The 57,671-nt window shown below is 61.8% G+C and carries 47 protein-coding genes and 1 pseudogene (2 of these 48 cut by a window edge); 20 read left to right on the top strand and 28 right to left on the bottom strand.

Features of this window, described 5'->3' with window-relative positions; all coding sequences use genetic code 11:
- The 3 genes from B0G81_RS12500 to B0G81_RS12510 form a co-directional block, all read left to right on the top strand.
- Positions 1–40 carry the final stretch of an adenosylcobalamin-dependent ribonucleoside-diphosphate reductase gene (locus tag B0G81_RS12500; protein WP_134135842.1) on the top strand. The gene continues 2,546 nt to the left of window position 1, outside the view, so only the last 40 of its 2,586 coding nucleotides appear in the window; its start codon lies off the left edge, out of view; its stop codon occupies positions 38–40.
- A 616-nt stretch (positions 41–656) separates the two neighbouring features.
- A complete protein-coding gene (locus B0G81_RS12505; protein ID WP_279590471.1) occupies positions 657–2,540 on the top strand; it encodes a methyl-accepting chemotaxis protein in 1,884 nt (627 codons plus the stop codon).
- Positions 2,541–2,904: 364 nt separating this feature from the next.
- Complete coding sequence (locus B0G81_RS12510) at positions 2,905–4,722, top strand: thiamine pyrophosphate-binding protein (RefSeq protein ID WP_279590532.1); 1,818 nt, start codon at positions 2,905–2,907, stop codon at positions 4,720–4,722.
- A 7-nt stretch (positions 4,723–4,729) separates the two neighbouring features.
- Here B0G81_RS12510 and B0G81_RS12515 read toward each other — a convergent pair.
- Together B0G81_RS12515 and B0G81_RS12520 are read right to left on the bottom strand one after the other, a co-directional pair.
- A pseudogene (locus B0G81_RS12515) lies at positions 4,730–5,280 on the bottom strand (methyl-accepting chemotaxis protein); the annotation flags it as partial.
- A 22-nt stretch (positions 5,281–5,302) separates the two neighbouring features.
- On the bottom strand, positions 5,303–6,604 hold the full coding sequence (locus B0G81_RS12520) for a diguanylate cyclase (protein ID WP_134135847.1): 1,302 nt from the start codon (positions 6,602–6,604) through the stop codon (positions 5,303–5,305).
- Between the two features lie 600 nt (positions 6,605–7,204).
- Between B0G81_RS12520 and B0G81_RS12525 the strand changes: the two genes are divergently transcribed.
- Entirely contained in the window at positions 7,205–9,160 is a 1,956-nt protein-coding gene (locus B0G81_RS12525; RefSeq protein ID WP_166678983.1) for a phosphatase PAP2 family protein, read from the top strand.
- Between the two features lie 383 nt (positions 9,161–9,543).
- Here the strand turns inward: B0G81_RS12525 and B0G81_RS12530 are convergent, their stop codons facing one another.
- The 6 genes from B0G81_RS12530 to B0G81_RS12555 form a co-directional block, all read right to left on the bottom strand.
- Positions 9,544–9,852 carry a hypothetical protein gene (locus tag B0G81_RS12530; RefSeq protein ID WP_134135852.1) on the bottom strand — a complete coding sequence of 103 codons (309 nt, stop codon included), beginning with the start codon at positions 9,850–9,852 and terminating at the stop codon, positions 9,544–9,546.
- A 39-nt stretch (positions 9,853–9,891) separates the two neighbouring features.
- The gene (locus tag B0G81_RS12535; protein ID WP_106280746.1) at positions 9,892–10,341 is read right to left on the bottom strand and encodes a MarR family transcriptional regulator; all 450 of its coding nucleotides are present in this window, start codon (positions 10,339–10,341) and stop codon (positions 9,892–9,894) included.
- 270 nt (positions 10,342–10,611) lie between these two features.
- Positions 10,612–11,562, bottom strand: coding sequence for a DmsC/YnfH family molybdoenzyme membrane anchor subunit (locus B0G81_RS12540; protein WP_134135854.1), 951 nt, complete (start codon positions 11,560–11,562; stop codon positions 10,612–10,614).
- Between the two features lie 20 nt (positions 11,563–11,582).
- A complete protein-coding gene (locus B0G81_RS12545; protein WP_134135856.1) occupies positions 11,583–12,326 on the bottom strand; it encodes a 4Fe-4S dicluster domain-containing protein in 744 nt (247 codons plus the stop codon).
- A 27-nt stretch (positions 12,327–12,353) separates the two neighbouring features.
- The gene (locus B0G81_RS12550) at positions 12,354–15,278 is read right to left on the bottom strand and encodes a molybdopterin-dependent oxidoreductase (protein WP_134135859.1); all 2,925 of its coding nucleotides are present in this window, start codon (positions 15,276–15,278) and stop codon (positions 12,354–12,356) included.
- 262 nt (positions 15,279–15,540) lie between these two features.
- The gene (locus tag B0G81_RS12555) at positions 15,541–16,473 is read right to left on the bottom strand and encodes a 2-hydroxyacid dehydrogenase (protein WP_134135864.1); all 933 of its coding nucleotides are present in this window, start codon (positions 16,471–16,473) and stop codon (positions 15,541–15,543) included.
- Between the two features lie 258 nt (positions 16,474–16,731).
- Here B0G81_RS12555 and B0G81_RS12560 point away from each other — a divergent pair, with 258 nt between their 5' ends.
- Positions 16,732–18,210: a sensor domain-containing diguanylate cyclase gene (locus B0G81_RS12560; RefSeq protein ID WP_134135868.1), complete on the top strand. Its 1,479-nt coding sequence runs from the start codon at positions 16,732–16,734 to the stop codon at positions 18,208–18,210.
- Between the two features lie 126 nt (positions 18,211–18,336).
- Here the strand turns inward: B0G81_RS12560 and B0G81_RS12565 are convergent, their stop codons facing one another.
- On the bottom strand, positions 18,337–18,639 hold the full coding sequence (locus tag B0G81_RS12565) for an antibiotic biosynthesis monooxygenase (protein ID WP_106280735.1): 303 nt from the start codon (positions 18,637–18,639) through the stop codon (positions 18,337–18,339).
- Between the two features lie 268 nt (positions 18,640–18,907).
- Between B0G81_RS12565 and B0G81_RS12570 the strand changes: the two genes are divergently transcribed.
- Both B0G81_RS12570 and B0G81_RS12575 read left to right on the top strand, forming a co-directional pair.
- On the top strand, positions 18,908–19,249 hold the full coding sequence (locus B0G81_RS12570; protein WP_134135872.1) for a zinc ribbon domain-containing protein YjdM: 342 nt from the start codon (positions 18,908–18,910) through the stop codon (positions 19,247–19,249).
- Between the two features lie 54 nt (positions 19,250–19,303).
- Positions 19,304–19,720, top strand: coding sequence for a VOC family protein (locus B0G81_RS12575; protein ID WP_134135876.1), 417 nt, complete (start codon positions 19,304–19,306; stop codon positions 19,718–19,720).
- Here B0G81_RS12575 and B0G81_RS12580 read toward each other — a convergent pair.
- A complete protein-coding gene (locus tag B0G81_RS12580) occupies positions 19,717–21,117 on the bottom strand; it encodes a heavy metal sensor histidine kinase (protein ID WP_134135880.1) in 1,401 nt (466 codons plus the stop codon). The genes B0G81_RS12575 and B0G81_RS12580 overlap by 4 nt on opposite strands.
- Entirely contained in the window at positions 21,114–21,785 is a 672-nt protein-coding gene (locus tag B0G81_RS12585; RefSeq protein WP_106280728.1) for a heavy metal response regulator transcription factor, read from the bottom strand. The genes B0G81_RS12580 and B0G81_RS12585 overlap by 4 nt, the downstream gene beginning before the upstream one ends.
- Positions 21,786–21,978: 193 nt before the next feature.
- On the opposite strand from B0G81_RS12585, the gene B0G81_RS12590 reads away from it, so the two are divergent.
- From B0G81_RS12590 to B0G81_RS12600, 3 genes are all read left to right on the top strand, one after another.
- The gene (locus B0G81_RS12590) at positions 21,979–22,611 is read left to right on the top strand and encodes a hypothetical protein (protein WP_134135885.1); all 633 of its coding nucleotides are present in this window, start codon (positions 21,979–21,981) and stop codon (positions 22,609–22,611) included.
- A gap of 92 nt (positions 22,612–22,703) precedes the next feature.
- A complete protein-coding gene (locus B0G81_RS12595) occupies positions 22,704–23,339 on the top strand; it encodes a cytochrome b/b6 domain-containing protein (RefSeq protein WP_134135889.1) in 636 nt (211 codons plus the stop codon).
- Positions 23,336–24,112 (top strand): molybdopterin-dependent oxidoreductase, encoded by a 777-nt coding sequence (locus B0G81_RS12600; protein ID WP_134135893.1) that lies wholly within the window; start codon positions 23,336–23,338, stop codon positions 24,110–24,112. Before B0G81_RS12595 ends, B0G81_RS12600 begins: the two co-directional genes overlap by 4 nt.
- A gap of 19 nt (positions 24,113–24,131) precedes the next feature.
- On the opposite strand, the gene B0G81_RS12605 is transcribed toward B0G81_RS12600, so the two are convergent.
- On the bottom strand, positions 24,132–25,100 hold the full coding sequence (locus B0G81_RS12605) for an AraC family transcriptional regulator (protein WP_106280720.1): 969 nt from the start codon (positions 25,098–25,100) through the stop codon (positions 24,132–24,134).
- Positions 25,101–25,418: 318 nt separating this feature from the next.
- Between B0G81_RS12605 and B0G81_RS12610 the strand changes: the two genes are divergently transcribed.
- Together B0G81_RS12610 and B0G81_RS12615 are read left to right on the top strand one after the other, a co-directional pair.
- Positions 25,419–26,471 carry an NAD(P)-dependent alcohol dehydrogenase gene (locus B0G81_RS12610; RefSeq protein ID WP_134135897.1) on the top strand — a complete coding sequence of 351 codons (1,053 nt, stop codon included), beginning with the start codon at positions 25,419–25,421 and terminating at the stop codon, positions 26,469–26,471.
- A gap of 746 nt (positions 26,472–27,217) precedes the next feature.
- Positions 27,218–28,174, top strand: a complete 957-nt coding sequence (locus tag B0G81_RS12615) for a LysR family transcriptional regulator (protein ID WP_166678984.1) — start codon at positions 27,218–27,220, stop codon at positions 28,172–28,174.
- A 174-nt stretch (positions 28,175–28,348) separates the two neighbouring features.
- On the opposite strand, the gene B0G81_RS12620 is transcribed toward B0G81_RS12615, so the two are convergent.
- On the bottom strand, positions 28,349–29,290 hold the full coding sequence (locus B0G81_RS12620) for a hypothetical protein (RefSeq protein ID WP_134135904.1): 942 nt from the start codon (positions 29,288–29,290) through the stop codon (positions 28,349–28,351).
- A 123-nt stretch (positions 29,291–29,413) separates the two neighbouring features.
- Between B0G81_RS12620 and B0G81_RS12625 the strand changes: the two genes are divergently transcribed.
- The 4 genes from B0G81_RS12625 to B0G81_RS12640 all read left to right on the top strand — a co-directional run bounded on the left by B0G81_RS12625 (position 29,414) and on the right by B0G81_RS12640 (position 36,353).
- Positions 29,414–30,259, top strand: a complete 846-nt coding sequence (locus tag B0G81_RS12625; RefSeq protein WP_134135907.1) for a M15 family metallopeptidase — start codon at positions 29,414–29,416, stop codon at positions 30,257–30,259.
- Between the two features lie 259 nt (positions 30,260–30,518).
- On the top strand, positions 30,519–34,397 hold the full coding sequence (gene tssM, locus B0G81_RS12630; protein WP_134135911.1) for a type VI secretion system membrane subunit TssM: 3,879 nt from the start codon (positions 30,519–30,521) through the stop codon (positions 34,395–34,397).
- A complete protein-coding gene (gene tagF, locus B0G81_RS12635) occupies positions 34,394–35,386 on the top strand; it encodes a type VI secretion system-associated protein TagF (RefSeq protein ID WP_134135916.1) in 993 nt (330 codons plus the stop codon). Before tssM ends, tagF begins: the two co-directional genes overlap by 4 nt.
- A 4-nt stretch (positions 35,387–35,390) precedes the next feature.
- Positions 35,391–36,353 carry an OmpA family protein gene (locus B0G81_RS12640; RefSeq protein ID WP_134135921.1) on the top strand — a complete coding sequence of 321 codons (963 nt, stop codon included), beginning with the start codon at positions 35,391–35,393 and terminating at the stop codon, positions 36,351–36,353.
- 83 nt (positions 36,354–36,436) lie between these two features.
- Here B0G81_RS12640 and tssA read toward each other — a convergent pair whose 3' ends face one another.
- The 9 genes from tssA to B0G81_RS12685 all read right to left on the bottom strand — a co-directional run bounded on the left by tssA (position 36,437) and on the right by B0G81_RS12685 (position 47,241).
- Positions 36,437–37,540: a type VI secretion system protein TssA gene (tssA, locus tag B0G81_RS12645; protein ID WP_134135925.1), complete on the bottom strand. Its 1,104-nt coding sequence runs from the start codon at positions 37,538–37,540 to the stop codon at positions 36,437–36,439.
- Between the two features lie 53 nt (positions 37,541–37,593).
- The gene (gene tssH, locus B0G81_RS12650; protein ID WP_134135927.1) at positions 37,594–40,269 is read right to left on the bottom strand and encodes a type VI secretion system ATPase TssH; all 2,676 of its coding nucleotides are present in this window, start codon (positions 40,267–40,269) and stop codon (positions 37,594–37,596) included.
- 35 nt (positions 40,270–40,304) lie between these two features.
- A complete protein-coding gene (tssG, locus tag B0G81_RS12655; protein WP_134135929.1) occupies positions 40,305–41,399 on the bottom strand; it encodes a type VI secretion system baseplate subunit TssG in 1,095 nt (364 codons plus the stop codon).
- On the bottom strand, positions 41,363–43,201 hold the full coding sequence (tssF, locus tag B0G81_RS12660) for a type VI secretion system baseplate subunit TssF (RefSeq protein WP_134135931.1): 1,839 nt from the start codon (positions 43,199–43,201) through the stop codon (positions 41,363–41,365). Before tssF ends, tssG begins: the two co-directional genes overlap by 37 nt.
- Positions 43,202–43,323: 122 nt before the next feature.
- Positions 43,324–43,803 (bottom strand): type VI secretion system baseplate subunit TssE, encoded by a 480-nt coding sequence (tssE, locus tag B0G81_RS12665; protein WP_007176945.1) that lies wholly within the window; start codon positions 43,801–43,803, stop codon positions 43,324–43,326.
- 85 nt (positions 43,804–43,888) lie between these two features.
- Positions 43,889–44,392 (bottom strand): type VI secretion system tube protein Hcp, encoded by a 504-nt coding sequence (locus B0G81_RS12670; RefSeq protein WP_020070381.1) that lies wholly within the window; start codon positions 44,390–44,392, stop codon positions 43,889–43,891.
- Positions 44,393–44,467: 75 nt separating this feature from the next.
- The gene (gene tssC, locus B0G81_RS12675) at positions 44,468–45,958 is read right to left on the bottom strand and encodes a type VI secretion system contractile sheath large subunit (RefSeq protein WP_012426790.1); all 1,491 of its coding nucleotides are present in this window, start codon (positions 45,956–45,958) and stop codon (positions 44,468–44,470) included.
- A 14-nt stretch (positions 45,959–45,972) separates the two neighbouring features.
- Positions 45,973–46,521: a type VI secretion system contractile sheath small subunit gene (gene tssB, locus B0G81_RS12680; protein WP_106280696.1), complete on the bottom strand. Its 549-nt coding sequence runs from the start codon at positions 46,519–46,521 to the stop codon at positions 45,973–45,975.
- 36 nt (positions 46,522–46,557) lie between these two features.
- Complete coding sequence (locus B0G81_RS12685; protein ID WP_134135933.1) at positions 46,558–47,241, bottom strand: tetratricopeptide repeat protein; 684 nt, start codon at positions 47,239–47,241, stop codon at positions 46,558–46,560.
- Positions 47,242–47,604: 363 nt separating this feature from the next.
- Between B0G81_RS12685 and tssJ the strand changes: the two genes are divergently transcribed.
- The 4 genes from tssJ (at position 47,605) to B0G81_RS12705 (ending at position 51,318) form a co-directional block, all read left to right on the top strand.
- Positions 47,605–48,231, top strand: a complete 627-nt coding sequence (tssJ, locus tag B0G81_RS12690) for a type VI secretion system lipoprotein TssJ (protein WP_106280917.1) — start codon at positions 47,605–47,607, stop codon at positions 48,229–48,231.
- Positions 48,232–48,338: 107 nt separating this feature from the next.
- Positions 48,339–49,685 carry a type VI secretion system baseplate subunit TssK gene (gene tssK / locus B0G81_RS12695; RefSeq protein WP_106311647.1) on the top strand — a complete coding sequence of 449 codons (1,347 nt, stop codon included), beginning with the start codon at positions 48,339–48,341 and terminating at the stop codon, positions 49,683–49,685.
- Positions 49,682–50,461, top strand: a complete 780-nt coding sequence (gene icmH, locus B0G81_RS12700; protein WP_106280691.1) for a type IVB secretion system protein IcmH/DotU — start codon at positions 49,682–49,684, stop codon at positions 50,459–50,461. Before tssK ends, icmH begins: the two co-directional genes overlap by 4 nt.
- A 377-nt stretch (positions 50,462–50,838) precedes the next feature.
- On the top strand, positions 50,839–51,318 hold the full coding sequence (locus tag B0G81_RS12705) for a DUF2778 domain-containing protein (protein ID WP_134135935.1): 480 nt from the start codon (positions 50,839–50,841) through the stop codon (positions 51,316–51,318).
- A gap of 353 nt (positions 51,319–51,671) precedes the next feature.
- Here B0G81_RS12705 and zwf read toward each other — a convergent pair whose 3' ends face one another.
- From zwf to B0G81_RS12735, 6 genes are all read right to left on the bottom strand, one after another.
- Positions 51,672–53,153, bottom strand: a complete 1,482-nt coding sequence (zwf, locus tag B0G81_RS12710) for a glucose-6-phosphate dehydrogenase (RefSeq protein WP_116121336.1) — start codon at positions 53,151–53,153, stop codon at positions 51,672–51,674.
- A 301-nt stretch (positions 53,154–53,454) separates the two neighbouring features.
- The gene (lhpI, locus tag B0G81_RS12715; RefSeq protein ID WP_134135937.1) at positions 53,455–54,390 is read right to left on the bottom strand and encodes a bifunctional Delta(1)-pyrroline-2-carboxylate/Delta(1)-piperideine-2-carboxylate reductase; all 936 of its coding nucleotides are present in this window, start codon (positions 54,388–54,390) and stop codon (positions 53,455–53,457) included.
- 45 nt (positions 54,391–54,435) lie between these two features.
- Positions 54,436–55,542: a potassium channel family protein gene (locus B0G81_RS12720; protein ID WP_166678985.1), complete on the bottom strand. Its 1,107-nt coding sequence runs from the start codon at positions 55,540–55,542 to the stop codon at positions 54,436–54,438.
- A 94-nt stretch (positions 55,543–55,636) separates the two neighbouring features.
- On the bottom strand, positions 55,637–55,888 hold the full coding sequence (locus B0G81_RS12725) for a hypothetical protein (RefSeq protein WP_106280683.1): 252 nt from the start codon (positions 55,886–55,888) through the stop codon (positions 55,637–55,639).
- 97 nt (positions 55,889–55,985) lie between these two features.
- Entirely contained in the window at positions 55,986–56,618 is a 633-nt protein-coding gene (locus B0G81_RS12730; protein WP_134135939.1) for a C39 family peptidase, read from the bottom strand.
- Between the two features lie 35 nt (positions 56,619–56,653).
- On the bottom strand, positions 56,654–57,671 hold the 3' portion of the coding sequence (locus B0G81_RS12735; RefSeq protein ID WP_134135941.1) for an FAD-binding oxidoreductase. It continues 323 nt past the right edge of the window; only the last 1,018 of its 1,341 coding nucleotides appear in the window; the start codon falls outside the window, past its right edge; its stop codon occupies positions 56,654–56,656.

Below are 57,671 nucleotides of genomic sequence, written 5' to 3' on the forward strand. Positions count from 1 at the left end.
CTTTTGCACCGCGTGTGGCGAGGTGGGTGCGTGCGGGTAGAGACGGCGGCGTTCCGCCTCAAGGTAGAGCGCTAGTTCGAGTGCGCCGTATCCGGCTTCCTGAAGGTACCAGGCCTACGACGTCTGCGCGGGCCGTTGATTTCCGGTGTCTGTCATGCAGAAAGCTGTCAACGACAGCTCGTCGATAGGTAAATAAATTTAGTCTTCCAAAGCGAAGAAAACCCCGGCCGGATCGGACTGACGCCGCGACGCATGAAAATCGACAGTTTTGTTTTCAACATGTCACAGCGATACGCATAGGAGCCATCCATGCGCCCCCCCAAAAAACTTGCATGCTTCGCACTTCTTTCCGCCTTCTCCGCAGGGTGTTCGGTCGCGGCCCCGGAACGGGATTCCGCAGATGAGCTCATCGGGAAAAAATATCGAGGAGGCCTATAAGCGGTTTGGAAAGCCCTTCTTGCCATAGCTCGAAACGACCCAACGCCCTGCCCCGTATTCGACCGCGACCACGCACCCCACACGCTGGACGACGCCCCCCTTGATAGCCCGCGTTCAGTCGCACGAGCCGTCGCTCCTTGCTTCGCCCCGAAACATTACAAACAGATAAACTTGAAAGGCCGACGGAAAAAGAAATTTACGTGTAAACGTGAATTTGTATGAAGAATAAATTCATGCTGCCGTTAACTGCCTACATGAACCACATGTCGCACACGCTGCCCACCCACCTCACCTTGGGAAGGACGGCCGGACGATCTTCACCTGTTCAGGTTTCTTTCACGTCGACGAAGCTAGCTATGAATATTGGCAATATGAAACTGGGCACCAAACTGATCAGCGCCTTCATCCTGGTATCGGTGATCAGCGCTATCGTCAGCGTGATCGGTGTTCGCAGCATGGGCCAGATTAACGCAAACGCGGATATGAGCTATCGATTGGATCTCGTGGGGCTTAACCGGATCCAGCAAGCGAATGCCGATGTGCTGCGAGCCGGCACATATCTACGCAACGCCATTCTGGCCGCCACTGCCGAGCAGCGGACTGCCTCTATTGCTCAGGCCGAAAAAGCTTTGACCTCGGCGCGCGAACACCTCAATCAAGCCGAACCCCTCGTCTATACCGAGAAAGGCAAAGCCACGTTTGCCGAGCTCGATCAAAGCTGGCACGACTACATAGAGGCTTTCAATGAAATGAAAGGCCGGATCAGCGCTGCGGGGCTGCAGGATCACGCTGCGCTGACTTCCTATCTGTTGGGCGAATACCACGAGAAGGGATTCAAGACGCTAGTCCTGATGGGCACGCTCGTCGATGTGAAACAGGCCGATGCACAAACGACGGCCGGATCGAACGATCAGGTGTACGAGGAAGGCCGCAATCTGATGTTGGTTCTGGTGGCGTTGTCGATGTTGATCGGTGCGGGAATCGGCGTCTGGATGGCGCGCAGTTTGACACGGCAGTTGGGAGGCGAGCCGGCGACAGCCGCCAATCTGGCAAAAAGCGTGGCAGCCGGCGATCTCAGCGTCAACATCGATCTACGGCGCGGCGACATGAACAGCCTCATGGCATCGCTGAAGGCGATGCGTGACGCGCTATCGCGCGTCGTGGCAGAGGTCCGCGAAAATGCCGAAGGGGTGGCCACGGCGAGCGCGCAGATTGCGCAGGGGAACCTGGATCTGTCGAGCCGCACCGAGGAGCAGGCAGCATCGCTCGAAGAAACCGCTTCGAGCATCGAAGAACTGACCGCCGCAGTCCGTCACAACACGGACAACGCGAAGCAGGCGGCAACGCTCGCCGGCACCGCCTCCGGCATCGCGCAGCAAGGCGGCGAGGTCGTCGGGCGGGTGGTCGATACGATGCGCGAAATCTCGGGCAGTTCGGCCAAAATGTCCGAGATCATCGGCGTGATCGAGGGAATTGCATTCCAGACCAATATCCTTGCGCTCAACGCAGCGGTCGAGGCGGCTCGCGCCGGCGAACAGGGACGTGGATTTGCAGTCGTGGCCGGAGAAGTCCGCGCGCTCGCGCAGCGCAGTGCCAGCGCGGCAAAGGAAATCAAGGACTTGATTGCCGATTCGGTCAGCCGGTTCGAGGTGGGCTCGACCCTTGTCGAACAGGCGGGCGGCACGATCAATGAGATCGTCGCATCCGTGAAACGCGTCACCGACATCGTCGGCGAAATCTCATCGGCGTCGCAAGAACAAAGCACCGGCATCGAACAGGTCAACCAGGCGGTCAACCAGATGGACCAGGTTACCCAGCAGAATGCCGCGCTGGTGGAAGAAGCTTCGGCGGCAGCCCAGGCGATGGCACAGCAGGCGAAGGATCTGCGCGCAGCGGTCGCCTTCTTCAAGGTCGACGATAGGCAAGTCTCTCTGTCATCAGTGAATGCGCCCTCAAAGGAAACACAGCGCGCGCCGTCGAAGATTCATACGTCATCCCCCGCGAGATTGACGAAACCCGCAGCGATGCCACGCCTTGCAGCCGGCGGCAGCACCGAAGTCGCGACCAACACCGCCCAGGCTGCCGACTGGCAGACATTCTGAACAGATCAGCGCATGGTTGCACGACAAGCGGTGGTTGAACACACCGCAGCTCGCGAATCACGTGCACGGTAGCGTGGATAACGTCTGGTCGCTCCGGCTTTGTCATTGAGGCAATGCACGCGAGCGACGTGGCAGCACAGGAAGAGTACTCACGGATGGAGACACGGGGCCGCTGCAAGCGGGCTCGATGAAACAGCACGAGACGCGACTGCAGCCGCCGTGCAGCGCGTTCAAGCCGTCTCGCTGTCTCCAGATGCCGGTACGTCCGGCTTGATCGCGTTGCTTTTTCGAGGCCACACGCGGTGACCGTATGAGGGATAGTGAGATCCGATTAAAGGTTTCTGCTCGGATCGTACTCAAGAATATGGAATCACGCGCCCCACTAAACGTATCGAAATCGGTCGTGAAGTCGTTGGAAGCCGCGAAAATCGACCACGTATTCCTGGTGCCGGGGAAGATGATTTATCCCCTGCTGGATGCAATCGACAAGTCGCCGTCGATCCGCGGAATTGTTTGCGCACATGAGACCAGCAGTGCTTTCATGGCTGACGGTTATGCGCGGGCCAGCCGGAAGTTCGGTGTCTGCGTTGGCATCTCCGGACCAGGCACCATGAATTTCGTGCCCGGCATGGCGGCCGCCCATGCAGACCGGATTCCCATGCTCTACATTGCCGGCGGTGTCTCGTCGCGAGCGGAAGGCAAAGGCGCGTTCCAGGACGCTACGCTGAGCGGCATTTTCGAAAGCGGCGTCGTAAAGAGTCTGGTGGAAAATGTGGTCGAGCTGAAGAACAAGGACAATCTTCAAGCCGAAATGCGGCGCGCGATGGATGGGCTGAACTGGATGCGTCGAGCGCAGTCTTTCGTCAGCATTCCTGTCGACGTTCAGCAGCATGAAGCTCTGCCCGGTCAGGAAGTATCGCGACAACCTTACGACCATGGCGAGTTCAATGCATCCGAGGTCCCCGCAAACCATGCAGCATTGCACGCCTTATGCGACCAGTATTTGCTCACATCGAAGCGAGTCGCGTTTCTGATCGGCAGTCGCGGCAATGACCCGGAAATGGCAAAGGCCTTACTCGATGTGGCCGAGAAATTTTGCATTCCTGTTGCGACTACGCTATCGGGGAAAGGCGCGTTTCCTGAGGATCATGTCCTTTCGCTCGGCGTGTACGGATTCGCGGGCCACTCGCGAGCCGTTCGCGTCATCAACTCGGACGAACTCGATGTCCTCGTCGTATTTGGCAGCGACCTGAACCAGCGCGACAGCATGAACTGGACGGAGAAGCTGCCTGCCGGGAAAGAGTTGATCATCTTCGACGACAGCTTTGATGCGCCCGCCATGGGGCATGTCGCGCGCGGTCGCGTGTTCTCCGGGATTCGTGCCACATTCCGCCTGCTTTCAAAGACGTTCGCTGACTGGGGCGCCGACTTTCACACCGTTCTGGAACGAAGACAAGCATGGACCGTCGAGGTCAACCAGACCCCTCTGTACGACGATAAGTTCGAACAACCCGGCGCGTGGGACATGGATGGCGATGAATCGCTCTATACAGGAGACGTCGTCAAGCAACTGTGCCGACTAATGCCGAAGGACGCCAACGTTGTGGTTGATTCCGGCGCCCACCGGATATTCATGGCTCATTACTGGCTTTCGTCGGGCATTGGCAACTACTTTTCCTCCAGTTCGCTCGCGCCGATGGGTTGGGCAATCGCCGCCGGGATCGGCATCAAGCTTGCGGCCCCGGAACAACCATGCGTCGTAGTGACTGGAGACGGGTGCATGCTGATGCACGGCATGGAGATCCAGACCGCAGCCCGATACGACGTCAAGATGCTTTACATCGTGTTGAATAATTCGGCGCATGGCGCAGTCCACATCGATGCGATCAGCAAAGGCTCCATTCCGGAGCGGTTCACCAGGCTGCCGAGCCATAATTGGGCTGCGTTTGCGGCTTCGCTCGGCGTCGCCGCGCGCAGGGTCGAGCGCCTTCAGGATCTGGCTGATGCGCTGAGCGAGGCGTCCCGGCTTAACGGTCCGTTCCTGATTGAAGTGATGACCGGGGTTTTTCCCGCACCGAACCGGTACTACGCGGAAAGCGCGCTCAGTGCCTCACCGGCTGAATCCGCACGTACGGCCTCACAACGCGGTCACGCCGCTGTCGTTCGGCACGTACAAGCTTGACTGCCGCTCAAACCCTGAAGACAGCGACCGCATCGCGCAGCGTGGATGCCTGCCCGGCCATTGCCTGAGCGGCGGCCGACGCCTCCTCGACAAGTGCCGCGTTCTGTTGCGTCACGGCGTCCATCTGCCCCACTGCGACATTGACCTGTTCGATGCCCGTTCCCTGCTCGTCGGAGGCGGAGGCAATTTCCCCCCATGATGAATGTTCATCTGGAACGCGATCCCCTCGATGACGGCAATGATTTCAGCGACCTTGCCGGAGCTCTCCGAAATCGCGCCCATCGATTCGACGACTTCGCCGACAACTTTCCCACCGAGCACCGCGACATCGCAAGCGTTGCCCGCCAGCGAATTCGCCTGCTTCGCATTTTCCGTATTCTGACGTACGGTTGCGGTCAACTCCTCCATACTTGCCGCGGTCTCCTGAAGTGACGCAGCCTGTTCTTCCGTTCGCTGCGACAGGTCCAGATTGCCCTGAGCGATTTCTCCCGCCGAGGTTCCGATTGCTTCCGCCGAGGACTGGATCTCGGAGACGATACTCCTGAGTTGCTGCCGCATCGCTGCCGGTCCATGCAGGCGTCTATCCAATCTCGACGCGATTACGGCCGGATTGCTTTGCCCGATAGAGCGCCCGGTCCGCACGCTTCATTAACGCGTCAACATCGACCTCGCCAGCTTCACGAGTGGCCACGCCGATGCTGACGGTAAATGGAATCGGCTCAGAATGCCACGCGTGCTCGAAATCCTGCCGTTCGTAGCGCCGCCGCAGTTCGTTCGCGAGCGCATAGGCAAGATGTGTATCCGCACCGGGCAAGGCCGCGACAAACTCCTCACCTCCCCAGCGGGCGAATAGACCCGGCCCATCCGCCATTGACGTTCCGACCTTGGCGAGCACGCGTAAGACCTCATCGCCGGCGTCGTGTCCACGGCGATCGTTGATCTCCTTAAAAAAATCAACGTCAAGAATGAACACTGACAAACCATCGCTCGTAGCAAGTACTCTCCCCACGAACTCCAGAAATTCACGGCGATTCGGCAGACCCGTTAGCACGTCGGTCTTAGCCTGCGCTTTTAGCAGCGTCATTAGCCGGGCGCGATCGCTGATGTCCCGGACGACCGCCATGAATTCGGTCGCGCCGTTTCTCTCAATCTTGGAGACTGCGATTTCGACCGGTATTATCGATCCGTCGCGATGCTGCCCGTACACACTGTTGCTTTGATCCATACGCGGCGGGGTCGCCTGCCGCTGCATGGGCTGGTACGAGTCCGCGAACTGCTGCACCTTCCGTGGGTGGTGCGTGCGAAACCTTTCGGGCAAGAGCGTTACGACTGGTCTGCCAAGTACCTCGGCAGACGAAAAACCAAAAAGATTCTCGGCCGCGCGATTAAATAGTGTGATGTTGTGCTGTTCGTCCATCGTGACAATAGCGTCGTAAGCCAGATCGACCAAAGCACGATAACGGGAAGCATCAACTTCCGGCTCCTGCGGCCGATCGATCTTCGCAGTCATGTCGAAACCGGTAACGAGCACCTCGCGCGCGCTGGAGCCGTCGCCGTGCCTGATCGGTTTAAGCGAAAAGCGCCACCATTGGCGACCCTCGCGAAAGTCATGAGTTTGCTCGGGCTCCGGCGGCCGCCCGGACGCAAAACATGCGAGCAGTTTCTTGCGGAACCCGCGCGGCGCGGAACTTGCAAGCAGTGCATCGAATGCAACGGGGAAAATCTGCAGACCCGCGTCCGCTCTCCCCGTTAACTGAAAGAATCGGTCGTTGCATGCAGTGACGATGAGTTCCCGGCTTTCATCGAGCGCTATCATGGCAACGCATATGGCATTCTCATCGATCACCTGGCTTGGCTCCTTGGACCAATCTGAGGGCTCCATTTTGCAGCGGTCTTAATTACTGACAGTTTTGCGCCGCGGGACACGATTGTCGCACAGCGGGAATACGGAGATTTGACTTCCCTTTCCAAACATCTGGCGCTCGTGGGAGAGCGTAAAACCCCGAATCGTCAATGTCCTGAAATCGGCCCCAGCGACTCACGTCGTAGACAAGAATCAATGTGGAGCATTGCGCCGGGTCGGTCGCATCGGTAAGCAAGCGAGTTAGCGCGGGCGAGCACGCGGCGTGAGCCCGCTGATCCTCTGGCCGCTTTCCAGTGAAGAGTTTGAAGAGCGGACTGGCGCAGCCCGACCTTCAGGAGTCACTCGCCAGTATCTGACGAATGGCCGCTGTTTCATGTCCATTTCGGATTTTCCACGTCCTGGATAACACCTGCTCCAAAGCTATATCGCTTCGAAGATCCCTACTTCAGGGCTTCGCTTGAACGGAGAGAACACACAACGATTCCAGATAACCGCAACCGCAATCCATGCTTGTGCGCGTTCTGAAAACATCAAACCTTTCTGAATGTCATCGGGGCTTCACTTAGATCGCCCAAGATCCGTCCCCATTGACTCTTTTGCCACCGACTCAGGAAGCCTATGTTGTTTCGATTCCCCCGCCCCCGCCCGCTATCCAGTTTCATTGCCCTATGCACCCTGCTGACGCTGAGTGCCTGCGGGAGCGGTGATGACGTCCAAAGTAATGCGGCCGTCGTGCCCGCCCCGCCGGCAGATCCAGGCTTTGTGGACAGTGCGTCCATCCCTCCTGTACCTGCATTCGTCGACAATGCCGCCTCCAACCAGCGAAACGATGCCCACTTCGCGACACTCGATACGAATGCCGGCGTACGCGTTGTCGCTCGCTTCCTCGACCTGTGGCAGCCGTCGACCATGATTGTCGACGCGGGCGCTTCGGCACCGGCCGTCGATGGATTCCCGGCCGTGGTCGCTTCGACGTGTTCAGGCCTCGTTAACTCGGGCACGCCTTGCGGCACGGTCCTGAATGCCGCCGTGTTGGGCCAGAACACGCAGTTCGTCGTCAACGAAACAGTCTCCCGCACACAGGCGCAGGCCGATGCGGCTTATTTCGACGACCGCCGCAACAAGGGATACAGCGTGACCGACGGCTTGGGGCCATTGACCAGCGCATGGCTAGGCAGCACGCAGCAAACCACGACGATCACCTCCATCCCGGCCAACGCTACCACGACGCTGTACAGCGACGCAGGCAACAACACAGGCGTTGGCCGTCCGACCAACACGACTTTTGGCACCGTGGTCGACTTTGTCAATGCCATGAGCACCAACGGTTCGACGGAACCCGCCAAGCGCTTTTATAAATACGCCAGACCGTTCCGGTGGAGCAGTTCCGTGGTAGTCGATCCCACGTTGGTACCGGCCGAAAGCGCCACGCCCGCGACAGATGGTGGCTTCATTAGCGGCCATACCGCCGAAGCAATGCGTGACTCGATGGCCATGGCTTACGTAGTTCCGCAGCGCTTCCAGGAAATGATGAGCCGCGCAATGGAATTGGGAGAAAACCGAATCATCGCGGGCATGCATTCGCCACTCGACGTAATCGGTGGCCGCATGCAGGGCCTGGCCGTAGTGGCGGCCAACCTCTACAACCCGGCAAATGCGTCCTTGAAAACCTCGGCATATGCGCAGGCCCAAAGTGCATTGATGTCCCAGACGAACACGACGAGTGCCACGCTCTCTACCTTCGCGCATTCGGGCACAATCTCAACGGACCGCTTTGCCGACTACGCGACCAATCAGTCCAATTACTTGCGTCGCATGACTTTTGGCTTTTCGCAGATCGAGGCGACCGATGCCGCGCCGGTCGTTCCGAAGGGTGCAGAAACGCTGCTTGAAACTCGTTTCCCCTATCTCAGCGCAGATCAGCGCCGGGTCGTGCTGAAGACGACCGAACTCCCGTCCGGCTATCCTGTCATGGACGATGCGGAAGGCTGGGGGCGTTTGAACATGTTCGCAGCGGCGGATGGCTACGGTGCATTCAACGGCAACGTCATCGTGTCCATGGACGCCACCCAGGGCGGCTTCAACGCAGCCGATACGTGGCGCAATCCGATCTCAGGAGCCGGCAAGCTGACCGTGCAGGGCAGCGGAACGCTCAAGCTGGCTGGCGCTAACACCTTCTCCGGTGGCTCACAGGTCAGCGGCGGTACGCTCGAAGCGGATTCGACGACCGCGTTCGGCACCGGGGACGTCTACCTTGGCGCGGGCACCATGGTCATCAATGCGCCTGGTGTCGTGTCCGTGGTCGGCAAATACACGCAACTTGCGAATACGACGCTGGAACTCGATATCGGCGCGAATGGGCAAGGCTCGATGAAGGTGGGCGCCCAGACTACGGTTGTTGGGGGAACGCTGCATGTGAAGTTCGTCAACGGCTTCACACCTAAGGTCGGCGATACGATCAGCCTGATCAGCGGCAATGGTTCGAACGTGAAGTTTTCGACTATTGCTGTTGACGGCTTCACCGTCACGCCTATCTATACATCGACTGGCGTTCAGGTCCATCTCGATTCCTAACTGAAGTGCTGGTCCGTGAGCGGCCGCTCTGCATGCCGCTCACGTCCTTGCGGACGATCCTGTTGTTTCCCCGTTGTCTGGTGCACAAAAGGCGGGGAAACAACGCCGCTATCGGCTTGAATTTTTTCGGCCTCGTCTTCTGGGGCGGGCACGGCGGAACGCTGGTTCCGTGCGACTGTTTCGGGCTCGCCACCGGCCGCTCACACCTCGAACATGGCCGGCCGTTCATGGGCCGGTCTCTGTCGGTAAAAGAATCTACGTCATGTTGGCCGCCAGACATGTCATCGGCTGCCGACAGTAGGGCTGCGCGAGCAGCGAACCGAGTACGGCGGCGGTGGTGATCTTCCAGACCAGCGGAAAGTGCCGAGCCTATTGCGTCGCGCTCAAAACAGACCTTCACGACGCACGCGGCCGAAATGAAGCGATGCGAACACACCCATGACCAGCACGCCGACGAGCAGCGCCACGCTATCGATATTGAAGCCGGGTGTGAACGGGTGGTGAATCAGCAGCGCTAGGCCGATCAGTGTATTCAGCAAGCCCCACAGGAAGTTGACGAGCGGCGACGATGGCCCCTTGCCATGGGGCGCCGAAAACGGAGACGGGAACGTTTCGCCGCGCAGACCAGCGGTCAGATGCGGCATCGCGTTGCACAGGAAGGCACCCGCGAAGAAGGCTACAACGAAGCTCATGGTTCGTCCTTTCGAAGGAAGCGGGAGAAGCCAGAATGGCTAGGGAAGCGTGGAATCGCCAAGTCGCCTGATCAGCGGAATGGCAGCAGCGAGCGTCGCGACGTCCTGAGGATCAAACTGTTCGAGCGTCGCCAGCAGCCATTCGCGTTTGGCCGCCGTGCGCCGCTTGCGTTCGTTCAGCCCTTTGCGCGTGATGGCGAAGAGAATCTGGCGGCCGTCCGTGGGATGCGGTTCCCGCTCGACGCAGGCCTCTTCTTCGAGGCTTGCGAGGATGGTTTTCATGGACTGGGGCTTCATCGATTCGGCGCGCGAGAGAGCCGCGGTGGTCATCGGGCCTTCACGTTCCAGCCGCGCGAGCACGCTGGACTGCGACAGGTTCAGGTCGCCGGGGCTGGCGATGCGCAGCCGGCGCAGAAGCTGGCCGACAGCCAGCGCCAGATCGGAGACGACGTTTTCCAGCGGCGGAGTGGATTCAGGGACACGGGTCATGCGCGAAGCGTAAACCAAGACAGTTAGACTTGCAAGTTAAACTGTCTAAATGCAGATACGGACTGCACGGTGTGCCTCCGAGGCTGGTGAAAATTTCCCTTTATAAACGCCCTCAATTTCAACTTGTTCTGAATTGCTCCCCTGTAGCAATTGGTTTTAATGCGCTCGTAGTTTCATCTTATGCGCGAACGCACAGAGAAACGACACGGCCGCCATTCCTGGCGGCCGCGTTCGTTGTGTGTCCACTTGATATGTCGGAGCGCGCCTCTTTTAGCCTACCTTCGCGTAGTAAAGATTCTGCGGATGCTTCGCCTCTGCAAAGAAAAACCACCGCTCCGCCACCAGCCCCGCGTATTGCACAAGACACGCCGCGGCCAGCAAGCCGAGCGAAACGCCGATCGAATGCAGGCTTGCACCCAGCGCCATCAACAAAACCGGCGCGACAAACGCCGTCGCGAGAAAGCCCCATTTGACATTGCGCAGCGTGCCCGCCGATTTGCCGTGAAAGAACTCGCGCAGATTGAACGCACCGGCGGTAAAGCCGCGCGACACCTGCACCAGCTTGGGATTGTGAATGCCGGTGGCGCTCTGCACAGTCGACTTCGGCCGCAAGCGCGCATTGCGCATGAGCGACGCCGAGCGGCTCGCGCAACCGGCGAGCGTCAGCACACATGCGCAGACAGCGAGTCCGACGGTCCACTCAGGCGCGAACCACGCGCTCAAGGCCGTCGCCAGCGTGAAGCCTGACGCGCAACCGAGCAGCGCGAAGTTCACCAACGTGAGCGGCGTGGCCCACTCCTGCAGAAAGCGCAGGCACGCATAGATCATCGCCGTGCAGACGAACAGCACGGCGCTCGCCAGCACGCCGAGCCAGCCGATCGCGAGCGACCACGGCGAGGCGAACCAATGCGCGACGCCATATAAAAACGCGCAGGCGAGAAACGCCGGCAGACACAAACATTCACGCGACAACCACGACGTGCGCCACATGGCGATCGCGCGCCATGCGCGTTCTGGATGACCGAGATGGAAGAACGACGCGATCAGTCCGAGTCCACCCAACACCACCGACACACCCGCGCCGGTGATATAGAACGCACCGGAGGGCGAAGCGAGCAGACCGAGATGCGCGGCAGTTTCCACACCGACGAGCGCGACCAGCAGACCCTGTGCCGCGCCGCTCAAGGTGGTCAGAAAAACCACGGAGAATGCGGGATTCATCGTGAGGTCCTATGGGTTGATTAGATGCGCGTCGCCATCGACGCAAGATGCAACTCGCCGCGCTCGAATTGAGCATCGAGCGATTCCGGTTCCTGTACCGAGCCCGTCGATTTGCACGAGCACGAGCCACTGCCGCAGCCCGCGGCCTCGGTGGGCACGCGCGGCAAATAGTGATTCGCCGGCCGCGTATTCCACTCGGGCATCAACTGATAGCCGCCGCGTTCCTGGATCGCCTTCGACACCACCGACTCCGGATCGTGAATATCGCCGAACAGCCGCGCTGAAGTCGGGCAAGCGAGCACACAGGCCGGCTGCCGATCGCGCTCGGACAGATTTTCATCGTGGATCCGATCGACGCACAGCGTGCACTTGGTCATCTCCTTGCGGCTTTCGTCGAGTTCGCGCGCGCCGTACGGACACGCCCACGCGCAATACTTGCAGCCGATACAGCGGTCGAAGTCCACCAGCACGAGCCCGTCTTCCTTGCGCTTATAGCTTGCACCGGTCGGACAGACCGGCACGCACGGCGGATCCTCGCAGTGCAGACACGACTTCGGAAAATGAATCGTCTCTGCGTTGGGAAAACTGCCGGCTTCAAAGCTCTGCACCCGGTTGAAGAAAGTGCCGGACGGATCCGCGTCGTATGGATTCATATCGGCGAGACTGCCCGATTCGCCCGACGTGTTCCACTCCTTGCAACTCGTCACGCAGGCGTGGCACCCCACGCACACGTTCAGGTCGATCACCAATGCCATCTGTGTCATCACAGGCTCCTTGCGGCTGTCCTGATGTTATTTGCGCCCCGTCGCGCCGCGCAGCCGCGCCGCGAACTCCCCTCGTCCCGCGAAGTAGGTTTGCACGATCCGCGAGATCACACCGTTCTCGCCCGGCACGGCGGGCATCGCCGCGAACTGCGGCAGCGTATGCCGCGCGTCCGCCTCCGCCGGATAGATGCGCACGCGCACGTCGTACCATGCGGCCTGACCCGTCACCGGATCGGAATTCGACATGCTTCGCGCTACGTCGTCGACCCGGTTGGGCAACTCGTCGGTGATGAGGTGATTGAGCAGGAAGCCACGTTGCGATTCGTTGGCGCCCGGCCCGAGATTCCATGCGCCCGACGCCTTGCCGATCGCGTTCCACGTCCATACCGTGCCCGGCTCGACGGTCTCGCTGAAGCGTGCCATGCAGCGCACGCGGCCCCATTGCGATTCGGCGTAGATCCACGCGCCGTCGGCGATACCGTTCTCGGCCGCCATCAACGGATTCATGTACAGATAGTTCTCGCCGTGAATCTGCCGCAGCCATGCGTTCTGCGAGTCCCACGAGTGGTACATCGCCATTGGCCGCTGGGTCACCGCGGCAAGCGGAAACCTGTCGAGGTCGGTCGCCGCGCTTTCGAGCGGTGCATACCAGAACGGCAGCGGATCGAAGTACTTTTCCACCCGCGCGCGCAAGTGATCCGGCGGTTGCCTGCCGCTCGTGCGGCCCTGCGCGGCGAGCCTGAATTTCTGCATCACGTCGGAGTAAAGCTGGATCAGAATCGGCTCGCTGAACTTGCGGAAACCATGCTTGACCGCCCACTCGAGATACGGTCCGTTGCAGTTGCGCATATATTGCAGCGTCTCGGGCAACGGGTAATGGAACACGCAATTGTTCTTCGCGTACTGCTCCCACTGGTTCGGATTCGGTTCGCCCACCAAGGCCTTGTCGCCATTTTTGCCACGCCAGCCGATCAGAAAGCCCACGCCGGAATCCGGCGACGTCGTGAAATTGACGACGAAGTCGGGATAGTCGCGAAAGCGGCGCGCGCCCTCCGCGGTCGTGAAGGCAGGAAACTTCAGACGCGACGCAAGCTCGATCAGCACTTCCTGGAACGGCTTGCATTCGCCCGTGGGCGGCACAACCGGCACGCGCACCGAATCCACCGGGCCGTCGAATTCGGAGATCGGCCGGTCGAGCATGGACATCGCGTCGTGCCGTTCCAGATAGGTCGTGTCGGGCAGGATCAGATCGGCGAACGCGGTCATCTCCGACTGAAACGCGTCGCACACCACCAGAAACGGAATCTTGTACTCGCCGCTGGCGTGCTTGTCGACCAGCATCTCACGCACTTTCATCGTGTTCATCGATGAATTCCACGCCATGTTGGCCATGAAAATCATCAGCGTGTCGATGGGATACGGATCGCCGCGCCACGCGTTGGTAATCACGCTGTGCATCAGGCCATGCACGGCGAGCGGATATTCCCATGAGAAGGCCTTGTCGATGCGCACCGGGCCGCCCTGTTCGTCGATGAACAGATCCTCGGGCGCGGCGGGCCAGCCGAGCGGACCGGTGGCGAGCGGCGTGTTCGGCTTGACGGCGTCGGGACTGTTCGGCGGTTTCGCCGACGGCGGCACAGCACGCGGAAACGGCGACTTGTGACGAAAGCCGCCGGGCGTGTCGATCGTGCCGAGCAGCGACATCAGCACGGCTAGCGCGCGGATCGACTGGAAGCCGTTGGAGTGCGCCGCCAGCCCGCGCATCGCGTGAAAGGCGACCGGGTTGCCGGTGACGGTTTCGTGCGTCTCGCCCCATGCGTCGGTCCAGCGGATCGGCAAGGTGATGCGGTGCTCGCGGCTCGTCCGAATCATTTCACCGGCGAGGCGGCGAATCGTGTCGGCCGAAATACCGGTAATGCCGGCGGCCCACTCGGGCGTGCAATCGGCCACGCGTTCGCGCAGCAAGGCGAACGACGGCGTGACGGGTGTGCCGTCGTCGAGCGTATAGCGGCCGTCGAGCGCGGGACTGACGCCGGCCGCGTGATGCGGCACGGCGCGCGCGGCTTGAGTGTCCCACCAGAGGTGATTCTGCGGAAACAGCGGATTGCCGACCGGCCGCTCGGGATCGCGCACGAACAGGCCGAAGTTTTCGCTGGCTTCGTCGAGCGAGACGAGTTCCGCCGCGTTGGTGTAGCGGCGCACGAATTCGTGATCCCACGCGTCGGCGGCAATCAGTTCGTGGAGGAACGCCATGAACAGCGCGCCGTCGGTGCCGGGCTTGATCGGCACCCACTCGTCGGCGATCGCCGCGTAGCCCGTGCGAATCGGATTGATCGCGATGAAGCGGCCGCCCGCGCGCTTGAATTTCGAAATGGCGATCTTTAGCGGGTTCGAATGATGATCTTCCGCCGTGCCGATCATGAAGAAGAGCTTGGCGCTGTCGAGGTCCGGGCCGCCGAATTCCCAGAACGAGCCGCCGATCGTATAGATCATGCCCGCCGCCATGTTCGACGAGCAGAAGCCGCCATGCGCCGCGTAATTAGGCGTACCGAACTGTTTGGCGAAGAGCCCGGTCAACGCCTGCATCTGGTCGCGGCCGGTGAAGAGCGCGAATTTTTTCGGATCGGTGGCGCGAATGTGGCCGAGACGCTTTTCGAGCACCTCGAACGCATGCTCCCACGACACCGGCTCGAACTGCGCGCTGCCGCGCTCCGCGTCCGGCTTGCGCATCAGCGGTTGCGTGAGACGCGCGGGAGAGTACTGCTTCATGATGCCCGAGGCGCCCTTCGCGCAGATCACGCCCTGGTTGAGCGGATGCTCCGGATTGCCGTCGATGTAGCGCACCTCGCCTTCGCGAAGATGCACTCGAATGCCGCAGCGGCAGGCGCACATGTAGCAGGTGGTCGTCTTGATGTCGAGCCGTTCGTTCTGCGTGCGAGCGTGATGTTCCATGCGGGATCTCCGTCGCTGCTCCGGCTGCGCCGAAGCGGTGGTGATGCGATACCGCCCATCCTATGCGTGGTGGCCTCACAAGGGAAATCGCCATTTTCGAGAGAAACTATCCGCTGCGCCGATAGTTTGTGTTTGGCTTTCGACGACGGGGCGGCTACGCCTCGGCCAGTCGCACGCGCTGTCCGACGAAGAGTACGAGTACATCGGCAACCGGCCGGGCAGCGACGAAGGCAGGTAGTACAGACCGCGCCGGTCGTGGACATCAGATCGGCGTCAGTACCGCATCTCCCGCAAAATGCCGGCGGGCGTTGTCCAGAAAGTTGTCGACCGAGGCCGTGATCGCTTCCGGCGAGCGGCCGCCCACGTGCGGCGTCAGCACCACGTTCTGCAGCATTAGCAAGGCTTCGGGCGGATTGGGCTCGCTCTCGTAGACGTCGAGCGCGGCGCCGGCAATCGTCCCTGCTGTGAGCGCCTGCGTAAGCGCCGCCGTGTCGAGCACACTGCCGCGCGACACGTTGACCACGAAGCCCTGTGGCCCGAGCGCCTCGAACACCGCCGCGCCGATCAGATGACGCGTGCCCGCACCACCCGGCGTCGCGACGATCAAAAAGTCGCTCCAGCGCGCAAGGCCTTCCACGCTATCGAAGTACCGATGCGGCGAGCCTTCGCGCGGCTTACGGTTGTGATAGCCGATTTCCATCTCGAACCCCGCGCCGCGCCGCGCGACTTTCTCGCCGATGTTGCCGAGCCCGACAATGCCGAGGCGCTTGCCGGAGACGTTCGGTTGCATCGGCAACGAGTCGCGCCAGACACCCTTGCGGGTGGCCTGATCGAGCTGCGGCACGTCGCGCACCACCGCGAGCAGCAGCGCGAACGCATGATCGGCCACGCAATGATCGTTGGTGCCCGCGCCGTTGACGACCACGATATCGCGCGAGCGGGCGTGGTCGATAGCGAGGTTTTCATAGCCCGCGCCCAGCGCGCTGATCAGTTCGAGTTGCGGCATGCGGTCGATGTCCGCGGCGGCGAGCCCGGTCGTGCCGTTGGTCAGCACGGCGCGAATCGTCTCACCGTGCGCGTCGAGCGCGGCGGCTCGCGCGGTGGCGTCGGGCGCATAGACCACGTCGAACGCGGCTTCGATCTTCGCGCGGCTTGCATCGTTAAGATGGATCAGAACCAGCAGGGATGGCTTCATGGCGGCGCTTTTTCCTGGCGACGTGAATGGACAGGACAATTTGCAGGCCAGTGTAACAAGCCTCCGGAAGGCTTGCCGGCAAGTCCGCTGAAGGGTTGGACACCCCGCCGGATGCGCCCTGGCGCGCCTCAAGTCCAACGGTACGGCGCCGTTATCCTGCTTGATAGCCTGGCGTAAAAATGATGCGTAACCGGTCTTTCTTTTCAGCCACAGCCGAACCCGTCTTAAAATAGCGGCACTTCCGATTTTGAGAACCTCATGCTGGATATCCTCCCGCGCGGCCCGGCGCCCGCCAACGACGATTCCGAGATGTTCGAACTCGCGCCCGTCTCGCTCTGGCTCGAAGACTTCAGCGGCGTGCGCACCTTGTTCGATGCATGGCGGGCAGACGGTATAACCGATCTGCGCGCGCATTTCGCCGCCAATCCGGGCTGCGTCGCGCAATGCGCGCACAGCATCCGCGTCATCAAGGTCAATCAGAAGACGCTAACGCAATTCGAGGCTGTCGATTTCGAAGCGCTCACCAGCAATCTCGCTTCGGTGTTCCGCGACGACATGCTCAAGACCCACCTGGAAGAGTTATGCCAGTTGTGGGCCGGCCAATCGCAGTTCACCAGCCAGACGGTCAACTACACGCTCGGCGGACGGCGCCTCGACGTGCTGCTCAAGGGCGCCGTGCTGCCCGGCCACGAGGCGCGCTGGGACCGCGTGCTGGTGTCGGTGGAAGACATTACAGAACTGGAAGGCGCGCGGCACCGCGTGACGCTTGCCGAGCAGTATGTGCGCGGCCTGTTTGAATATTCGCCGGTGTCGCTCTGGGTGGAGGATTTCAGCGCGGTCAAGCGTCTGCTCGACGAAGCGCGGGCGGCCGGCATCAACGACTTCCGCGTCTTTACGGACGTGCATCCCGAGTTCGTCGAACGTTGCATGCAGGAAATCCATGTGCTCGACGTAAACCAGCACACGCTCGACATGTTCGCGGCGAAGGACAAGAAAACGCTGCTGTCGCATCTCGCCGAGGTGTTCCGCGACGACATGCGTCCGCATTTCCGCGAGCAACTGGTCGATCTATGGGACGGCAAGCTGTTCCAGCAGCGCGAAGTGCTCAACTATTCGCTCGACGGCAGCGAGGTGCATGTGCACCTGCAGTTTTCCGTGCTGCCGGGGCATGAGCAGAGCTGGGATCTGGTGCTGGTGGCGCTCACGGACATCACGGCGCGCAAGAAGGCCGAAGCCTACCTCGAGTTCCTCGGCAAGCACGACGTGCTGACCAAACTGCGCAACCGCTCGTTCTACGTGGACGAACTGAACCGGCTCGAACGCAAGGGTCCGTGGCCCGTGACGATCATCATGGCCGATCTGAACGGCTTGAAACGCGTCAACGATCAGCTCGGCCACGCGGCCGGCGACGCGCTTTTGCGGCGCGCCGGCGAGGTGCTCGCCAAGGCGACCGAGACGCCGTTTCATGCGGCGCGGATTGGCGGCGACGAGTTCGCGATCCTGATGCCGGACACCGACGAGCGCGGCGGCGCCGCAATGATCGATGCGATCCGCCAACTGATCGAGCTGAACAATCAGTTTTATCCGGGCTCGCCGCTCAGTTTCTCGATGGGCGCGGCCACCTGCCAGCGCGGCGACCGGCTCGAAGCGGGCGTGCAGCGGGCCGATCTGCTGATGTACGAGGAAAAGCGCGCGACCTACGCGAGCCAGCCGGCGGGCGACCTGGCGGGCCGCTAAACACTGGCTTGGTCGCGCCGGATCATGGCGTGGCGTCGTCGGGATGATCAGCGCGTTTTTTTGCGTTACGGGGTCGGCGAACCGGACAACGGAGCGACCGGCCCCGCCCCGCGGTCGGTGCTTCGCTTAGCCCGGCAATTTCGCTGCCAGCACGTCCACTTTTTCGATCGTGGGCGGCGAGGCGAACAGATCCCCGGCCTTCGCCATCAGCGCGGCCGCCACCTTGCCGTTCAGGTGTGCTTCACGGCCGGCTTCATCCGGAAAGGCGTCGAAGATGCCGAAGGTGGACGGCCCCAGTTTCAAACCGAACCACGCGACAGTGCCCGGCTCCTCCTCGACCAGCGGCAAGCCGCCGAGCAAAAACGCTTCGACGTCTTTTTCCTTGCCGGGTTTGGCTTCAAGACGAACGTACAGGGCGAGCTTGACCATGACAGAACTCCTGCTGTGAGATGGGAACAATGATGTGCTTTGCGAGGGTTCGCAAAGCATGACGAGACATTGGGGACCGCCGGTCTATCGGAAGAGTATAGTCCGCTCCCCGTATAGCGCCGTCACACGCCTTCGCGTCAGGATCTACACACGCCGGTTTGCGCTAGCACAGCATTCCGTGTGCGGATGCGGGCCGCGCGGCGTCCGTCGGCTATACTCGCCGCCCCTGAAGTTTTCCGCGGCCCGGCGCCGCGGTCTGGAAAAAATCATGTCGACAATTCCCGCCTGCCCGCAGTGCGCGATGGAAAACACCTACCCGGACGGCGACAACTACGTCTGCCCCGACTGCGCGCACGAATGGCCGATGAACGCCGCCGCGTCCGTCGACGAAGCCAACGCACGCGTGGTCAAGGACGCCAACGGCAACCCGCTGGCCGACGGCGACGCCGTCGTGCTGATCAAGGACCTGAAAGTGAAAGGCTCGTCGATCACGCTGAAAATGGGCACCAAGGTGAAGAGCATTCGTCTTGTCGGCGGCGATCACGAAGTGGACTGCAAGATGGACGCCGGCAACTTTATGCTGAAGGCCGCGTATCTGAAGAAGGTTTGAGTCTGAACGAACAGCGCTGGCTTGTGCAGCCAGTAGTCACCGGGAGTGACAGCGATGCTTTCCCACGTTTTCATCGGTATCGGCGATTTCGAGCGTGCTTGCAGCTTTTACGACTCACTGATGGGCACGCTCGATCTGCGCCTCAAATTCCGCGATCCGGAAGCATGCTGGTCCGGCTGGATGGCGGCGGATGCGCCGCGCCCGCTGTTCGTGATCGGTAAGCCCTACGATGGCCAACCCGCGTCGGCCGGCAACGGTCAGATGATCGCCCTGCTCGCCGCCTGCCGCGTCACGGTGGATCGCGCGCACGCCGCAGCGCTCGCTCATGGCGGCACGTGCGAGGGGCCGCCCGGTTTGCGTCCGCAATATCACGCGAACTATTACGGCGCGTACTTTCGCGATCCGGACGGCAACAAGCTCTGCGTGTGCTGTCACGAACCGGAAAACCCGGCCGGCGCGACCCACACTTAGGCGCCCGGAAAGCGCAACTCGAAGCGCACCACGCCCGGGGCCGGACACACCACGCTTGCCGTGCCGCCATGCAAATGCATGATCGCCTTGACGATCGCGAGACCCAGACCGCTCGATTCGGTGAACGCGCTGCGCGCCGCGTCCGCGCGATAGAAACGGTCGAACAGACGGCCTAGCTGCTCTTCGGGAATCGGCGCACCGTCGTTTTCGACCGCCACGGTGGCGCCCGCCTCGTCCTGCGTGCCACGCAGACGCACCACGGTGTCGCTCGCCCCGTAACGCACGGCATTGACGACCAGGTTGTTGATCGCGCGGCGGCACAGCATCGGATTGACCGACGCCACGCCTGCGGCCTCAACCACGAAGCGCATCCCGCGTTCGTCGGCGGGACCTTCGAAATAATCTGCGATCCTGACGAGTTCCTCACGCAGATCGACCGGCTCACGTTCCACCGAGAGCGCAGCATGGTCCGCATGCGCGAGAAACAGAATGTTCTCCGCGATATGACTCAGGCGGCTCAGTTCTTCAAGATTCGATTCGAGCACCTGCTGATACTCGTCGGGCTCGCGGGTCCGCGCGAGCGTCACCTGCGTTTGCCCTATCAATGCGCCGACCGGCGTCCGGATCTCGTGCGCCAGATCGGCGGAAAACTGCGAGAGCCGTTGATAGCCCTCGGCGAGACGGTCGAGCATGGCGTTGAACGCATGCGTGATCTGGCGCAATTCGAGCGGCGCCGCCTCGCTGTCGAGACGCACCGACAGGCTCGTGGGGCTGATCTGCGCGGCCCGCGTGGCAATCTCGCGAACCGGGCGCAGCGCGCGGCGCAGCACGTACCAGGCGAGCAGCGTCGCGGCCAGCATGCCGATCAGCGTGGCCAGCACGATGCGGTCGCGGTACGCCGCCAGCATGCGCATTTCCTCCGTCATCGGGTGGCCGGCGATCACTTCGACTTCGGTGCCGTCCTCGCGTGCCTTTGCGGTTGCGATCGCCCAATGCACCGGCACGCCGTTGGCCAGGTGCGTCTGGCGGATATCGGCGAAGGTCGGCAAGCGGCCCTCCACGCCGGCTTGCAGCGCGGGCACGGCCACGCCTGCCGGGTTCACGTCGATGAACGGCGCCTCGCCCGGGCGGCGAAACAGCAGCACGTCCTGTTCCGCGCCGAGCATGGTCTCGAATAGCAAGGGCCGGGTCTTCAGTTCGCCGACCGGATAGAGATCGCGCACGATGCGGCTGAAATGCTCGACACGGGCGGCCAGCACCACGTCGGCGCGGCGTTGCAGCGAGACTTCGGCGGAGTGATAGAAGTACGCGCCGAGCGTGCCGATCACCACGCATGCGATCGTCGCGAACAGTATCGTAGTGCGAGCCGTGAGCGAGCGCCTGGTCCAGAATTTCATGAGCCGTCGCCGAAAGCGTAGCCGATGCTGCGCACCGTATGGATCAGCTTCTTTTCAAATGGATGATCGATCTTGGCGCGCAGCCGTTTAATGGCCACGTCGACCACGTTAGTGTCGCTGTCGAAGTTCATATCCCACACTTCAGAGGCGATCTGCGTGCGCGACAGCGCTTCGCCCTGACGGCGCACCAGCAGATGCAGCAGCATGAATTCCTTATTGGTGAGCGGAATCTCCACGCCTTCACGCGTCACCTTGCGGCGCAGCACATCGAGCTTGAGGTCGGCGATCTCGAACACGTCGCTCTCGCGGATCACACCGCGGCGCAGCAGCGTGCGGATCCGCAGCATCAGTTCGGTAAATGAAAACGGCTTGACGAGGTAATCGTCCGCGCCGAGTTCAAGACCGCGAATACGGTCGCTGACATGGTCGCGCGCGGTCAGGAAGATCACCGGCAGATCGCGCCGCGCCCGCAGCGCACGCATGATTTCCCAGCCGTCGATGCCGGGCAGCATCACATCCAGCACCACGAGGTCGTACGCATTTTCGAGCGCCATGTGCAGCCCGTCCGTGCCGGTGCGCGCAAGATCGACCGCATAGCCGCTCTCGCGCAAGCCCTTCTTCAGGTAGTCGCCGGTTTTCGGATCGTCTTCGATGACGAGGATACTCATGGTGCTCGGTGCTCCGATTCGGCGTTGGCGCAAAGCCTCGCCCTGCAGCTCGCCGAATTCTGGACGTGGATATGCCGGTCATTCTACGTGTCCGCCGCGCGCCGTTCATGACGTTTTTGTCATCCGTCTGTCACTCGCCGGAGCCGGTCCCGGGTCTAATCTGCCCCCATCCTTCACCACCTGGAGCAGATTCATGAAGATCGTTTCCCCGCGTGCGTTGCGCGCTTTCGCCGCCCCCGCGCTCGTCGCCGCCGCCTTACTCGCCGCTGGACCGGCTGCCCACGCCCAGAGCGCCGCGCCCACCGGCGTCCGCGGCACGGTGACATCGTTGTCGGGCGATCTGCTTAAGGTCCACACGCGCGACGGCAAAGACGTCGACGTGAAACTCGCCAAGGACACGCCGATCCGCGGCGTGGTGCTCGCCAACATCAACGACATCAAGCCGGACAGCTATGTCGGCACCGCCGCGATTCCGCAGGCGGACGGCACGCTGAAGGCGCTTGAAGTGCACGTGTTTCCGGCGAGCATGCGCGGCGCCGGCGAAGGCCATCGTCCGTGGGATCTCGGCGGCAACAGTTCGATGACCAACGGCACGGTGGGTTCGCTCGTGGTCAGCAACGGCCGCACGATCACCGTGAAGTACAAGGACGGCGAAAAGAAAATCGTGATTCCGCAAGACGTGCCTATCGTCGCGCTGGAATCGGGTGACCGTTCGCTGCTGGTGCCCGGCGCGAAAGTCGTGTTGTTCGCGCACAAGGAAGCCGACGGCTCGATGGCCGCCAACTTCATCTCCGCGGGCGAGCATGGCGTGACGCCGCCGATGTAAGACAGTGCTGCTGTTTTCTCTTTGAGTCGGGCCGCCGCGTTCTTGCAAGACGCGGCTTTTCGATTCTCCGTTTGTCTCGTGAGCTTCACACCATGCCCGAAACCCCAACGCGCCTGCCCGTTCACCCGCTCGCCGTACGAATCACGCACTGGATCAACGCATTCGCGATGGTCTGCATGGTGATGAGCGGCTGGGCCATTTATAACGCGTCGCCGTTCTTCCCGTTCCGGTTTCCGGTTTGGGCGACCGTCGGCGGATGGCTGGGCGGCTCGATTGCGTGGCATTTCGCGGCCATGTGGCTGCTTTGCGCGAACGGGCTGCTGTATTTCGCGTACGGCGTCGGACGCGGGCATTTCCGGCGCAAGCTGTTGCCGGTTCATCCACGCGACGTGGCGCATGACGCCAGCCTCGCGCTGCGCTTCAAGCTACCGCACGATACCGGTAAATACAACGCAGTGCAGCGCGCGCTGTATCTGCTGGTGCTATGTCTTGGCCTGTTGCTGGTCGCGTCTGGGCTGTCCATCTGGAAGCCCGTGCAATTCTCATGGCTCACCGCGCTATTCGGCGGGTTTGATTTTGCGCGACGCGTGCATTTCATTGCGATGGCAGGCGTGGTCGGTTTCGTGGTCGTGCATCTGGCGTTGGTACTGCTGGTGCCGCGCACCTTGCTGCCGATGCTGACCGGACACGCACGGCCACATTCGGCGCATAAAGGGAGCGAGGCATGAGCGCACAAAAAACTAACCGCGACGCACGCCGCTCCCGCATCGTGCTTGCCGACCATCAACCGCAAATCGAGCGGCTGCAACGGCGCATGTTCCTGCGTTCGTCGCTCTCCATCGGCGCACTGGCGATGCTCTCGGGCTGCAACATGCAGGACGGCGATTCGGTCGACAAGGTGCTCTGGGCGATGTCGCGTTGGAACGATCGCGTGCAGGGCTGGCTGTTCGATCGCAACAAGCTTGCACCGACCTATTCGGTGCGCGAAATCACCGACCCGTTCCCCTTCAACGCGTTCTATCCGGAGTTCGACGCGCCGGACATCGACGGCTCGACGTATCAACTGGAAGTGTCAGGGCTCGTCTCGGACAAGCGCACCTGGAACCTCGATCAGCTACGCGCGTTGCCGCAGGCTTCGCAGATCACTCGCCACATCTGTATTGAAGGATGGAGCGCGATCGGACAATGGCGCGGCGTGCCGTTTCGCACGTTTCTGGAGCGCATCGGTGCCGATCTGAATGCGCGCTATGTTGGGTTCAAATGCGCGGACCGCTATTACTCCAGTCTCGACATGGCGACGGCCCTGCATCCGCAGACGCAGCTCACGCTCGATTTTCGCAACGAGCCGCTGCCGGCCAAATACGGTTATCCGCTGAAGCTGCGCGTGCCGACCAAACTCGGTTTCAAGAATCCCAAGCACATCGCCGCGATCTTCGTGACTAACACAAATCCCGGCGGCTATTGGGAAGACCAGGGGTACAACTGGTTCAGCGGTTTGTAGTGCGGCCCGTTTTGCCCGATCACACGGCAGTAACGTAACGCGCTACCGGTTTCACCACGCGCGGCGGCGGCGCGTCGTAGAGGGCGCGCATGCGCTTCACTTCGTCGACCGGGCTCAGCCCGAACAGACGCTTGAACTCGCGGCTGAACTGCGACGCGCTTTCATAACCGACGCGCGCCGCGGCCGCGCCCGCATTCAGCCCATCCTGCACCATCAGCAAACGCGCGTGATGCAAACGCGTGGTCTTTACGTATTGCATCGGCGAGGTCGCGGTGACCGCTTTGAACTGCGCATGAAACACGGCGAGGCTCATGCCTGCTTCGGACGCGAGCGTATCGACGTCGAGCACGCCGTGGTAGTCGGCATGAATTCGCCGCAACGCCTTGGCAATGCGGCCGAAATGATTCTGATGCGTGAGCGCCGCGCGAATCGCGTCGCCCTGCTCGCCGGTCAGCACGCGATAACAGATTTCGCGCACCACGCCGGGCGCGAGAATGCGCGCGTCGAGCGGCGAAGCCAGTGCATCCATCAGCCGTTGCACCGCATTGCACAGCGCCGGGTCGAGCGGTGTCGAATAAATGCCGACGGGTTCGTTCTGCGCGGCGCCCTGCGTTTCGTTCAACGCCATCAGCAATTCGGCCACCATGGTCAGATCGACGCGCACCGAGATGGCGAGAAACGGCTCTTCCGCACTCGCCTCGGTTTCGCATTCGAATGGCAACGGCACTGAGAGCACCAGATACTGCTGCGCGTCGTACTGAAACACCTGATCGCCGAGAAAGCCGCGCTTGCGGCCCTGACACACAATCACGATGCTCGGTTCGTACATGACCGGCATGCGCGGCATGGGACTATTCGCGCGCATCAGATTGACGCCTTCGAGACTCGTGCGCGTGAAGCCCGGGGTGGGCGCGAGCACATCGAATAATTCGACCAGGCGCTGCTGGGCGGGATCGACCGAGACGGGTTCAGCGGAACGGGGAGACATGACGGTATAGTGACGTGCGAGAGAATAATGCTTGAAATTTAGCACCAAACGACCTATCGCGCTCCTCGCCAGGAGTTTTAGGCAAATCTTCAAGACATTCAGGTATTCCCGGGCTGCCTGCCCGCTCCTATCATGGGAACCCTGCCGGATCATCCTTTTCCGCGCTGCGCCGGGCTCGGTTGCCAATTCCCAGTTTGACGAATTTGCCAGCCACCGCCCGCGCCGTGATCCCGGTTCATGACGAGGTTGGCCACATCGGCGACATGTGTCGCCCATCGCCGGCGCCTTGCAACTTCACCCTCTTTGCTGGAGCTACCCATGAGCACGACTTACGCCTATGCAGCGACCGACGCTACTGCGCCGCTCGCCCCGTTCGAAATCCAGCGCCGCGAACTGCGCGCCCATGACGTGCAGATGGAAGTTCTGTTTTGCGGTGTGTGCCATTCCGATTTGCATCAGGCGCGCAACGAATGGAAGAACACGGTGTTTCCGGTTGTGCCGGGCCATGAGATTGTCGGCCGCGTGACCGCAGTGGGTCCGGATGTAACGAAATACAAGGCTGGCGATCTGGTCGGCGTCGGCTGTCTGGTGGATTCGTGCCGCACCTGTGCGAGTTGCAAAGAAGATCTCGAGCAGTATTGCGAGAACGGTTTTGTCGGCACGTATAACGGTGTTGACCGAGTTGACGGCCAGATCACTTACGGTGGTTATTCCACGCAGCTCGTCGTGGACGAAGCGTTCACGCTGCGTGTGCCGGAGAATCTCGATCCCGCTGGCGTGGCGCCGTTGCTGTGCGCGGGAATCACGACGTATTCGCCGCTGCGGACCTGGGGTGCTGGTCCTGGCAAGAAGGTCGGCATTGTCGGTCTTGGCGGCCTTGGGCATATGGGTGTGAAGCTTGCTCGTGCGATGGGCGCGCATGTTGTGTTGTTCACTACCTCGCCTTCCAAGATTGAAGATGCGAAGCGGTTGGGTGCGCATGAAGTCGTGATTTCGAAGAATGCTGAGGAAATGGAAGCGCATTTCAATAGCTTCGATCTGATTGTGAATACGGTTGCTGCTCAGCATGATTTGAATCCGTTTTTGAATCTGCTTAAGCGGGATGGGACTATGACGCTGGTCGGCGCACCGGAGCATGATCATCCGTCGCCGCAGGTGTTTAATCTGATCTTCAAGCGTCGCCGGTTGGCTGGATCGTTGATTGGTGGGATTGCTGAGACGCAGGAAATGTTGGACTTCTGCGGGGAACATGGGATTACTTCGGATATCGAGGTTATTCCTATGCAGGGGATCAATGAGGCTTTTGAACGGATGCTGAAGAGTGATGTTAAGTATCGGTTTGTGATTGATCTGGATTCCTTGCGGAAGTGATTTTTTTTGGCTCGCGCCGTCGTTTTTTTTGGGGCCGTGGCGTGGGTTTTTTTGTAGGTTTGTTTTTTTGGGTGTGCTCTTTCGGTTTTGGCCTTTCCTTGTGTTCTTAGTGGTCTATTAGCGTTGCCCCTGTGCGGGGCGGCACCTACTTCTCTTTGCCGCCGCAAAGAGAAGTAGGCAAGAGAAAGCGGCTAAAACCGCTAGCTCATAAGCGGGTCCCCCGCACAGCCGCGGTAGCGGCACATCTGGAATCCGTGCTCTCACACATTCGGCGTGAGTGACAAAGCAGTCATTCTTCCGGCGGCGCTACGCGCGCCCCCCGGTACAAATTAAACCAATCGTCTTTTTCGACGCATCGCCAAGGCGAAGCCGACGGCCCCCACAACGCACAAAACGAAGCCACCGATTCCTAAGTGGACCGCCCCGGCGAGCGCGGAGCGCGAGGCGGGAAGTATGACTGCTGTGTCACGTGCGCGAAATGTGCGAGACGACAGATTCCAGATGCACCACCAGCGCGACTGCGCGAGGAACCCGCTTATGAGCTAGCGGTTTGAGCCGCTTTCTCTTGCTTACTTCTCTTTGCGGCCGGCAAAGAGAAGTAAGTGCCGCCCCGCACAGGGGCAACACTAATAGACCACTAAAAAAGCAAGGAAAGGCCAAAACCCTAAGCATCCCAAACAAAAAAACCCCCACCAAAAACAGGCAAGAAAAAAACCAAAAGCAACCCTCGACAGGAGCATGAACCCGTGATTGACAGAATAACTGCAATGCGCACCTTCATCCGAATCGTGGACACCAACAGCTTCACCCGCGCAGCGGAATCATTAAACATTCCACGCGCCACGGCGACCACGATCGTCCAGAATCTGGAAGCCCTGCTAGGCACAGCCCTTCTAGCCCGCACAACGCGACGCCTAAGCGTCACCCCCGAAGGCGCCGCCTACTACGAACGCTGTGCGCAAATCCTCGCCGACATCGACGAAATGGAAGCCAGCATCCGTCACGCGACGGATAACCTGACCGGCCGTCTGCGTATCGAAATGCCCGGCGCCGTAGCCAGCGCCATCGTGCTGCCAGCTCTCGAAGACTTCCACACGCGCTACCCCAACCTCGATCTCGCGATCGGCATCAGCAACCGCACGGTCGATCTGATCACCGAAGCCATCGACTGCAGCATCCAGCTCGGCGAATTGCCGGACTCGAATCTGGTTGCGCGCCAACTCGGCACGCTCGAACACGTGACCTGCGCGAGCCCGGCCTACCTGGCCCGCTACGGCACGCCGACGGATCTCGACGATTTGCGCGGACATGCGGCCGTCAATTGCATGTCGCCGCATAACGGCCGCGAAGTGGACTTCGATTTCGAAGTGAACGGCGAAGCGCAAAACGTGAAGGTGAAAGGCTTCGTCAAGGTCAGCGACGAACAGGCCTATCTCACCTGCGGTCTGCAAGGCCTCGGTCTGATCCAGCCCGCGCGGATCGCCGCGCAACCGTACCTCGACTCGGGACTATTACGCGAAGTCATGCCGCAATGGAAGCCCGTGCCGATGCCGGTGTCGGTCGCCTATGTGAAGAATCGCCGCGTGTCGCCGCGCGTGCGCGCGTTCGTGGACTGGCTGGCGGAGTTGTTCGAGAAAGCGGAGCACGTCGATCAGGATCTCTCGCGCGTCCGTCAATTGCTGCGCGGCCTCCATCCCGCCTGAGACGGGTTGAATGCAGGCGCGCAGCGCAGTAGCAAACCGCGTCAGTTCGGCAGCTTGACCGGCACCGGCCGCGTCAGCAGTTCAGCGTCTTGAACAATTGGGTGATGATGGTCGGCGGGGTCTGCGCATTGATTTCGCTACCGCCGCAGGCCGAGCGTGAATGAAGAAGTGCGACTAAGGCTGACGAGCCTGCTGCGCCGATCCCGGGCACGCCGGATCCTTGCCCCAATGGCCGTCACATACGCGCCAGCGGCACAACTGGTCTTCGAAGAAGCCGCGCTGTCCGCACTCTTTCACGCGCTCAGCGAGCTTGGCGTTGCCAGGTGTCGCGGATGCGCTAACCTTGGTCGCGGTCTTGCCGTCCGCAGCTTTCGCATCCGCCGGCTTGGTCCGCGCAACGAGCGCAGCCAATAGATCGGCATCCGAATCATCTTTCGATGCATTACCGTCCGTGCGCGTTTTCTTCGACTGAGCGACCGCAGTCGGCGCGCTCGCATGACGGTTGCCGGCAGTCGCACTTTCCTTCTTGCCGTGCACGGCGCTCTCGTGCTTCTCCTTGCTGGCCACCGCCGTAGCGCTTTTGCCATGCTTCGCCGCCGGCGCCGTGACCGCGGAGGCGGCCGTTGCGGATGCCACCGGTGCGGGTGCGCTGCTCGGCTCCGCGCCGTCGGCGAGCGCGCGCGACAGACGGCTGCCGTCGCTGGCGGGTGCCGTAGCGGACGCCGCAACGGCTTTGCTGTCGGTATCGTCGGCAACGATCGTGGCCGCTTGCGACGACGCCGGAGCCGGCGCCTCCGCTTTGGCGACAACCACCGGAGCGGCGCTCGCGGCAGCCGCCGGCGCAGCACTCTTCTGCACGCTCTCAGGCGTGGCCGCCGCCAGCGACTCGCTCTGCACGCGCTGCTGCATATGCCATGCACCCCAGCCGCCGGCTGCAATCACCAGCAACGCGACCAATAGCAATGGCGCCCTGGACCGGCGTGGTTGTTCCGTAGGCGGCGCAACGCGGCCTTCAAGGTTCGCAAGAATTCGCGAACCATTGCCGTCAGCGCCTTTAGCCTTATCGGATAACAGGCTAGGCGGGGCTTTGGAATTCGAACTTTCCGGCGCACTCATTCACTGTCTCATTGAATCCTGGATTATTTCGCCGTGATAATACGTTCCGGCTCGCTCCGAGCAGGCCTGATTCTAAGAGCAAGCATTACAAAATACAATTGTTTCCAATTTCCGGGGTCGCCTTTGATTGCCGTAGTACTTCTCGCCTATTTCGCCATCGCCGTCGTGATCGCCGCAATCCTGCTATTGCCGGCGGCACGCGCCTCTTTATTAGGCGCGGCGCTCGCTATTCACGGCCGCGTTATGCGCGGAGCATCTCGCAGTGCGTCGCGCGCTCGCGGTCAATTAGCACGCTCGGCAAAAATTTCGCAATCGACCGCAGCCGATATGCAAAAGTTACTGGTGAAGCGGCGCTTGCTGATTTTTACCACGACAGGTATTCTTGCGACGCCTCCATTGGTGGCATTGGCTTTACGCGGCCGGCAATTATTCCAATTCGATGAAACCGCACGGGTTCCGGACGAGAAAATTGCCGCGTTATTGAATGGCGAACAGCTCGTACCCCCGCCGCCGTTGCCGCCGGAGGTATTCGCAACGCGGGAAGTCGAGCAGATCCGGCCCGCGCTTAAAGACGCGAGCCGCGACTGGAATTTGCTCGACGCCGATTTCAGAACGCGTTTATTGCTCGTGTACAAAATCATGCGCGAACAATACGGGTATGAAATGGCTTTGCTGGAGGGATATCGCAGTCCGGAGCGGCAAAACCGGCTGGCGCAAATGGGGGGCAACGTCACCAATGCCGCGGCGTTTCAAAGCTATCACCAATACGGTCTTGCCTCGGACAATGCATTTTTGCGCGACGGCAAGCTCGTCATTTCAGAAAAAGATCCCTGGGCCATGCGCGGTTATCAGTTATACGGGCAGACAGCCGAACAGGTCGGTCTGACTTGGGGCGGTCGCTGGAAAATGATGGATCTCGGGCACGTCGAATATCACAAACCCGGCTTCGTCCTCGGGCGCGGTCATTAAGGCGCAATGGGCGAAACCGGATAATAAAGAGGTTGGCATGGGGCGTTCAATCAATTTTTCTGGCGAAAAGTGGCAATGCCGCACGCATAACGGCATTGTTCCGATCAGCGTAATCACGGGCAAAACCTGTCGATTTAACAATTCCGCCGTATTCGCTTTCGCCTGAATATGCTTTCGTTTTATTTCAAACGCCGTACGCGCGCCCTGCTGTCTGCTACAGCACGCGCCACAACACTCATCATCAAGACCTGAACGGCTTATGCGACGCATTCTCAACGTGTTGACCCACACACGCACGCTCTCGATCATCGGCTTGCTCGCGCTCGCTGCTGTTTTATTCATCGGCGCCGATACTTTGCAAATCGACCTGATGTGGCCGGCCATCGTGCTCGGCGCCGTGATCGCGCTGTGGCTGCTGGTGTGGATCGTGCGCCGGCTGCGCGCGCGCCGCGCCAATCGCAAGCTCGGCGAAATGCTCGAGCAGCAGGCGGAGAAACAGGCTGAAGCCGGTCCCGCGCCCACGCCCGCGCGCCAGGCGGAACTCGACGTGCTGCGCACGCGTCTTGTCGATGCGGTGAAGACCATCAAGACTTCGAAGATCGGTCAGGTTTCGGGCGGTTCGGCGCTCTATGAGTTGCCCTGGTACATCGTGATCGGCAACCCCGCCGCGGGCAAGAGCAGCGCGGTGTTGAATTCGGGCTTGCAATTCCCCTTCGCCGACAAGAACAACGCGGTGATCCACGGCATTGGCGGCACGCGTAACTGCGACTGGTTCTTTACCACCGAAGGCATTCTGCTCGACACCGCCGGCCGCTATTCCGTGCATGAGGAAGACCGCACCGAATGGCTCGGCTTTCTCGGACTGCTCAAACGTTTCCGGCCGAAGGCGCCGATCAACGGCATCATCGTCACCGCGAGCATTGCGGAACTGACCAGCAGCAAGCCCGAATTCGCGATCAATCTCGCGAAGAACTTGCGCCAGCGCGTGCAGGAGTTGACCGAGAAGCTCGAAGTATTCGCGCCGGTGTATGTGATGTTCACCAAGGCCGACCTGATTACCGGCTTCACCGAATTCTTCAGCGGCAGCGAGCGTCACGAATACGATCGCGTGTGGGGCGCCACCCTGCCCTACGAGCCGGACGAGAAGCGCGACGTGGTCGGCCTCTTCGACGAACACTTCGAAGAGCTGTACGACGGCCTGAAAGAGATCAGCGTCGCGCAGATGTCGATCAATCGCGGCAATAAGCTCTCGCCGGGCCAGCTGAGTTTCCCGCTTGAATTCTCGACGATCAAGCCCGCGCTGCGCGCGTTCCTCGCCACGTTGTTCGAGACCAATCCGTTCCAGTACAAGCCGATTTTCCGCGGCTTCTATTTCACCAGCGCATTGCAGGAAGGCGAAACCAATAGCGCCGCAGCCACACGCATTGCGAACCGTTTCGGCCTGAGTTCGGACAGCCTGCCCAAGCCGCATAGCGCGTTCTCGAAGAACGGTTTCTTCCTGCGCGATCTGTTCTCGAAGGTGATCTTCGCCGACCGGCAAACGGTCAGGCAATTCGCCAGCCCCGCCAAGACGCGCATGCGCTATGCGACCTTCTTCGGCTTCGTCGCGGTGCTCGCACTGGCGCTCGGCGGCTGGACCTGGTCGACGGTCAACAACCAGCAGCTCACGGCGAACGTGCAGGCCGACCTCGACAATGTCGTGCGCCTGCAGCAGAACCGCAACGATCTGCAATCGCGCCTGCAGGCCATGGACGTGCTCGAGGACCGCATCGACCAGCTCGAACAGTTCCGCCGCGACAGGCCGCTCGCGGTGTCGCTCGGTCTGTATCAGGGCGATCGCCTCGAACAGCGCCTGCTCACCGAATACTACAACGGCGTGCGGCAGATCCTGCTCGATCCGGTTTCGCAGAATCTCGCGTCGTTCCTGAAGGACGTCAACGCGCATCCCGACCAGCTCGCGCCGTTGAATCGCGCGCCGGATGCTGCCACGATTCCGGTCTCCACCCATTCGGCCATGAGCGCGAACAGCCAGGGCGGCCTGTATAGCGACGCCTCGCCGACCAACGTCGAAGATGCGTACAACGCGCTCAAGACCTACCTGATGCTGAGCGACAAGCGTCATGTGGAAACCGCTCACCTCACCGATCAGGTTGCGCGCTTCTGGCGCGGCTGGCTCGAAACCAATCGCGGCAACATGCCTCGCGACGAGACGATCCGCAGCGCCGAGCGCATGATTACGTTCTATCTCGCGCGCGTCTCCGACGACGACTGGCCGATGATCGACCAGAACCTCGGCCTCGTCGATCAAACGCGAGAGAACCTGCGCCGCGTGGTGCGCGGCATGCCGGCCCGTCAGCGCGTCTACGAGGAAATCAAGGCGCGCGCGTCGACCCGCTTCGCGCCGATGACGATTGCGCGCATCGTCGGCGAAAACAATACGGCGCTGGTGGCGGGCAGCTATGCGATCCCCGGCACCTTCACGCGCGAAGCGTGGTTCCAGTACGTGGAGCCCGCGATTCGCGACGCCGCCACGAAAGAGTTGCAGGCGAAGGACTGGGTGCTCAACACGTCCGCGCACGACGACCTGACGCTGGAAGGCAGCCCCGAACAGATCCAGAAAGCACTCGTCGCGATGTACAAGACCGAGTACGCGATGCACTGGCAAAAGTTCATGCAAGGCATTGCGGTGCAGAGCTTCGGCAGCTTCGGCCAGGCGGTGGATGCGATGAACCGTCTCGGCGATCCGCAGGACTCGCCGATCCGCAAGGTGCTCGAAACCGCGTACGACCAGACTTCGTGGGACAACCCATCGCTCTTCAACGCGAATCTGAAGCGCGCGCAAACCGGCGTGACGAGCTGGGTCAAGAACCTGTTCTCGCGTGTGCCGACTGGCCAGATCAACGCGAATATCGACATCAACGGCAATCCGGTTGAAGTGCCGATGGGTCCGATCGGCCAGGAGTTCTCGGCGCTGGGTCGCATCGTCGTGAGCGGCGACAACGGGTCGATGCTTAAGGGCTATATGGAGACGCTGTCGAAAGTTCGCACGCGCTTTAACGTGATCAAGAACCAGGGCGATCCGGGACCGGGCGCGCGTCAGCTGATGCAGCAGACGCTCGACGGCAGCGGCTCCGAACTTGCCGATTCGCTGAAGTACGTCGACGAACAGATGCTCACGGGTCTCACCGACTCGCAGCGCAAAGCCCTGCGTCCGCTGCTCGTGCGTCCGTTGATGGCGGCGTATGCGGTGGTGATCCAGCCGGCCAGCGTCGAAGTCAACAAGGTGTGGAACGCGCAGGTGTATCAAAGCTTCCAGGGTTCGCTCGCCAACAAGTATCCGTTCGCGAGCGATGCGAAGGTCGAAGCCGGCGCGGGCGAGATCGCCCAGGTGTTCGGCCCGGACGGCGCGATCGCCAAGTTCGTCGGCACCACGCTCGGACCGCTCGCGGTGCGCCGTGGCGACACGCTGACGGCGCGCACATGGGGCGACATGGGCCTCGCCCTCACGCCCGACTTCACCAGCGGCTTTGCGCGCTGGGTGGCGCCGCTTGCCGGCGGCGCTGCGGGTGCGACGGCGGGCCAGGGTTCGGCCGAACCGCAGACCGTGTTCCAGATTCTGCCGCAGCCGAGCAGCGGCACAACGGAATACACGCTGGCGATCGACGGCCAGCAGATGCGCTACCGCAACACGCCGCCGCAGTGGACCAACTTCGTGTGGCCGAATCCGTCGGGCTCACCAGGCGCGACGTTGAACGCCACGACCTTCGACGGCCGCACGCTGCAACTGGTCAACGAACCGGGCCGCTACGGTCTGGAGAAGCTGATCAACTCGGCGCAGCGCAAGCGGCGTCCGGACGGCACGTTCGATCTGTCGTGGACGCAAGGCAGCGTGACGGTGGCGGTCAGCATGCGCATCATCAGCACGTCGCAGGCTTCGAGTGGCAGCAGCGACGCGCCGCAGCAGCAGAGCTTGCGCGGCTTGCGGCTGCCGTCCTCGGTGGCGGATGTGAGCGCGGCGGCGAATTCGGTCAACGCGACGGCTGCGGGTGCGCCAGGCGCCGCGCCCGCGCCGGCTTCCCCGGCGGCACGCCCGGCCACCGCCGCCACCGCGGTTTCGAATACAGGGGGTGCGCAATGACGCAAACCGTGCAGGCGCAAATCGCCTACTTCGGCAAGATCCCGTCGCGCGGCGACTTCGTGAAAAGCGCGCATAACCCGCAATTGCTGGCTACGCTCGACCGCTGGATCGCCGAAGCCATGGAACTGCTCACCGACGATCCGCGCTGGAAGATCGTCTACGAAAACGCCAAGCCGATGCACTTCGCGTTCCTCGGTTCGCGCAGCAAGCTGGCGATTGCCGGGCATATGATGGCGAGCCACGACCAGTCGTCGCGGCGCTTTCCGTTTCTTGCCGCGACCGCGCTCGAAGTAGAAAGGCCGCTGACGTTTCTCGCGCACAGTCCGCTCGCCTTCGCGCGCCTCTGGTCGCGCGTCGCGGCGCAAATGAAGCCACTGCTCGGCGCCAGCGAGCCGCCCGGCGCGCTGCAGGCGCTCGGCGAAACGCAAGTGCCGATCGAGATAGGCGGCGGTCCGGGCAATCCGCACGACGGCACCTTCAACGACTTCGTCGAACACCAGACACTCGCCGGGCTCGAACAAATGCTGCTGGCGAGCGGCCATCCGGTGCGCTTGCGCGGCGCGATGCTGGCGCTCGGCTCACTGCTGCGTCCAGTGATGCAAAGCGGTTCGTCGCATCTCGAACGCGGGCTGACCTTGCCGCTGCCGAACGACCCGTTCTATCGCAGTCTCGTTGCCGCGTTCTGGCTCGAACTGGTTGCGCCGTTCGTCGCGCAGGCGGATTTCGAACTGGCGATTTTCATCGGCACGATTGCCGAGCGCGAGCGGCTCATCATCGGCTTTAACGGCGCCTCGGCCAAAACGCTGCATAGCGTGGTCGATCCGCAGTCGTACGCGGCGCACAACATCGATATCGACGATCCCGAATGGATCGACGAACACGCACAAAACGATCATGGCATCAGCAAGCTCGTCAGTTATCTCGACCAACCGCAACTGTCGCTGCGCGTCAGCATCGACACGTTCCGCGAAGCATTCACGGGAGCGTGACACGATGCTGAACAACACATCCACCGCACGCATGACGGTGCTGCTCACGGGTCTTCTGCTCAGCGCGTTTGCGTATGCCGACAACGACGGCCCCGCTCGCGTCACGCCGGTCGACAATAGCGGCGTTTCGATTCACACTACGGTGCTGCCGCCGGCCGCTTCGGCCTCAGTCGGCAATGCGGGGCCTGCAGTGAGCACCGCCGGACTCGCGAGCGGTACGACCGGCGCCGGCACCGGCGCGATCACCGCGGCGCTGCCGCCCGCCAATGCGACGCCTGGCCAGGTCGTGGTCGGCGGCAAGGTGCCGGACGAAGCGACCAAGGCGGCCGTGCTCGCGCGCCTGCGCGACACATACGGCGCGGCCAACGTGGTCGATCAAATTGAAGTCGCCGATGTGGCGACGCCGCCGAACTGGTCCGCCAACGTGCAGAAGCTGATCGGCCCGCAGTTGAAGCAGATCAGCAAAGGTCAGCTGAAAATCGACGGCACGCAGATCGACGTGAAGGGCGAAGTACACAACGAATCGCAGCGCCAGCAACTCGCGAGCGACATGGCGAATGCGTTGAACCCGACTTACACGATCAAGAATGGACTACGTGTGAGTGCGTCCGAACAAGGCCTGCTCGATCAGACGCTCGCGAATCGTACGATCGAATTCGAAACCGGCAGCGCGACGCTCACGCCGCAAGGCCGCGCGATTCTCGATCAGATGGCCGCCGCGATGGGGAAGATGACGACGAGGACTGTCGCAATCATCGGCCACACGGACAACTCGGGTAACCGCACGTCGAATATCGCCTTGAGCCAGGCGCGCGCGGATGCGGTGAAGGGTTATCTGGTCGCGAAGGGCATTCCGCCGCAGCAGATGACAACGACCGGCGTCGGCCCGGATCAGCCAATTGCGTCGAACGACACGACCGATGGGCGGGCACGGAATCGACGGATCGAATTTCGTGCGGGCTCTTAGCGGTTGCTGTTTGCGCAGCAGCGTGCATGAAAAAAGCCTGGCCTCGATGAAGCCAGGCTTTTTTCTCGTTCGGACCGCCTTTTTTAGCTGTTCTCTTCCGGCTTCACGCCCAGCAACTCGCGAATATGCGCGAGCGATCCATCGTCTTTGACCACCGTCGAAAGCCATTGATGCAATGGCATATCCGCCGTCTCCGCGGCTTTTTCCGCGAAATACGCGGCAGGATTATGCGGCTCGGTCGCGCGAAAGAACCTGGCCACCGCACGCAATTGCGCGACGGCCTGCGCGCGGCTCTGGATTCCTGCAACTGGACTCGTCGGCATGGTCGTCAACACAGGTTCCTCGCGTTGCGGTGCGGTCTTGAAGGTGGGTTCGGCGCGGTCCTGCTCGTGCGCCGCGGGTGTTTTAGGGGGCGGCGCTTCAGCGCTCACGCCGACTTCGCGTGCAAAGCGCTCGGCCAACCGGTAGACGTTTTCGTAAGCGTCCTTCGCCTGACGGAAACTCGGCGCGGAATCCGCCGCGCGCCGGTCCAGTTCCTGTTCGAGCGCGAGCATGGCCGCCTCGAACGCCTTCAGATCGACTAGCAGCGTTGAATAGAACGCCGGCGGTGTAGCGCGTTTGGAGACTTCGATCTGATCGATCGACGGCTTGCCGCGCGCGATATCGTCGGCGTGATCCGGATCGCGTTTGACGGCTTGCGCAACGTGCGTGGCCACGTCCCAGTCGATCGTGCTGTATGCATTGCCCTGCGACGACGTGAGCGGCATGGCGCGCAGCAGATCTCCCGTGCGCCCGACCAGCCACGCGACATTGCCGAGGCGATACTCGGTGTCGTCGCCGTCCGGCAGCGGATGCACGTGGTCCCAGTAGCGCTCGCATAGTTTCGTCAGCAGCGTGTAACCCTGCGAAAGACCCTTGACGCCCTCATCGATCGCAAGTGCTTCGGTAAGCCAGACCGCGAGGCGCAAATCCTTGGTCTGCGTTTGCAGCAGACTGGCCGAACGCTCGACCACGAAAGCCCAATCGGCTTCCTTGACCTCCGTGACCCATTCGCCCTGATCCAGCGACGGGTCTTCGAAACGGCGCGCGTGCTGGATTGCGTCGAAATCCGCCGAAAACAGCAGATCTTCGCCACAGGGCGAGGTTTCGCTGAGCGGAGCCAGCAAGGTGTCTAGATTAATCGGCATGAAAGAAAGCAATAAGTATCGGGTACGGCATTAAACCAATTTGGCGCGTCCGCTCACACCACCGTGTAATCGAACTCACCCGCCTCGCTCGCGCGCACCGCAATGCGTTCGATCGCCGCGCCGTTCGCCACACGTTCCAGCACCTGCTGCGCCACTTCGGGCAACAGCGTGCCGTTCAGAATGTGATCCACATTGCGCGCGCCGGAATCCACTTCGGTGCAACGTGCAAGCACCGCATCGACCAGCGACTCGTCCCACTCGAACACCGCCTTGTGATTCGACTCGATACGGCGGCGAATGCGGTCGAGTTTCAACTCGATGATTTCGGCGAGCACGTCGTCGGAAATCGGATAGTACGGCACCACTTTCATGCGTCCGAGAAATGCCGGTTTGAATGCCTTGTATAGTTGCGGGCGCAAGGTTTCCGCAAGTTCATCGGCGTCGGGCAGTTCTTCCGCGCCCTTGTTCAGGCAGGCCTGCATCACCGCCTGCGAGCCGACGTTCGACGTCAGAATGATCAACGTGTTGCGGAAATCGATCTCGCGGCCTTCGGCATCATCCATCGTGCCTTTGTCGAACACCTGGAAGAACATTTCGAGCACGTCGGGGTGCGCCTTTTCGACTTCGTCGAGCAGCACCACGGAATACGGATTGCGGCGCACCGCTTCGGTCAGCACACCGCCCTCGCCATAACCGACATAGCCCGGCGGCGAACCTTTCAGACCAGACACGCTGTGCGCTTCCTGATACTCGCTCATGTTGATCGTGACCATCTTACGCTCGCCACCGTACAGCACGTCGGCCAGCGCCAACGCGGTTTCGGTCTTGCCGACGCCCGACGGTCCCACGAACATGAACACGCCGCGCGGTTTGTTCGGGTCTTCGAGATTCGCGCTTGCGGTGCGTACGCGCTGCGCAATCGCATCGAGCGCGTGGTCCTGGCCGATCACACGCGCGGCCAGCAACGGCTGCAGGTTCAGCACGGTCTGGATTTCGTCCTTGACCATGCGGCCGAGCGGAATGCCGGTCCACGCGGCGACGATTTCGGCGACCACGTGAGCGTCGACCTGCAACGGCACCATCGGTTGGCCGCCTTGCAACGCGTGCAGTTCGGCGACGCGCGTGGCGAGCGTTGCGCGCGCCTGCTGCGCTTTATCCGCTTGCTCCGGGTCCGCGCTGCTCACGCGCGCCGCGTCGATGTCCGCGCGCAAGCCGACAATCTCCGTCACCAAAACGCGTTCCTTGTCGTAGCGGGCTTCGTCTTCGGCGACATCCTTGAGGTCCTGTTCACGCAGGCCGCGTAATTCGGCGAGCCGTTCATCGTGCAATGCGCCGCTCGCTACTTCGCGTTCCAGTGCGGCGATTTCAGCGTCGATACGTTCGAGGCGCTTTTTCGTATCGTCGATGGCTGCCGGTGTCGAACTGTGCGCAAGCGCGACTTTCGCGCAAGCGGTGTCGAGCACGCTGATCGCTTTATCCGGCAGTTGCCGGCCGCTGATGTAGCGATGCGACAACCGCACCGCTTCGGTGATCGCATCGTCGAGCACGCGCACGTTGAAGTGCTTTTCCATCAACGCGGCCATGCCGCGCAACATGGCCGCGGCAAGCGACTCGCTCGGCTCCTCGATCTTCACGACCTGAAAACGCCGCGCGAGCGCCGCGTCTTTCTCAAAGTACTTTTTGTATTCGCTCCACGTGGTGGCAGCGATGGTGCGCAATTCGCCACGCGCCAACGCCGGCTTCAGCAGATTGGCCGCGTCGTTCTGCCCGGCCTGACCACCGGCGCCGATGATGGTGTGCGCTTCGTCGATAAAGAGAATGATCGGATGCGGACTCTTCTTGACCTCATCGATCACGTTCTTCAGGCGGTTTTCAAACTCGCCTTTCACGCTCGCGCCGGCTTGCAGCAGCCCCATGTCGAGCACGTGCAGCGCCACGCCTTTGAGCGGCGCGGGCACGTCGTCGGCGGCGATGCGCAGGGCGAGACCTTCGACCACCGCCGTTTTGCCGACGCCGGCCTCGCCCGTCATGATCGGGTTGTTCTGGCGGCGGCGCATCAGAATGTCGATGGTCTGGCGAATCTCGCCTTCACGGCCGATCACCGGATCGATCTTGCCTTCACGCGCGCGCTGCGTGAGGTTGCTCGTATAGGTATCGAGCGCCGGCGTCTTAGACGGCGCGCCCGGTGAGGTAGCGGTCGCGACTGGATCGCCCGCGTTATCTCCCGCGCTTTGCGTCTCGTTGCTGCGCTCGACTTCGCGCGAGCCCGCGGTCAGTTCATCGAACTTGTGCTTCAGGTCGGTTACGCGCACATCGCGCAGCAACGGCGACATGCGCTCGGCGAATTGCGCGAGATCCGGCGCGCTCAGCAGCGCCAGCAACAGGTGTCCTGAACGGATCCGCCCGATTTGCGAATCGAGCGACGCAATCAGCCACGCCTGTTCGAGCAGCTCGATCAGATGCTTCGAAAACACCGGCGTGCGCGTATTGCCGGTTTTCAAACGCTGCAACTCGCGCTCGAGATCCGCGCGCAACGCATGCGCGTCGATCCTGCTCGCGCGCAGCACCAGCGCGACGTCGCTGGCCGGTTCGTCCAGCAGCGCCAGCAGCAGATGCTCGAGGTCGACCTCGTAGTGACCGCGCGCGAGGCAATTGTTCGCCGCCAGCAAAGCCGCCTGCCGGCAGGTCGGATTCAGTTTGGCGATCAGGGTGTTGAGGGACGTGCTCATGTCGTGCGATCCGGGTCCGGGTTCTGTCGTTATAGTCAGTGAATCACGTGCAATTCGTAGCGGGCATCCGCGCGGTCACGGTCGGCATCTTTCGTGCATAGGAACGCGTCCCAGCCGAGGCGCGCGCCCTTGCTCAACAGACTGGGCCCGACGGCTTCGCGGCGCAGCACCAGCGACACCTCGTATTCGAGTGTGACGCCGGCCAGCAGCGTGAGCATGCGTTCGAGCGCCACCGCCCGCTCGGCGCCGGGTAAAAACGCTTCGTAATTGGCCTTGTCGAGCGGTCCGATCACGAGCCGCGCGCGCATGTCGCGCTGCCAGACGCGCTCGCCCGCCAGCGCGGTCGCGCCGAGCGTCGCGTTGACGCTGCCGAGCAAGGTCAACTGATCGCGCGGCACGTCGTACCATTTGCCGACGAACTGCTCGACGCGCACCCGCACCTTGAAGTACTCCGAGAGCGTGCGTTGCAAATACGCCGCCGATACCGGCCGATGCCGCGCGGCCAATGCGTAGCCGGCAATCGCCTCGTCGAATAGCGCGCCCTTGCCGCTTTGCAGGCTGTTGCGCGTATCGTCGTCGGCGACGCCGGCGAGCGCAAGCAAAAGCGGCAGGTAACGTTCGTCGCGATCCAGTTCATAGTGGAACGGCAGACGGTATTTCTTCCACGCCGCGTAGAACAGCGCCGTCGCGCGATTCGAGAACACATCGAAGAACTCCCGCGCGGCGCGATCGCGCTTGATCTGTTCACGCGCGACGATCTGTTCGGTGTAATGCAGCGGCAGAGCGCCCTGCCCGCCGAGCAAGCCGAAAAAGGCCGGCGTGATATCCACCTTATCGAGCGAGCCGTCCTCGAGCGCTGCCGTGCGCTGCGACTTTTCTTTCAGCGCCGCACCTGCATTGTCAAACGACTGCGCGCCATGAATCTCACTCGGCGGGAACGACATCGACAACGAATTGCGAAAAGCAATCCGCTGCGCGACGACTTCGCCGGGACGTCCCGCGTGAGATGGCGATTGCTGCGCGAACCACTTCTCGAGAATCCGCACCGCCTGAAAAAATTCGAAGCGATGCGGCTCGTCGAGAAGCTGCTCGACTACGCCAGGATCGATTCGCCGCTGCGCGGTTTGCATCGCAGGATCTCCTCGCCGGTGCGCTTCGACACGACGACCAGTTGCACAAAGCTGTTCAGATGCACGTACAGCCCAAAAAACGTATCGATCACGCGCACGAACGACGCGAGACTCGTGCCGACGAAATGTTCTTCGTCGATCGTCAAACGGATCTCGATACCGCGCACGAAAGTGGCGAACGGTTTGCCCGGCAGCCATTGCACGGCGGCGTGCTGCTCGATGCCGACCAGTCCGTCGATATGCCGCGCGGACACTGCCGTGCGCCGCAAGTCGTAGAGCACGAGCATTTCCTTGAGCGCGGACAAACCGCTACTGGCGAGCGAGACGTGATTTAACGCCAGATGTGAAATCAATCGCCAATGCGCGGCGCGTCCGCGTTCGAAACGCACGCTTGGCGTAGGCCGGCGCAGCATCGAGATGCTGCCGGTCAGCGAGCCGCCTTCGAGAAACAGATCGCCGCCGTCCAGCCCCACTGCGAGACCAGCAGGCAAATCGCGATTGGTACACGTCAGATCGAGACTCAAGGTATCGGTCTGCGGCGCGACCGGTTCAAAGTCGATATCGACGATCGAGATTTCAGTCTCGTAGCCGGGGCTTTTCTGCGCGACCCAGTCGTTGCGCCGCGCGAACCAGTAGTGCCCCGCGCGCGCTGCTTCGCCGTGATGCAATGAATAGAACGGCCGGAATTCGATCACCGATTCTTCGTGCGCCTGCTGCCTGACGAGTTTCACCGAATCGATCGAATAGACCTCGTAGGCGAACGCGCGACGCGCTTCGGCGATCACCGGATAAGAAATCGCCTGATGGCTGACACGGATCGGCTCGCCGTGCTGTTCGAACAGATTCACCACCGGCGTGCAGAACAGGCGGAAATGATGCGCGGCCAATGAATCCAGCAGACGCGCCATGTGCGAATCGCTGCGCACCTCCTTCAACACGACATGCAGCGTCAAACGCTGGCAGTGGCCGCTCGCGCGTGTCATCGCCGCCAGGTCGAAGTCGGCGAAATTGAATTTTTCGGGGAACGCGAAGTATTCGGTCAGCAACCGGTATGCCGGATGCGATTTGGCCGGATAGTCGATCAGCGCGTCGTCTTCGTCGAAACCGGCGTGCACGACCGGAGATTCGCGCAGTTGTTTCCACGCGCCGCGGCGGTCGGCTTCCACGTATGTGGCCATGCCGTTGACGAACAGACAGTCCGCCAGCGCCGCGATAAACGACTGTTCGCCGTGCAAATGCGTGCGCAGCTTGCCGACTTTCAGCGCCGTGAGGTCGAGTTGCGCCGCCGTCGATTCAAAGGTGATCGATACGATCGCCGTGGCATTGCCCGGCAGCACGGTCGCACTCGGCGCCATCGCCACCGACGTGTACTTCGCTTCGGAAATACGGATCGGCGCCAGCGTCACATCGTAAGCCGTGCGAAAACGGCATTGCACGCCGCGAATGGGCCGTGACTTGAGTTCGGTGCCGCGCTCGACAAGAACCGGCTCGGTCAGATGACTCAGCGCGGCGGACGTGCCCAGTTGCGCGATCGAGCACGACGGGAACGGCCGCAGGTAGTGCGGGTACAGCACTTCCAGCAGCGCTTCGGTGAATTCGGGGTAATCGTCGTCGAGTTTCTTGTTGATGCGCGCGCCGAGTAGCGCGAACGACTCGATCACCCGCTCGACGTGCGGGTCTTCGCAGTGTTCGCCGGACATGGCGAGGCGCGCCGCGATCTTCGGATAGCGCTCGGCGAAGTCGCGCGAATAGCGCCGCAGAAATGACAACTCGCGCTCGTAATACGGCAGCAATTCTTCCATCGATTTATCCCCGGACCTGACACTTCTCCGCCTAGTTCATCGCAGCCGTTGCGCGTAACGGTTGCGGTAAAGCGGTACTCTCAACACCACTACTCAGAAAAACACCGACAGAAAATCACCCATTACAACTTCGCGCGTGCGCGCGTAACGGAGTATTGCAGCGTGGACGGCTGCAACATTGCATCGAAACTCACCGGTTCTTCCGCCGGATGGACCACCAGCAGCGCCTGAATCGCAAAGTTCAGCGCATTGGTGGATTGTTCGTTCAATTCGAGCGTGACCGCCACCTGCTGCAAGCGCGGCTCGTGCCGCGCAATCGCCTGTTGAATCGATTTGCAGATGAACGTGCGGTCGTAATGACTCGCGAGGCTCAAACCCGCGAAGTCGTTCAGGCCGTACGTGAGCACCGAGCGCTGACATTCCGGCAGCGCCGCCAGTTCGTGTTCGGTCAGCGCGATGCGCGTATTCAGGATCGCCTCGACGTCGCGCGCGACGGTGCTCTTCAATTCATCCAACGACAATTGCCGCATCGCCGGGGAAGCCGGCAGATGCGGTTCGTCGTCGAACAGCTTGTCGAGAAAGCTGGGTTCGAAGCGTTTCATCAGCGTCCGAAGAAGCGGATCGATGCGCGGCGCACCCGGCGCGCGGCAGCTCTTCCGAGCCGCGCGCGCCGCGTGCGCCCGTGCATCAGACCGCGTACGTCTTGTCGTTCTTCGTCAGGCTCCACGCGCCTTGCGCGTTGCCGCCCTGGTTGCCGCCGATCTTCTGCTGCGTGTACTTCCACTGCACGGCAGCGTACTTCAGCGAGAACTGTTCGGTCGGCAGGCCTTCACCCACCACACTCGGCGTCACGCTCGAAATGATCACGTACTTGAGCTTCACTTCCAGGTACTTGATGCGATTGCCTTCGCCGTCCGAACGCATGAAGTCGATCGTGACTTCGTCGAACGTCGTGCCGCCCGACGCGTGTTGATAGATCAGCGGGCTGACCACGTCGATGTCTTTCGTGAACTGCATATCGGCGTGTTCGCAGCGCTCGGAGGTGTGACCACCTGCCGTGGAAGCCGTTGCCGAACGCGGTTGCGTGATCGAGTGGCTCCACGAATCAATTTCGATCCAGCCAGCGTGATCCTTATCGGCAGACTCGCCTTTGATCGCCGGATTGCCGAATTTTAAATAGATATCCTTCATAACTCATCGACTCCCCAAAGAGGTGGTTTTAAGCCAACCCGGGCGGCCAGCCCAGGCCAGCTGACTTGCTTTGCTTTATGAATTAGCCGGTTTCGGCAGGTCAGCGACAAGCCGCAAAGAGATCGACAGCTCATCCAGTTGAAAGTGCGGACGCAGGAATGCGACCGAACGATACGCACCAGGCTTGCCCGGAATCTCCGAGACTTGAATCGACGCCTCGCGCAGCGGGAACTGCGCCTTCTGCTCCTGAGTTGCGTTGTCGTCCAGCAGCACGTACTGCGAGATCCAACGGTTCAGGAATACTTCGACGTTCTGTGCCGACGCAAAGCTGCCGATCTTGTCGCGCATCATCGCCTTCAGGTAGTGCGCGACGCGCGATACCGAGAAGATGTACTGCAATTGCGCGGACAGGACCGCGTTGGCATTCGCGCTGTCGGTGCTGTATTTCTTGGGTTTCTGCACCGATTGCGCGGCGAAGAACGCGGCGTAGTCCGAATTCTTGCAGTGCACGAGCGGAATGAAGCCGAGGTCGCTCAGTTCTTTTTCGCGGCGGTCGGTAATCGCGATTTCAGTCGGGCATTTCAGCGCGACTTCGCCGTCGTCGGTCTTGAAGGTGTGGGTGGGCAGATCTTCGACCAAGCCGCCGCCTTCCACGCCGCGAATCGCCGCGCACCAGCCGAAGTCGTCGAATGCGGCCGTCAGGCGTGCGGCGAATGCCCACGCTGCGTTACACCACAGGTATTTGCTGTGATCGGTGCCGTCCACGTCTTCGACGAAGTTGAAACCCTCCGCCGTGGCGCCGTCTTTCGGATTGAACGGCAGGCGGCCGAGAAAACGCGGCAGCGTGAGACCGACGTAGCGGGAATCTTCGGCGTCGCGGAACGACTTCCACTTCGCGTATTCGACCGTGTCGAACACCTTGCCGAGATCACGCGGCTTGCCGAGGTCGGCAAAGGTATCGAGGCCCATCAGTTCGGGCGACGCCGACGCGATGAACGGCGCATGCGCGGCCGCGGCAACGTGCGACATCTGTTCGATGAAGTACATGTCTTCCGGCTGACGCGTTACTTCGAAGTCGCCCACGATCGTGCCGAACGGCGAGCCGCCGAAGGTGCCGAATTCTTCTTCGTAGATCTTCTTGAACAGCGCGCTCTGATCGAATTCGATGGCGGTCTTGAAGTCGCGCACCAGGTCTCGCTTGGGCGCATGCAGCGCCTTGATCTTGACCGTTGCCCCGGTGTTGCTTTCCTTGCACAGATAGTCGAGGCCGCGCCACGTGCTTTCCATGCGCTGGAATTCCGGCGCGTGCATCACCGCGCTCAACTGCGCGGAGATCAGGCGGTCGAGTTCGGCGACGCGCGCGTCGATGGTGGCCGACAGGTTATCGGACACCACCACCGTGCCGTCGAGCACCTGATGCACGAGTTCGCCGATCAGGTCTTTCGCGCGCGCGTGCTCGGAATCGGACTTCGCCACGCGGCTCTTCTCGACAATCTCGTCGAGCAGCGTGGATTCCGTACCGCTTTGCGCGGTCGCCAGTTGGGCTGCTGCCGTTTGCTGATTCATCTCACACCCCGTGCTTATTCGCCCTGCTTGTCGTGGTCCGGCGCGCCGCCGTGCTGGTCCGCCGCGTTGCTCTGGTCTTTCGCCAGGGTTTGCAACTGCTGCGTGTTGTTGAGCACTTCGCTCAGCAGGTCTTCGAGTTTGTCGTTGCCGGCCAGCTTGTTGCGCAGATCGGCGAGCTTCGAACGCGCTTCGAGCAGGCGCCGCAGCGGTTCGATTTGCGCGACCACTTCGTCCGGATTGAAGTCTGCCATCGACTTGAAACGCAGGTCGACCGCGAATTTGCCGCCGGCTTCGCTCAGGCGGTTTTCCACCTGAAACGCGGCGCGCGGTTCGATCGCTTTCATCACGTCGTCGAAATTATCGCGGTCGATATTGACGAACTTGCGATCGCGCAGCTTCGGCTGCTCGACTTCGGACTGCCCCGCCAGATCGGCGACCACGCCGACGACGAACGGCAGTTCCTTCACCTCGATCGCATCGCCACGCTCGACCTCATAGGTCAACTGAACGCGGGGCGGCCGCACTTTTTGCAAGCGTTTTTGAATGCTTTCTTTCTTCGCCATCGTCGGCTCCCGGTGCTGATGGATCAGGCGTGTGGATCAGCGCAGCGCGCTGAACGGATCGGACGCGCCGCTGCTTTGCGCCGCTTTGGCGGGTGCTGCAGGCGCTGCCGGCGCAGCGGGCGCTGGCGGCGCGGCGACGGGAGTCGTGGCGCCGGGTGTGGCGTCAGGCGTATCCGCTGCCGGCTTGCCCTTGGCAACGTGACGAACCACGCGCTTCTTCTTCGCCGCCGGCTTGTCGCTCGGGTCGGGCGGGAACAGCGTGGCTTCGCCGAGCGTGTCGCGCAGTTGCTTGGCGAGCGCTTGCGCATCCGACTTCGCGTCGCCCGCGAGCGACGCGTCCTGACGCAATTCGCCGAGCGATTGCGTGGCGACGCGCAGGCCGGCCACCGCGAGCACGCTCTTGGCCTGACGATCGGTCTGATCGCGTTGCAATGCTTCTTGCGCGGCCACGATTGCCTGACCGTAATGACCTTGTGTGAACTGGATCTGCGCAATACGCGACCACGGTTCTTCACGCGTCGGATCGGATTTGGAAAGCTGCTGGTAAAGCGCGATAGCGCGATCCTGATCGCCGCCCTTTGCGACGGTATCGGCATCCGCGAGTTGCTTATTAAAAGCCTCCGGTGTGGTCGCCACGTTGTTGCCCTGTGTTGCGCAACCGGCCATCACGCCGCATGCCAACACAACCCCAGATAGTTTTACTAACAGACGCTCATTCATCGTTTTTCACCGACGTGCGAATTTTTTAATTCAAGGAGAAACCGGAGTTTTGCTTTGCTTGAAGTGCGCGGGTATAGTACAGGCCAATTTTCGATAATTCAACTTTCGTGTGAAGAAGGATTGCACAAAAAAAATGCATGCGGATCATTTAAACGAAACATGCAGAAATTGTTTCCTGGCGCAATAGCAGCACAGGGGATACCGGAAAAAATTTCCACTCGCCGGCTGCCGGCCCGGTAGAGCCGGCAATTACAAGCGCTTTGCATATCGCGGCATTAAGTGGCATAGCGTGGCTACAAATTTGCCGGATTGAGTTCGTTATTGATGTTTTGACGGGGGACGGCGCCGAGCCGGTCGATGTATATGAATTCGCGTGTTATTCGCTATGCATCGCTTTTGATCGCCAATGCGGCGGTCTGCGCGCTTCTGGGCGGCTGCGCGGCCGGCGTGACGGTGCTCGGAGCCGCTGCCAACGCGGCTTTGCAGGCAAGCGGCCTCGGCAAGCCGGATCTGCCTGATGCCCAGAAACCGCCGCGCAATCTCGGCCTCACCTTATATGCAGCGTCGAATCTGAATGCCGCGAATGACAAACGGCCATTGGCGCTGGTGGTGCGGCTTTACGTACTGAAAGACCCGACTTCATTCCAGCAGGCGCCGTTCGACGCATTTACCGATCCAGCAAAGGAAAAGACCGTATTGGGCGGTGATTTGCTGGGCGTGCGTGAAGTAACGCTGATCCCGGGCCAGCGCTACGTTGTTACCGAAAAAGTCTCGCGTGAAGCGCAGGCATTCGGTATCGTCGCGCTATTCCGTGATCCGGCGATGCAGCGCTGGAAATTCGCCTTCGACCCGGCGAAGTCGGAGAAATCCGGCATAATGATCGGCCTGCATAACTGTGCAATGACGGTGACCAATGGCACGGTGATCCCGCCAGACCAGGGACTGCCCGCGCAAGCGCTAAATATGCTTTCGTCGGTAAGCTGCGGATAAAGATGCCGGTCAAATGCGATTTAACATTTTTAAGCAATTAACAATGCGGCGCTCGAATCGGTTATCTCCGGGTGCGCCACACGCAGAACGCATATAACGGGTTTGAGATGAGTTATTCGGCAAAAGTGCTATGGGGGGAAGGCCTGTTTCTGAGGCCGCAGCATTTTCAGCGTCAGGACGCTTATCATGAGGCGCGCCTGTTCGAGTCGATCCAGGCGATCCAGCCGTATAACTGGGGCGTGCGCTCAGCGCGCTTCGATCGCGACGCGCTCGGCAGCAATGTGCTGCGCGTGAGCGAACTCTCGCTGGTGTTTCCCGACGGCGCGCTCTACTCCGCGCCTCAGGCCGACGACCTGCCGCCGCCCATCGCGCTGGATACGCTTCCCGACGGCATCAACGAATTCACGTTTTATCTCGCGCTGCATCCGCTGCGCGAAACCGGTGCGAACTATGCGCAGGACAGCAACGCCGGTTTCGTGTCGCGTTACGTCAGCGAACAGACGCCGGTGGCCGATCATTTCACCGACGCCGCCGAAGCCGACATCACCTTCCTGAAGACCAGCGTCAAGCTGATCGCGCATAGCGAGCCGCGCGATCAACTGCTCTCGGTGCCGCTCGTGCGGGTACGCCGCACCGCCACGAGCGGGTTCGAAATCGACGACACATTCGTGCCGCCCTGCCTCGCTATCGACGCCTCGCCGATCCTGCATCAGCGCCTGCGTCAACTGATCGACGCCTTGCAGGCCAAGGTCAACGCGTTATACGGTTTTCACCGCGAGCCGACCAAGAACATCATCGAGTTCCGTTCCGGCGACATCGCCTCGTTCTGGCTGTTGCATACCGCGAGCGCGGCCTTCGCTTCGCTCGCGCATCTGTACCAGCATTCGGCGCTGCATCCCGAACGCCTGTTTCAGGAACTGCTGCGGCTCGCCGGCCAGTTGATGACGTTTTCGAAGGGCTACGCGCTCTCCGACCTGCCGGCGTATCGCCACGACGATCCGGGCCCCGGCTTCGCGCGTCTCGACACGATCCTGCGCGATCTGCTCGAAACCGTGATCTCCACGCGCTACTTCGCGATCGCGCTCGAAGAAGTGCGTCCGTCGTTCCATGCGGGCCGGCTCGACTCGGGCAAGATCGACGACAAGACCATGTTCTACATCGCGGTATCGGCGGATATGCCGACCGCCGAGCTCGTGGAAGCCGTGCCCGCGCGCTTCAAGGTCGGCGCGCCGGACGACGTCGACAAGCTGGTGCTCTCGGCCATGCCGGGCGTGCGGCTCGTCTACACGCCGCAGGTGCCGCCCGCCATTCCGGTGCGTCCGGGCGCGTGCTACTTCTCGTTCGAATCGCGCGGCGCGCTGTATGACCGTATGTTGCAGGCTCAATCGGCAATGATCTACGCGCCGTCGGGCATCAACGATCTTCAACTCGAACTGATCGCCGTCACATCATGAGCTACGCGCCATCCCTCTTTGGCGGCAGCACGCCTGCCGCCGCGCCCGCCCCGATCACCGAGCCGAGCTATCAGGTCCGCTCGCTGCTCGATCTGCTGTACGACGGTTTCTTCATGTTGTTCCTGTTGAAGAACGGCCGCGAGCCCGGCGACGCGCAGGAATTCAGCCAGCGCATCCAGCAGTTCCTCGGCGACTTCGAGCGCGGGGCGAAGAAGCTCAATGCGTCGGCCGAAGATGTCTACGCGTCGAAGTTTGCGTTCTGCGCGGCCATCGACGAATCGGTGTTGTCGTCCACCTTCAGGATCCGCACGGAATGGGAGCGCCGGCCGCTGCAACTGGTGCTGTTCGGCGAGCAACTGGCGGGCGAGAAATTTTTCCAGTATCTCGAGGAATGCCGCGCACAAGGCGCGGCACGCTTGCAGTCGCTGGAGGTGTTTCACATGTGCCTGCTGCTCGGTTATCAGGGTAAGTATCTGCTCGAAGGACCGGAGAAGCTCGCGTATCTGACCGCGCGCATCGGCGACGAAATCGCGCATCTGAAGGGCAAGCGCGCGCAGTTCGCGCCGCATTGGCCGCTGCCCGATCAGGTCGCGCACCGTCTGAAGCGCGAGGTGCCGTTGTGGTCGATCGGCGCGGTGTTCGCGCTGGTGGGATTGCTGGCTTATCTCGGCCTGAATACTTATCTGCGCGATCAGACCTTGCGTTCGCTCGCGCCGTATTCGCAGGTGGTCAAGCTCGGTCCGCAATCGGCTACGTTGACGATTTCGTTGCCTTAAGCATCAACGCGTCGATCAATGGAATAAGAGAGCCCGCTTGCGCGGGTTTTTCTTCATCGGTTGAAAATGGACAATGTGGCTGAAATGGGCGTTCGCACCGCTCGCGGCACGCGGCCCTCGCCTCTTCATGCCGCCAGCCCCGTTGGGCCTGCCCCTTCCTCGGGCTAGAAATCCACGTACCGACAGCAACTCACTCCCTCGACGCGGACTATAGGAACTCTGTGACCCATCATCGCGCGGGCTCGCTTTCGTCCTCGACGGCCTTGATATGCGTATCGAATCGGCCTGTGTAAAACAACGTCAAGGATGCGCTCGTTCTATGTACAGACGTGCAAGAGCAATGCTACAAGGAGGTTCTCCCGACTACGGAAAAAACAATGCCCGTGTTCTGTAGCTTCACTCTCAATCGAAAAGAAACTTCGCGGTTGGTTTGCTCGGGCTTCGGCGAGGTCGAGGCTTACTCAGGGCAGAAGATAGGTCGGGACAATCCTGACGATGTGGCCGATGTGGATGTGGGCCCCATTCCCCCCGGCACGTACTATCTAGTCGACCGGCAATCGGGCGGACGCCTGGGCGGGCTACGAGATTTTATCGCCGAACACGCGGGTAGTACTGACCGGCACACGTGGTTCATGCTCTGGAATCCACACGGCGGCGATATCACAATGACCCACGGCATTCGGCGAGGCCAGTTTCGCCTTCACCCCGAGGGTGAAAGGCGCCTCAGCGAAGGCTGCATCACCGTGAAGAGTCCGGCTGATTTTGAGCGACTCCAACGTTATATCCGCGCGTTCAAACCCACCATGCAGGTGCCCGGAGGTGACATGCGAGCATACGGGCGGGTCGAGGTCCGATGAAACCTGCGCGATTGCTTCAATGGTGCATTAGCTCGCTGGCCGTTTGGTTCGCACTGGGGACAGCTTTCGCCTGGGGATCGCAACAGCTTTCGTTTGAAATACCGCTATGGCTTGCGGACTTCGTAAGATGGCTGCTGCGTTCCCTGTATCCCGACTGGACGCCAGATGCCTACGATATCGAGGCGTGGACTAACTCTCTCCTTTTCGTGTCGGGTTATCTCGCCGCCGCCGTCTTTGTCGGATTCATAAGCGTATTCGCATCGAAGCGTCTGTCCAGCAGGCGATAGGCTTCGGCTGCCAACTTTGCGGCTCGCCAGCACCTGCGTGCATTGCCATCCAGCGTTCAAAACCGCTTATTGCGACTCTTCCGCCCACACCGCATTTTCACGCGCCATCAGCGCCGTCGAAGCCGCCGGCCCAAACGTGCCCGCCGTATAACCGCGCGGCTTTTCGCCGGATTTGCCCCAGCCTTCCAGAATCGGTTCGGCCCATGCCCACGCCGCTTCGAGTTCGTCGCGCCGCATGAAATGCGTGAGGCGTCCGCGAATCACATCGATCAGCAAACGCTCATACGCTTCCGCGCGACGCTCGGTGAAGGCCTGCTGCAAATCCAGATTCAGATTCACCGGCAGCATGTGCATGCCGCTGCCTGGCTCCTTCGCCAGCACCTGCAACTGGATCGATTCTTCAGGCTGCAACTGGATCACCAGACGATTGCCGTAATTGCGCCCGCCCTTCGGAAAAATCGAGAACGGCAGTTCGGCGAATTCGATAACGATCTCCGACACCTTCTTCTGCATCCGCTTGCCGGTGCGCAGGAAAAACGGCACGTGCGCCCAGCGCCAGTTGTTGATATGCGCGCGCAAGGCGACGAAGGTTTCGGCGCGGCTGCCCGCCGGCACGTTGTCTTCTTCCTGATAACCCTTCACGGCCTCGCCGTCCACGGCGCCCGCGGTGTACTGGCCGCGCACGGTATCGCGCGCGATGTCCTCGGGGGTCATCGGACGCAGCGAGCGCAGCACCTTGAGCTTTTCGTCGCGCACCGCGTCCGGGTCGAGCGACACCGGCGGCTCCATCGCAACGATGCACAGCAATTGCAGCAAGTGGTTCTGCACCATGTCGCGCAGCGCGCCGGTTTTATCGTAGAAGCCCGCGCGGCTGCCCACGCCGACCGTTTCCGCCACGGTGATCTGCACGCTCTTGATATACGGCGCCTGCCACAGCGGGCCGAAAATCGGATTGCCGAAGCGCAGCACCATCAGGTTCTGCACGGTTTCCTTGCCGAGGTAATGGTCGATCCGGTAGATCTGCGCTTCGCTGAAATGCTTGCCGACCGCCGTGTTGATTTCCTGCGCGGAGGCCAGATCGTGACCCAGCGGCTTCTCGAGCACGACGCGCGAGTTGGCGTCGATCAAGCCCGCGGCGGCGAGGTTGTCACAGATGTTCGTGAACAGATCCGGCGACGTCGCGAGATAGAACACGCGGCGCACGCCTTCGCGCGACACTTCTTTCAGGCGCTGATAGTCTTCGACCGAGTCGACGTCCATGCGCACGTACTCGAACAGCGCGAGAAATTTGTCCCAGGCGCCGGCATCGAACGCTTTCTTTTCGATGAAGGGCTTCGCCTTCAGCTCCATGAATTCGTTGATGTACTCCTCACGCGACCAAGGCTTGCGGCCGATCGTGAGAATGCGGGTGTTCGGCGGCAGATTGCAGTGCAGATGCGCCATGTAGAGCGCAGGCAGCAGCTTGCGAAACGACAGATCGCCGGTACCGCCGAAGATGATCATGTCGAGCGGCAGGTCGGGAGTGGCAGAAGCGTGTTGGGTCGTCATAGCGCGGTCGCAGCGTCGTGAGGGATAAGGCGTCGGTGAACGGCAGAAAAAAGCGGGCAGAAAAAAGCAGCGGCGCGGTGCCGGCGCACCGGCACTTCTTCTGGCAAACGCCTATGGTGCAACGTTTTGAGATTGTTTGCACGGCAACATGTGCCTCAGGTTCGCGCAATATGCCAACCTGGCGCGCTAAAGGCCTGTTTTCAGGACCTTTTTCGGTGTTGGCGGGCACGCCCTGTCCTGCCGCAAAGCATGCCCCGCAGGCCATGCGCGGCCCTCTCACGTGGGTTTTTTCTCCAAGCCTTCAACCTCCTGACAACGCCTCGCGCGCCACGCGGCACGCCGCCAGATCCCACGCTGCACAGCCGACGCTTTTAAATACGATCGGTTTTTTTTGCGGCAACGACGCTGCATTCTCGAGCACCGAAGCGATGCCGCCGACCTGAGCCCAGTCGACGCCCGCCTGAATGAAGTCGCCGGCTTCGTGGCGCGCGCCGGCTTCGTCATCGACGAAAAGTGCGCTTTCGCCGAGGGTGCGCGCGCCGATCTCGACCATCGCCGGCGTGAATGCGCCGACGCCGATCACGAGGCGCTCCGCGCGCGCCGCCTCGTCGTAGACCGGCTGTCTGCTCGTGGTCAGCGCGATCACTACATCGACCGAGTCGGGGATCGTGGCACCGGGTTGGATCAGCGGCTGAAGATCACGCGCCTTGCCCTGATGCGCGGCGCAAAACGCCTCGGCGCGCGCAGGCGCGCTGCCCTTGACCCACACTCGCGCGTCGGGAAACAGTTCGCCGATCGCCTCCAGATGGTTGAGCGCCTGCGTGCCGGTGCCGATCAGCAGAAATTCGCGCGGCGTTGCCGCGGCGAAAGTGTCGACGCCGAGCATCGAGATTGCCGCCGTGCGGCGTCCCGTCACGGTCGGGCCATCGAGGATGAAGAGCGTCTCGCCGGTGTCGGCGTCGAACGCCATCACCTTGCCGTGGATGGTCGGCAGGCCGTGTGCGCGATTGGCCGGGCATACGTTGACCAGCTTGTGGATCGCGAGATCGGGCGCGGTGGCCGGCATCGACAGCATGATGCCGTCCTCGTTGAGCGGCACGACCAGCCGCTCGGGACTCGCAATGCGCCGCTGTGCATAGTCGATGGTCGCGCGCTTGAGTGCATCGACAAGCGCGGCATAGGGAATCAGCCGCGTGGTCGCGGCGGCGTCGAAAGTCTGCGTGGTCGGCTGGGTCATGGGCAGGTTGTTCCGGTGTTTGGCAAAAGTTTGAGTTCGAATGGGCTAGCAGGCGGCGGGCGTCTCATTCGGCTGCCGCGACGACTGGATCAGCATCAACAGATCGCCCGCCTCGATCGGACACGGTTCGTCTTCGTAAAACGACAGCACGCGCCCCGCACGCACGAGACCCACCACCACCGCGCCCGGCAGCGCATTGCTCCAGCGGCCGATCTCCTGCGCCGTCGCCCGACGTTCGACCAGGTTGACACGGCCACGTGCCGACAACAGGTCGTTCACGAAGGGCACGATGTATTCGCTGTCCACCGCGTCGGCAAGCAGCAAGCCGCCGATCTTGGTCGACGAGACGATCACGTTCGCCCCGGCCTGGCGCAACTGCCGCTGGTAGGTCTGCTCCTGAATCCGCACCACGATCTTGGTCTGCGGCGCGACGCTGCGCACGGTCAGCGTGAGCAGGATAGCGGTGGCGTCGTCGGTGACGGCGATGATCACCGCGCGGGCGATCTGCACCTGCGCCTGTTGCAACAGATCCTCGCGCGACGGATCGCCGAGCAGACCGGCGACGCCGAGCGCCGTGGCCGCTTCGAGCGCCGCCTGCTGCGGATCGATCACGACGATCGCCTCCGCGGTGAAACCGCTTTCCAGCAACTCGCGCACTGCGACCGAACCGCTCAATCCATAGCCGCAAATCACGACGTGATCGCGCAACTGCTTTTGCAGGCGTTTCATGCGGAATTCCTCGATGACGCGTTGAATGACGAACTGATAGGCGGTGCCGAGAAACACGAACCAGATGACGATGCGGATCGGCACGATGAAAAAGGCGTCGATGAGCCGCGCGCGGGCGGTCACCGGCACGATGTCGCCGTAACCGACGGTGGCTACCGTCACCATCGTGAAGTACATCAGATCGACGATGCCGAGGACTTTGCGGTTGGCATCGCGCAAGCCGTCCCGATCGAGATAGAGCACGGCGAAGGCGAGCACGCACAGGCCGACCACCAGATAGACGCGATGCAACAGCATGCGTTGCGGGGACGCCGCCGGCCGCGTGAACAGCGTGCGGGCGCGCGGCGCCTGCCAGGGCGTGCGGGCACGGCGCGGCAAACGGAAGCGCGGCAGACGTGGCTCCGGCTTGGGCGAATCAGGCACGCGGCGGCTCCCGCAGTCGATGACAAGCGATTCTACGACGCCGGACGCGCCGCGGGGCCGGATCGCGACAGCGGGACGTTAAGCCGCCCCGCTGTCACTGCGACGTATTTTTATCGGCGCCCTTCTTGCCGCCCTTGAACATGGCGCGGCATGCCGGGCTCAGTTCATCGACGTGCTGCTTCATGCAGGCGGTGATCTTGTCTTCGTTGGGAATGTCGGCGGCGCAAAAATGCATGGCGTCGCCTCGGCAGGCCTTGGTCTGTTCGTCGCGGCTGGCAGCGTCCGCCGTGGCAGCGGAGCCAAGAGCAATCAAGCTGGCAGCAAGGAGGGCGTAGGTTCGTTTCATGGCGGTTCCGGTAACACTAGAGTCGATACCGCGTATCAGCAGAAAACGGGCCCGATCACCCCGCTCACCGTGCGACAAAAAACGCCGCCCGCCGCGGCTAGCGTGCGATCCGGCTGAGCGTCATGCCGCGTCCCGCGTAGAAACGCGTCATGGTGTCGAATGGCAGATACACATCGGCCTGATGCGGCGCGATACCCGAGGGATTGTGGAACCACACGCCATCGCGGCCGCGTCCGTGCAGCAGGATCAGATGACCGCCCTGGCGCTGATTGGGCCGCTGGGGATAGCGGATCTCCGGGCTCACGGAGACGATTGCCAGCGTCTCGGCGTTCAGCCGCGCGGCCACGTCTTCGAGCGGCGCTTGCGGCAGCACGTCGACCCGAACGCCGAACGCGCCGGCCACCCACTCGGCAAACGGCCGGTAAATCAAACCATCGACGCCGCCATCCTCGCGCATGCGGTACACGCCATGCCGCAACGCTTCGTCGAGCAGCGCGGCGCGCGGCGCGTGATCGATGCGCCAATAGTCGAGCGCCGACTCGAGGCACGTCAGGCCGCACAGCCGCTTAGCCCAGAAGCGGTAACGCTCCGGATCGGAGAAGCCGCTGCGCTGCCAGCCGGGATCGGCGCACGGGTCACTGTGCTGCTCGACGATCCGGCCGACCCATTCGGGACTGCCCCATTGCGTGTAGTACGGCACGCCGACGTGGCGCAAAGTCGCTTCGTTCATGGGTGGTGCGAGAAAAGGATTGCGACAGAAGCGTTTTACAGCATGCTGCGAGGCCGTTGCATCGTGCCGTCGAAGAAACGCTGCAAGCGGAACGCCGACAGATCGAGCGACGCCTGGCCGCCGTCGTTCAATTCCGCGAGCAGTTTGCCGACGATCGGCCCCATCGCGAAACCGTGGCCGCAAAAGCCGGTGGCGATGGTCAAGCCACTGACCTGCGGCGGCGCGTCGATCACCGGAATGCCGTCGGGCAACACATCGATCAGGCCGGCCCACGATTCGACCACCTGCGCGTCTTTCAACGCGGGAAACAAAGCGCGCAGTTTTTTCAACGCCCGCGGCGCGTGGCCCACGTTCGGCTGCGGATGCGGGTCACGCGGATGCAGCACACGCTCGTGTTTCGGCACGCCGCCCGGCAAACGCTCGCGCAGATCACGCAGGCTTGCGCCGTTCAGATGGAAGCTGAACTTCTCGCGCTGCGCCCACAGCTCCGGCAAGAACCACTTGAGCGCGCGGAAATGGCCAAGCGTCATGTCGACATCGACCTGCATGTCGTCGGCGAGATTGATCGCGCCGTTCGCGCGCTGCCGCACGCCGAGGCCGTGGCCCCAGAACGTCGACGCGGTGATGCGCGGCAGCGGATTGGTGCGCATGCAGGTGCCGCGCACCGCCTGCTGCGGCAGTTCGAGCCCGAGCGTTTTGAGCAAACGCCAGCTGCTCGCGCCCGCCGCGCAGATGAAGCGCGAAGTGCGCAGCGGGCCGCGCTCGGTGATCACGCCGGCAATCGCGCCGCCCGCGCGTTCGACGCCGATCACGCCGCAGCCTTCGAAAAACAGCGCACCGGATTCCCTCGCGCGCGCCGCAAAGGCCGCCGCGGCGCGGCGCGGTTCCGCCTGGCCGTCGCTTGGCGTGTAGAGGCCGCCGAGCGCCGGCGCGTGCATGCCGGTCACGACCGTGTCGATCTGCTTGCGGTCGAGCGTGCGCGTGTCGAGGCCGTGCTGACGCGCGACGTCCATCCATTGCCGGAACGAGGCCCAGTCCTCTTCGCCGGTCGCC

The organism is Paraburkholderia sp. BL6665CI2N2, from assembly GCF_004366535.1.
GTDB lineage: Bacteria > Pseudomonadota > Gammaproteobacteria > Burkholderiales > Burkholderiaceae > Paraburkholderia.

What these genes read in the sequence shown, in the direction of transcription:
- tssC (WP_012426790.1), bottom strand. Translation starts at nt 45,958, where the DNA reads ATGAATCAGCAAACGGCAGCAGCCCAACTGGCGACCGCGCAAAGCGGT.
- tagF (WP_134135916.1), top strand. Translation starts at nt 34,394, where the DNA reads ATGACGCAAACCGTGCAGGCGCAAATCGCCTACTTCGGCAAGATCCCG.
- B0G81_RS12590 (WP_134135885.1), top strand. Translation starts at nt 21,979, where the DNA reads ATGAAGATCGTTTCCCCGCGTGCGTTGCGCGCTTTCGCCGCCCCCGCG.
- B0G81_RS12605 (WP_106280720.1), bottom strand. Translation starts at nt 25,100, where the DNA reads ATGTCTCCCCGTTCCGCTGAACCCGTCTCGGTCGATCCCGCCCAGCAG.
- B0G81_RS12585 (WP_106280728.1), bottom strand. Translation starts at nt 21,785, where the DNA reads ATGAGTATCCTCGTCATCGAAGACGATCCGAAAACCGGCGACTACCTG.
- zwf (WP_116121336.1), bottom strand. Translation starts at nt 53,153, where the DNA reads ATGACGACCCAACACGCTTCTGCCACTCCCGACCTGCCGCTCGACATG.
- B0G81_RS12685 (WP_134135933.1), bottom strand. Translation starts at nt 47,241, where the DNA reads ATGAATGAGCGTCTGTTAGTAAAACTATCTGGGGTTGTGTTGGCATGC.
- tssB (WP_106280696.1), bottom strand. Translation starts at nt 46,521, where the DNA reads ATGGCGAAGAAAGAAAGCATTCAAAAACGCTTGCAAAAAGTGCGGCCG.
- lhpI (WP_134135937.1), bottom strand. Translation starts at nt 54,390, where the DNA reads ATGACCCAGCCGACCACGCAGACTTTCGACGCCGCCGCGACCACGCGG.
- B0G81_RS12580 (WP_134135880.1), bottom strand. Translation starts at nt 21,117, where the DNA reads ATGAAATTCTGGACCAGGCGCTCGCTCACGGCTCGCACTACGATACTG.
- B0G81_RS12510 (WP_279590532.1), top strand. Translation starts at nt 2,905, where the DNA reads ATGGAATCACGCGCCCCACTAAACGTATCGAAATCGGTCGTGAAGTCG.
- tssH (WP_134135927.1), bottom strand. Translation starts at nt 40,269, where the DNA reads ATGAGCACGTCCCTCAACACCCTGATCGCCAAACTGAATCCGACCTGC.
- B0G81_RS12560 (WP_134135868.1), top strand. Translation starts at nt 16,732, where the DNA reads ATGCTGGATATCCTCCCGCGCGGCCCGGCGCCCGCCAACGACGATTCC.
- tssG (WP_134135929.1), bottom strand. Translation starts at nt 41,399, where the DNA reads ATGCAAACCGCGCAGCGGCGAATCGATCCTGGCGTAGTCGAGCAGCTT.
- B0G81_RS12565 (WP_106280735.1), bottom strand. Translation starts at nt 18,639, where the DNA reads ATGGTCAAGCTCGCCCTGTACGTTCGTCTTGAAGCCAAACCCGGCAAG.
- B0G81_RS12705 (WP_134135935.1), top strand. Translation starts at nt 50,839, where the DNA reads ATGCCCGTGTTCTGTAGCTTCACTCTCAATCGAAAAGAAACTTCGCGG.
- B0G81_RS12640 (WP_134135921.1), top strand. Translation starts at nt 35,391, where the DNA reads ATGCTGAACAACACATCCACCGCACGCATGACGGTGCTGCTCACGGGT.
- B0G81_RS12505 (WP_279590471.1), top strand. Translation starts at nt 657, where the DNA reads ATGAAGAATAAATTCATGCTGCCGTTAACTGCCTACATGAACCACATG.
- B0G81_RS12610 (WP_134135897.1), top strand. Translation starts at nt 25,419, where the DNA reads ATGAGCACGACTTACGCCTATGCAGCGACCGACGCTACTGCGCCGCTC.
- B0G81_RS12520 (WP_134135847.1), bottom strand. Translation starts at nt 6,604, where the DNA reads ATGGAGCCCTCAGATTGGTCCAAGGAGCCAAGCCAGGTGATCGATGAG.
- B0G81_RS12670 (WP_020070381.1), bottom strand. Translation starts at nt 44,392, where the DNA reads ATGAAGGATATCTATTTAAAATTCGGCAATCCGGCGATCAAAGGCGAG.
- tssJ (WP_106280917.1), top strand. Translation starts at nt 47,605, where the DNA reads ATGAATTCGCGTGTTATTCGCTATGCATCGCTTTTGATCGCCAATGCG.
- tssA (WP_134135925.1), bottom strand. Translation starts at nt 37,540, where the DNA reads ATGCCGATTAATCTAGACACCTTGCTGGCTCCGCTCAGCGAAACCTCG.
- B0G81_RS12570 (WP_134135872.1), top strand. Translation starts at nt 18,908, where the DNA reads ATGTCGACAATTCCCGCCTGCCCGCAGTGCGCGATGGAAAACACCTAC.
- icmH (WP_106280691.1), top strand. Translation starts at nt 49,682, where the DNA reads ATGAGCTACGCGCCATCCCTCTTTGGCGGCAGCACGCCTGCCGCCGCG.
- B0G81_RS12535 (WP_106280746.1), bottom strand. Translation starts at nt 10,341, where the DNA reads ATGACCCGTGTCCCTGAATCCACTCCGCCGCTGGAAAACGTCGTCTCC.
- B0G81_RS12575 (WP_134135876.1), top strand. Translation starts at nt 19,304, where the DNA reads ATGCTTTCCCACGTTTTCATCGGTATCGGCGATTTCGAGCGTGCTTGC.
- B0G81_RS12530 (WP_134135852.1), bottom strand. Translation starts at nt 9,852, where the DNA reads ATGAGCTTCGTTGTAGCCTTCTTCGCGGGTGCCTTCCTGTGCAACGCG.
- B0G81_RS12540 (WP_134135854.1), bottom strand. Translation starts at nt 11,562, where the DNA reads ATGAATCCCGCATTCTCCGTGGTTTTTCTGACCACCTTGAGCGGCGCG.
- tssK (WP_106311647.1), top strand. Translation starts at nt 48,339, where the DNA reads ATGAGTTATTCGGCAAAAGTGCTATGGGGGGAAGGCCTGTTTCTGAGG.
- tssM (WP_134135911.1), top strand. Translation starts at nt 30,519, where the DNA reads ATGCGACGCATTCTCAACGTGTTGACCCACACACGCACGCTCTCGATC.
- B0G81_RS12725 (WP_106280683.1), bottom strand. Translation starts at nt 55,888, where the DNA reads ATGAAACGAACCTACGCCCTCCTTGCTGCCAGCTTGATTGCTCTTGGC.
- B0G81_RS12600 (WP_134135893.1), top strand. Translation starts at nt 23,336, where the DNA reads ATGAGCGCACAAAAAACTAACCGCGACGCACGCCGCTCCCGCATCGTG.
- B0G81_RS12595 (WP_134135889.1), top strand. Translation starts at nt 22,704, where the DNA reads ATGCCCGAAACCCCAACGCGCCTGCCCGTTCACCCGCTCGCCGTACGA.
- B0G81_RS12545 (WP_134135856.1), bottom strand. Translation starts at nt 12,326, where the DNA reads ATGACACAGATGGCATTGGTGATCGACCTGAACGTGTGCGTGGGGTGC.
- B0G81_RS12730 (WP_134135939.1), bottom strand. Translation starts at nt 56,618, where the DNA reads ATGAACGAAGCGACTTTGCGCCACGTCGGCGTGCCGTACTACACGCAA.
- B0G81_RS12525 (WP_166678983.1), top strand. Translation starts at nt 7,205, where the DNA reads ATGTTGTTTCGATTCCCCCGCCCCCGCCCGCTATCCAGTTTCATTGCC.
- tssE (WP_007176945.1), bottom strand. Translation starts at nt 43,803, where the DNA reads ATGAAACGCTTCGAACCCAGCTTTCTCGACAAGCTGTTCGACGACGAA.
- B0G81_RS12550 (WP_134135859.1), bottom strand. Translation starts at nt 15,278, where the DNA reads ATGGAACATCACGCTCGCACGCAGAACGAACGGCTCGACATCAAGACG.
- B0G81_RS12620 (WP_134135904.1), bottom strand. Translation starts at nt 29,290, where the DNA reads ATGAGTGCGCCGGAAAGTTCGAATTCCAAAGCCCCGCCTAGCCTGTTA.
- B0G81_RS12555 (WP_134135864.1), bottom strand. Translation starts at nt 16,473, where the DNA reads ATGAAGCCATCCCTGCTGGTTCTGATCCATCTTAACGATGCAAGCCGC.
- tssF (WP_134135931.1), bottom strand. Translation starts at nt 43,201, where the DNA reads ATGGAAGAATTGCTGCCGTATTACGAGCGCGAGTTGTCATTTCTGCGG.